Source organism: Streptacidiphilus fuscans (assembly GCF_015690355.1).
In the GTDB taxonomy this organism is placed as follows: domain Bacteria; phylum Actinomycetota; class Actinomycetes; order Streptomycetales; family Streptomycetaceae; genus Streptacidiphilus; species Streptacidiphilus fuscans.
Map to the genome: position 1 here is coordinate 188330 of NZ_JADPRT010000004.1, position 57671 is coordinate 246000.

Annotated in this window: 51 protein-coding genes and 1 pseudogene (1 of these 52 cut by a window edge); 42 read left to right on the forward strand and 10 right to left on the reverse strand. The window is 71.7% G+C overall.

The features are described 5' to 3' along the window. Positions 1–280: pseudogene (locus I2501_RS38785) on the reverse strand (hypothetical protein); the annotation flags it as partial. Between the two features lie 41 nt (positions 281–321). Here I2501_RS38785 and I2501_RS11485 point away from each other — a divergent pair. The 12 genes from I2501_RS11485 to I2501_RS11540 all read left to right on the forward strand — a co-directional run bounded on the left by I2501_RS11485 (position 322) and on the right by I2501_RS11540 (position 12986). Continuing rightward, positions 322–861 carry a hypothetical protein gene (locus I2501_RS11485; RefSeq protein WP_196193812.1) on the forward strand — a complete coding sequence of 180 codons (540 nt, stop codon included), beginning with the start codon at positions 322–324 and terminating at the stop codon, positions 859–861. A 159-nt stretch (positions 862–1020) separates the two neighbouring features. Continuing rightward, complete coding sequence (gene pdxS, locus I2501_RS11490) at positions 1021–1935, forward strand: pyridoxal 5'-phosphate synthase lyase subunit PdxS (protein ID WP_196193813.1); 915 nt, start codon at positions 1021–1023, stop codon at positions 1933–1935. Between the two features lie 115 nt (positions 1936–2050). Continuing rightward, positions 2051–2683, forward strand: coding sequence for a pyridoxal 5'-phosphate synthase glutaminase subunit PdxT (gene pdxT, locus I2501_RS11495; protein ID WP_196193814.1), 633 nt, complete (start codon positions 2051–2053; stop codon positions 2681–2683). 69 nt (positions 2684–2752) lie between these two features. After that, entirely contained in the window at positions 2753–3514 is a 762-nt protein-coding gene (locus I2501_RS11500) for a YebC/PmpR family DNA-binding transcriptional regulator (RefSeq protein WP_196193815.1), read from the forward strand. Positions 3515–3678: 164 nt separating this feature from the next. Continuing rightward, positions 3679–4203: a crossover junction endodeoxyribonuclease RuvC gene (gene ruvC, locus I2501_RS11505; RefSeq protein WP_196193816.1), complete on the forward strand. Its 525-nt coding sequence runs from the start codon at positions 3679–3681 to the stop codon at positions 4201–4203. Continuing rightward, positions 4200–4817 (forward strand): Holliday junction branch migration protein RuvA, encoded by a 618-nt coding sequence (gene ruvA, locus I2501_RS11510; RefSeq protein WP_196193817.1) that lies wholly within the window; start codon positions 4200–4202, stop codon positions 4815–4817. Before ruvC ends, ruvA begins: the two co-directional genes overlap by 4 nt. A gap of 111 nt (positions 4818–4928) precedes the next feature. Further along, positions 4929–5999: a Holliday junction branch migration DNA helicase RuvB gene (ruvB, locus tag I2501_RS11515; protein ID WP_236046149.1), complete on the forward strand. Its 1071-nt coding sequence runs from the start codon at positions 4929–4931 to the stop codon at positions 5997–5999. A gap of 182 nt (positions 6000–6181) precedes the next feature. Then, entirely contained in the window at positions 6182–6667 is a 486-nt protein-coding gene (gene yajC / locus I2501_RS11520) for a preprotein translocase subunit YajC (protein WP_328806322.1), read from the forward strand. A gap of 147 nt (positions 6668–6814) precedes the next feature. Next, entirely contained in the window at positions 6815–8611 is a 1797-nt protein-coding gene (secD, locus tag I2501_RS11525; protein ID WP_408022723.1) for a protein translocase subunit SecD, read from the forward strand. 4 nt (positions 8612–8615) lie between these two features. Next, positions 8616–9734: a protein translocase subunit SecF gene (gene secF / locus I2501_RS11530; RefSeq protein ID WP_196193819.1), complete on the forward strand. Its 1119-nt coding sequence runs from the start codon at positions 8616–8618 to the stop codon at positions 9732–9734. A gap of 96 nt (positions 9735–9830) precedes the next feature. Continuing rightward, a complete protein-coding gene (locus I2501_RS11535) occupies positions 9831–10379 on the forward strand; it encodes an adenine phosphoribosyltransferase (protein ID WP_196193820.1) in 549 nt (182 codons plus the stop codon). 156 nt (positions 10380–10535) lie between these two features. After that, positions 10536–12986 carry a RelA/SpoT family protein gene (locus I2501_RS11540; protein ID WP_196193821.1) on the forward strand — a complete coding sequence of 817 codons (2451 nt, stop codon included), beginning with the start codon at positions 10536–10538 and terminating at the stop codon, positions 12984–12986. Positions 12987–13187: 201 nt separating this feature from the next. Here I2501_RS11540 and I2501_RS11545 read toward each other — a convergent pair whose 3' ends face one another. Both I2501_RS11545 and I2501_RS11550 read right to left on the reverse strand, forming a co-directional pair. Next, entirely contained in the window at positions 13188–14417 is a 1230-nt protein-coding gene (locus I2501_RS11545; RefSeq protein ID WP_196193822.1) for a DUF349 domain-containing protein, read from the reverse strand. 285 nt (positions 14418–14702) lie between these two features. Further along, positions 14703–15473: a peptidylprolyl isomerase gene (locus I2501_RS11550; protein WP_196194130.1), complete on the reverse strand. Its 771-nt coding sequence runs from the start codon at positions 15471–15473 to the stop codon at positions 14703–14705. 390 nt (positions 15474–15863) lie between these two features. Here I2501_RS11550 and I2501_RS11555 point away from each other — a divergent pair, with 390 nt between their 5' ends. From I2501_RS11555 to aspS, 3 genes are read left to right on the forward strand one after another with little or no spacing between them, the layout of a single operon-like run. Beyond that, positions 15864–16571 carry an MBL fold metallo-hydrolase gene (locus tag I2501_RS11555; RefSeq protein ID WP_196193823.1) on the forward strand — a complete coding sequence of 236 codons (708 nt, stop codon included), beginning with the start codon at positions 15864–15866 and terminating at the stop codon, positions 16569–16571. Positions 16572–16583: 12 nt separating this feature from the next. Further along, positions 16584–17858, forward strand: coding sequence for a histidine--tRNA ligase (gene hisS / locus I2501_RS11560; RefSeq protein ID WP_196193824.1), 1275 nt, complete (start codon positions 16584–16586; stop codon positions 17856–17858). Then, positions 17855–19618 (forward strand): aspartate--tRNA ligase, encoded by a 1764-nt coding sequence (gene aspS / locus I2501_RS11565; RefSeq protein WP_196193825.1) that lies wholly within the window; start codon positions 17855–17857, stop codon positions 19616–19618. Before hisS ends, aspS begins: the two co-directional genes overlap by 4 nt. Positions 19619–19750: 132 nt before the next feature. Here aspS and I2501_RS11570 read toward each other — a convergent pair whose 3' ends face one another. Then, positions 19751–21091, reverse strand: a complete 1341-nt coding sequence (locus I2501_RS11570) for a cation:dicarboxylate symporter family transporter (RefSeq protein WP_196193826.1) — start codon at positions 21089–21091, stop codon at positions 19751–19753. 173 nt (positions 21092–21264) lie between these two features. On the opposite strand from I2501_RS11570, the gene I2501_RS11575 reads away from it, so the two are divergent. After that, positions 21265–22974, forward strand: coding sequence for an ATP-binding protein (locus I2501_RS11575; RefSeq protein WP_196193827.1), 1710 nt, complete (start codon positions 21265–21267; stop codon positions 22972–22974). Continuing rightward, positions 22971–23657 (forward strand): response regulator, encoded by a 687-nt coding sequence (locus I2501_RS11580; protein ID WP_196193828.1) that lies wholly within the window; start codon positions 22971–22973, stop codon positions 23655–23657. Before I2501_RS11575 ends, I2501_RS11580 begins: the two co-directional genes overlap by 4 nt. Before the next feature lie 25 nt (positions 23658–23682). Here I2501_RS11580 and I2501_RS11585 read toward each other — a convergent pair whose 3' ends face one another. Further along, complete coding sequence (locus tag I2501_RS11585; protein WP_196193829.1) at positions 23683–24852, reverse strand: GDSL-type esterase/lipase family protein; 1170 nt, start codon at positions 24850–24852, stop codon at positions 23683–23685. Positions 24853–24894: 42 nt separating this feature from the next. Then, complete coding sequence (locus I2501_RS11590; RefSeq protein WP_196193830.1) at positions 24895–25485, reverse strand: TetR/AcrR family transcriptional regulator; 591 nt, start codon at positions 25483–25485, stop codon at positions 24895–24897. Between the two features lie 134 nt (positions 25486–25619). On the opposite strand from I2501_RS11590, the gene I2501_RS11595 reads away from it, so the two are divergent. Beyond that, positions 25620–26996 (forward strand): replication-associated recombination protein A, encoded by a 1377-nt coding sequence (locus I2501_RS11595; RefSeq protein ID WP_196193831.1) that lies wholly within the window; start codon positions 25620–25622, stop codon positions 26994–26996. Between the two features lie 472 nt (positions 26997–27468). Beyond that, on the forward strand, positions 27469–28083 hold the full coding sequence (gene rpsD / locus I2501_RS11600; protein ID WP_196193832.1) for a 30S ribosomal protein S4: 615 nt from the start codon (positions 27469–27471) through the stop codon (positions 28081–28083). On the opposite strand, the gene I2501_RS11605 is transcribed toward rpsD, so the two are convergent. Further along, a complete protein-coding gene (locus I2501_RS11605; RefSeq protein ID WP_328806323.1) occupies positions 28071–30254 on the reverse strand; it encodes an ATP-binding protein in 2184 nt (727 codons plus the stop codon). The two genes, rpsD and I2501_RS11605, sit on opposite strands and share 13 nt — an antisense overlap. A gap of 287 nt (positions 30255–30541) precedes the next feature. Here I2501_RS11605 and I2501_RS11610 point away from each other — a divergent pair, with 287 nt between their 5' ends. The 21 genes from I2501_RS11610 to I2501_RS11710 all read left to right on the forward strand — a co-directional run bounded on the left by I2501_RS11610 (position 30542) and on the right by I2501_RS11710 (position 51214). Continuing rightward, a complete protein-coding gene (locus I2501_RS11610; protein WP_196193833.1) occupies positions 30542–31027 on the forward strand; it encodes a DUF948 domain-containing protein in 486 nt (161 codons plus the stop codon). A 3-nt stretch (positions 31028–31030) separates the two neighbouring features. After that, positions 31031–31435 (forward strand): DUF6167 family protein, encoded by a 405-nt coding sequence (locus I2501_RS11615; RefSeq protein ID WP_196193834.1) that lies wholly within the window; start codon positions 31031–31033, stop codon positions 31433–31435. After that, positions 31435–34107, forward strand: a complete 2673-nt coding sequence (gene alaS / locus I2501_RS11620; RefSeq protein ID WP_196193835.1) for an alanine--tRNA ligase — start codon at positions 31435–31437, stop codon at positions 34105–34107. The genes I2501_RS11615 and alaS overlap by 1 nt, the downstream gene beginning before the upstream one ends. Before the next feature lie 23 nt (positions 34108–34130). Then, positions 34131–34586, forward strand: coding sequence for a Holliday junction resolvase RuvX (gene ruvX / locus I2501_RS11625; protein WP_196193836.1), 456 nt, complete (start codon positions 34131–34133; stop codon positions 34584–34586). Between the two features lie 215 nt (positions 34587–34801). Next, positions 34802–36682: an endolytic transglycosylase MltG gene (mltG, locus tag I2501_RS11630; RefSeq protein ID WP_196193837.1), complete on the forward strand. Its 1881-nt coding sequence runs from the start codon at positions 34802–34804 to the stop codon at positions 36680–36682. Next, positions 36679–37536 (forward strand): shikimate dehydrogenase, encoded by an 858-nt coding sequence (locus I2501_RS11635; protein ID WP_196193838.1) that lies wholly within the window; start codon positions 36679–36681, stop codon positions 37534–37536. The genes mltG and I2501_RS11635 overlap by 4 nt, the downstream gene beginning before the upstream one ends. Positions 37537–37714: 178 nt before the next feature. After that, positions 37715–38899, forward strand: coding sequence for a chorismate synthase (gene aroC, locus I2501_RS11640; RefSeq protein ID WP_196193839.1), 1185 nt, complete (start codon positions 37715–37717; stop codon positions 38897–38899). Then, on the forward strand, positions 38896–39471 hold the full coding sequence (locus I2501_RS11645; protein WP_196193840.1) for a shikimate kinase: 576 nt from the start codon (positions 38896–38898) through the stop codon (positions 39469–39471). The genes aroC and I2501_RS11645 overlap by 4 nt, the downstream gene beginning before the upstream one ends. Further along, positions 39468–40595, forward strand: coding sequence for a 3-dehydroquinate synthase (gene aroB, locus I2501_RS11650; protein ID WP_196193841.1), 1128 nt, complete (start codon positions 39468–39470; stop codon positions 40593–40595). The genes I2501_RS11645 and aroB overlap by 4 nt, the downstream gene beginning before the upstream one ends. Further along, complete coding sequence (gene aroQ / locus I2501_RS11655; RefSeq protein ID WP_196193842.1) at positions 40595–41026, forward strand: type II 3-dehydroquinate dehydratase; 432 nt, start codon at positions 40595–40597, stop codon at positions 41024–41026. The genes aroB and aroQ overlap by 1 nt, the downstream gene beginning before the upstream one ends. A 74-nt stretch (positions 41027–41100) precedes the next feature. Continuing rightward, positions 41101–41814: an AAA family ATPase gene (locus tag I2501_RS11660; protein ID WP_196193843.1), complete on the forward strand. Its 714-nt coding sequence runs from the start codon at positions 41101–41103 to the stop codon at positions 41812–41814. Between the two features lie 320 nt (positions 41815–42134). Beyond that, positions 42135–43223 carry a M24 family metallopeptidase gene (locus tag I2501_RS11665; protein ID WP_196193844.1) on the forward strand — a complete coding sequence of 363 codons (1089 nt, stop codon included), beginning with the start codon at positions 42135–42137 and terminating at the stop codon, positions 43221–43223. Between the two features lie 78 nt (positions 43224–43301). Beyond that, a complete protein-coding gene (gene efp / locus I2501_RS11670) occupies positions 43302–43868 on the forward strand; it encodes an elongation factor P (protein WP_196193845.1) in 567 nt (188 codons plus the stop codon). 2 nt (positions 43869–43870) lie between these two features. Next, positions 43871–44314: a transcription antitermination factor NusB gene (nusB, locus tag I2501_RS11675; RefSeq protein WP_196193846.1), complete on the forward strand. Its 444-nt coding sequence runs from the start codon at positions 43871–43873 to the stop codon at positions 44312–44314. A 299-nt stretch (positions 44315–44613) separates the two neighbouring features. Then, positions 44614–45432 (forward strand): hypothetical protein, encoded by an 819-nt coding sequence (locus I2501_RS11680; RefSeq protein ID WP_196193847.1) that lies wholly within the window; start codon positions 44614–44616, stop codon positions 45430–45432. A 69-nt stretch (positions 45433–45501) separates the two neighbouring features. Beyond that, the gene (locus I2501_RS11685) at positions 45502–46695 is read left to right on the forward strand and encodes an NAD(P)/FAD-dependent oxidoreductase (protein ID WP_328806324.1); all 1194 of its coding nucleotides are present in this window, start codon (positions 45502–45504) and stop codon (positions 46693–46695) included. Continuing rightward, entirely contained in the window at positions 46692–47012 is a 321-nt protein-coding gene (locus I2501_RS11690; RefSeq protein WP_196193848.1) for a (2Fe-2S)-binding protein, read from the forward strand. The genes I2501_RS11685 and I2501_RS11690 overlap by 4 nt, the downstream gene beginning before the upstream one ends. Beyond that, positions 46996–48480 carry an FAD/NAD(P)-dependent oxidoreductase gene (locus I2501_RS11695; RefSeq protein ID WP_196193849.1) on the forward strand — a complete coding sequence of 495 codons (1485 nt, stop codon included), beginning with the start codon at positions 46996–46998 and terminating at the stop codon, positions 48478–48480. The genes I2501_RS11690 and I2501_RS11695 overlap by 17 nt, the downstream gene beginning before the upstream one ends. Next, a complete protein-coding gene (locus I2501_RS11700) occupies positions 48477–49409 on the forward strand; it encodes a dihydrodipicolinate synthase family protein (RefSeq protein ID WP_196193850.1) in 933 nt (310 codons plus the stop codon). Before I2501_RS11695 ends, I2501_RS11700 begins: the two co-directional genes overlap by 4 nt. Before the next feature lie 12 nt (positions 49410–49421). Further along, positions 49422–50423: a proline racemase family protein gene (locus I2501_RS11705; RefSeq protein WP_196193851.1), complete on the forward strand. Its 1002-nt coding sequence runs from the start codon at positions 49422–49424 to the stop codon at positions 50421–50423. A 134-nt stretch (positions 50424–50557) separates the two neighbouring features. After that, positions 50558–51214 (forward strand): GntR family transcriptional regulator, encoded by a 657-nt coding sequence (locus I2501_RS11710; protein WP_196194133.1) that lies wholly within the window; start codon positions 50558–50560, stop codon positions 51212–51214. 7 nt (positions 51215–51221) lie between these two features. On the opposite strand, the gene I2501_RS11715 is transcribed toward I2501_RS11710, so the two are convergent. Next, positions 51222–51842 carry a LysE/ArgO family amino acid transporter gene (locus tag I2501_RS11715; protein ID WP_196193852.1) on the reverse strand — a complete coding sequence of 207 codons (621 nt, stop codon included), beginning with the start codon at positions 51840–51842 and terminating at the stop codon, positions 51222–51224. A gap of 66 nt (positions 51843–51908) precedes the next feature. Here I2501_RS11715 and I2501_RS11720 point away from each other — a divergent pair, with 66 nt between their 5' ends. Beyond that, positions 51909–52847 carry a LysR family transcriptional regulator ArgP gene (locus I2501_RS11720; protein ID WP_196193853.1) on the forward strand — a complete coding sequence of 313 codons (939 nt, stop codon included), beginning with the start codon at positions 51909–51911 and terminating at the stop codon, positions 52845–52847. A gap of 94 nt (positions 52848–52941) precedes the next feature. Here the strand turns inward: I2501_RS11720 and I2501_RS11725 are convergent, their stop codons facing one another. Further along, positions 52942–54426 (reverse strand): MFS transporter, encoded by a 1485-nt coding sequence (locus I2501_RS11725; RefSeq protein ID WP_196193854.1) that lies wholly within the window; start codon positions 54424–54426, stop codon positions 52942–52944. Between the two features lie 97 nt (positions 54427–54523). Next, positions 54524–54907: a nuclear transport factor 2 family protein gene (locus I2501_RS11730; protein WP_196193855.1), complete on the reverse strand. Its 384-nt coding sequence runs from the start codon at positions 54905–54907 to the stop codon at positions 54524–54526. A gap of 161 nt (positions 54908–55068) precedes the next feature. Here I2501_RS11730 and I2501_RS11735 point away from each other — a divergent pair, with 161 nt between their 5' ends. After that, positions 55069–57671 carry the 5' portion of an ATP-binding protein gene (locus tag I2501_RS11735; protein WP_196193856.1) on the forward strand. The gene runs 193 nt beyond the window's last position, so 2603 of the gene's 2796 nt are visible here — the first part of the coding sequence; the start codon lies at positions 55069–55071; the stop codon falls past the right edge of the window.

Below are 57671 nucleotides of genomic sequence, written 5' to 3' on the forward strand. Positions count from 1 at the left end.
CGAGCAGCCAGTCGGACATCACCCTCGCCTTGCGCTCCCACGTCGGTACGCGCCGCAGATGCACGGCGCGGTGGAGCAGCCAGGCCGAGCGGCCGTGGAGCGAGCGGCTGCGCAGCTGGGCGACCTCGGGTGGCTTGTCGCGCAGTTCCCCGCGCCCCTGAATAGTGCAACTACCTGCGGGAGCATCGGCCCGGCTTTGTCGCGCCCACGCGGCGGAGCCGCACATCAGCAGAGCCTCGCGCCCCTGGCAACTGCAACCACCGGCGGTAGCGAAAGTCATTCACCGATTCGTCCCCGCGGGAGCGGATAGGGTCACACCCCGTGAGCATCTGGATCTGGGTCGCCCTCGCTGTCGTCGCCTTCGGCCTCTACCTCTCCTGGACGGCCGGTCGGCTCGACCGCCTGCACGCGCGGATCGACGCCGCCCGCGCCGCGCTCGACGCGCAACTGCTTCGACGCGCGTCCACAGCGCAGGAGTTGGCGACCTCGACGCTGCTCGATCCCGCCGCGTCGATCCTGCTCTACCAGGCGTCCCACGCCGCCCGCACCGCGCAGCCCGACGCGCGGGAGGTCGCGGAGAGCGAGCTCTCGCAAGCCCTGCGCGCCGTCTTCGCCGAGCCGGAGCAGGTCGCCGAGCTCGCGGCCCTGCCCGGTGGGGCCGAGGCCCTCGCCGACCTCGGTGAGTCCGTCCGCCGCGTGCCGATGGCCCGGCGGTTCCACAACGACTCCGTGCGCGCGGCGCGAGCCGTCCGCCGGCACCGGCTGGTGCGGCTGTTCCGGCTCGCCGGACACGCGCCGTTCCCGCTCGCCTTCGAGATGGACGACGAGGCGCCGCGTACGCTGGAGCGCGTCCCGGCGTAACACACGACGCGTAACGCGTAACGACCGTCAGGCGTCGCGCCTGCTACGGAACGTCGTACTCGGATGGTCCTGGCTGGACCGCATGGAGCATCGGCTATGGTCGGAGCGGGCCTACCATGGGCTTATCGCACCGAATCCGCGTCTTCAGTGAGGTCATTCGTGTCCACCAACACCCCCGCCACCTCCGACCAGCCTGCCGTCGGTACCGCCCGCGTCAAGCGTGGCATGGCCGAGCAGCTCAAGGGTGGTGTGATCATGGACGTGGTCACCCCCGAGCAGGCCAAGATCGCCGAGGATGCGGGCGCCGTGGCCGTCATGGCGCTGGAGCGCGTTCCGGCCGACATCCGCAAGGACGGCGGCGTGGCCCGTATGTCCGACCCGGACATGATCGAGGGCATCATCAACGCCGTGTCCATCCCGGTCATGGCGAAGTCCCGCATCGGCCACTTCGTCGAGGCCCAGGTGCTGCAGGCGCTCGGCGTCGACTACATCGACGAGTCCGAGGTGCTGACCCCGGCCGACGAGGTCAACCACTCCGACAAGTTCGCCTTCACCACCCCCTTCGTCTGCGGTGCCACCAACCTCGGTGAGGCACTGCGCCGCATCGCCGAGGGCGCGGCCATGATCCGCTCCAAGGGCGAGGCCGGCACCGGCAACGTCGTCGAGGCCGTCCGCCACCTGCGCCAGATCAAGGGCGAGATCGCCAAGCTGCGCGGCTGCGACAACAACGAGCTGTACGCCGCCGCCAAGGAGCTGCGCGCCCCGTACGAGCTGGTCGCCGAGGTCGCCGAGCTGGGCAAGCTCCCGGTCGTGCTCTTCTCCGCCGGTGGCGTGGCCACCCCGGCCGACGCCGCGCTGATGCGCCAGCTGGGCGCCGAGGGCGTCTTCGTCGGCTCCGGCATCTTCAAGTCGGGCGACCCGGCCAAGCGCGCCGCTGCCATCGTCAAGGCCACCACCTTCTACGACGACCCGAAGATCATCGCCGACGCGTCCCGCAACCTGGGCGAGGCCATGGTCGGCATCAACTGCGACACCCTGCCCGAGACCGAGCGCTACGCCAACCGCGGCTGGTAATCGACTCCGCAGTCGTCCTCGGTAGCCCCGGCCCCTGCCAACGCGCCACGCGTAGGGGGCCGGGGCTCCTCCCGTTCGTCCGTTCGTCCGAGAACATCCAGAAGAGGTCCTCCCCGTGTCGTCGTCCAGCTCCACCCCCGTCGTCGGTGTGCTCGCCCTCCAGGGCGACGTGCGCGAGCACCTCGTCGCCCTCGCCGAGGCCGATGCGCTCGCCCGTCCGGTTCGCCGCCCCGAGGAGCTGGCCGAGGTCGACGCGATCGTGATCCCCGGCGGCGAGTCCACCACCATGTCCAAGCTGGCCCTGCTCTTCGGCGTGATGGAGCCGCTGCGCGCACGGGTCGCCGCCGGGATGCCCGTCTACGGCACCTGCGCGGGCATGATCATGCTGGCCGACAAGATCCTCGACGGCCGCGACGACCAGGAGACCGTCGGCGGTATCGACATGGTCGTCCGTCGCAACGCCTTCGGCCGTCAGAACGAGTCCTTCGAGCAGGGCGTCGACTTCAAGGGCCTGGCCGAGGGCGGTCCGGTGCACGGTGTGTTCATCCGCGCCCCGTGGGTCGAGTCCGTGGGCGCCGGCGTCGAGGTCCTGGCCTCGCTGCACGAGGGAACCGACGCCGAGCACATCGTGGCGGTCCGTCAGGGCAACCTGCTGGCCACCTCGTTCCACCCGGAGCTCACCGGCGACCACCGCGTGCACGCCTACTTCGTGGAGATGGTCCGCGCCGCCGGCTCGCACAATAAGTGACCTGGCCGGTGACGGTAGGATCTCTCCGTTCGTTCACTCCAGTCCGGTGCTGTTTTAAGGAGCAACTCGATGTCCGGCCACTCCAAGTGGGCTACCACCAAGCACAAGAAGGCCGTCATCGACGCGAAGCGCGGCAAGCTCTTCGCCAAGATGATCAAGAACATCGAGGTGGCGGCCCGTACCGGCGGTGGTGACCCCGCCGGTAACCCGACGCTCTACGACGCCATCCAGAAGGCGAAGAAGAGCTCGGTCCCGATCGACAACATCAACCGCGCCGTCAAGCGCGGCTCCGGCGCGGAGGCCGGTGGCGCCGACTACGCCACCATCATGTACGAGGGCTACGGCCCCAACGGTGTGGCCGTGCTGATCGAGTGCCTCACCGACAACCGCAACCGCGCCGCGTCCGACGTCCGCGTCGCGATGACCCGCAACGGCGGCAACATGGCCGACCCGGGGTCGGTCTCCTACATGTTCAGCCGCAAGGGCGTCATCATCGTGCCGAAGGCCGACAAGGTCGACGAGGACACGGTCATGGAGGCGACCCTGGAGGCCGGCGCCGAGGAGGTCAACGACATCGGCGACGCGTTCGAGATCCAGACCGAGGCCACGGACATGGTCGCGGTGCGCACCGCGCTGGTCGATGCGGGCATCGACTACGACTCGGCGGAGGCAAACTTCGTGCCGTCGGTCCAGGTCGAGCTGGACGCGGACGGCGCGCGCAAGATCTTCAAGCTGATCGACGCACTGGAGGACAGCGACGACGTCCAGAACGTCTTCGCCAACTTCGACCTCTCTCCCGAGGTCGAGGCGGAGCTCGACGCGGACGACTGAGCACTTTTGTGCTCCCGCAGGTAGTTGCACTATCTCAGGGGCGCGGGGCTCTGCTCGCGTAGTTCCCCGCGCCCCTGAGACAGTGCACGGCCGCTCGCCTGCAGAATCCCCGTGCCCCTGACCAGTTGCAGGGTTCTGTCAGTGCGAACAGATAGCCTGCGGGCATGCGTGTTCTCGGGGTGGATCCAGGTTTGACCCGCTGTGGTGTCGGCGTGGTCGACGGCGCGCCGGGAAGGCCGCTGCACATGGTGGCCTGTGGGGTCGTCAGAACCCCCGCCGAGATGGACATCCCGCTGCGTCTGCTGGAGATCGAGCGCGGGCTCGACGCGTGGTTCGACACGCACCAGCCGGAGCTTGTCGCCGTCGAGCGCGTCTTCGCGCAGCACAACGTGCGCACCGTCATGGGCACCGCCCAGGCCAGCGCAGTCGCCATGCTCTGTGCGACGCGGCGCGGCATACCGGTCACCCTGCACACGCCCAGCGAGGTCAAAGCCGCCGTCTCCGGCAGCGGGCGCGCCGAGAAGGCGCAGGTAGGGGCCATGGTCACCCGCATCCTGCGGCTCGACGCGCCGCCCAAGCCGGCGGACGCCGCCGACGCGCTCGCGCTCGCCATCTGCCATATCTGGCGCGGCACCGCCAACAACAGGATCGCCGCCGCCCTCAGCCGAGCCAGGGAGCCCCGCGCATGATCGCCTTCGTCAGTGGCCCGGTGGCCGCGCTCACGCCGAGCAGCGCCGTGATCCAGGTCGGCGGCGTCGGGATGCTGGTCCAGTGCGCGCCGAACACGCTCGCTGCTCTCCGTATGGGGCAGGAGGCCACCATCGCCACCTCGCTGGTGGTCCGCGAGGATTCCCTCACCCTCTACGGCTTCGCCGACGACGACGAGCGGCAGACCTTCGAGCTGCTGCAGACGGCCAGCGGCGTCGGGCCCAAGGTCGCGCAGGCGATGCTCGCCGTGCACAGCCCGGACGGGCTGCGGCTCGCCGTGGCCAGGGGCGACGCCAAGGCGCTGACGGCCGTGCCCGGCATCGGGCCGAAGGGCGCGCAGAAGCTGCTGATCGAGCTCAAGGACCGGCTCGGCGCGCCGACGGGCGCCGTCCCCGCGCAGCCGCACGCCGCGGTCGCAGTCGGGCCCGCGCCCTGGAACGACCAACTGCACGCCGCCCTGGTCGGCCTCGGATTCGCCCCGCGCGAGGCGGACGAGGCGGTCGCCGCAGTCACGCCCGAGGCCGAGGCGATGGAGAAGCCGAACGTCTCCGCGCTTCTCCGCAGCGCGCTGCAGAGCCGCAACCGCACCCGCTGACACGAGAATTCGCTGAGAAATTCGCTCGGCGGAAATCACCGAGAAGTGGGACGCAGCGGCACGTGCCCGTGCAGAGAAACGCAGATCCACCGAGAACGGAGCGAAGAGCGCATGTACGACGACGCCACCGGCGACCGCCTGGTCACCGCCGCTGCGGACGGTGAGGACCGGGCCGTCGAGGCGGCGCTGCGCCCGCGTGACCTGGACGAGTTCATCGGTCAGGAGCGCGTCCGCGAGCAGCTCTCGCTCGTTCTCCAGGCGGCCAGGCGTCGCGAGGCCACGCCCGACCACGTGCTGCTCAGCGGCCCTCCCGGGCTCGGTAAGACGACGCTGTCGATGATCATCGCCGCCGAGATGAACGCGCCGATCCGGATCACCTCCGGCCCGGCCATCCAGCACGCGGGCGACCTGGCGGCCATCCTCTCCTCCCTGACCGAGGGCGAGGTGCTCTTCCTCGACGAGATCCACCGGATGTCCCGGCCCGCCGAGGAGATGCTCTACATGGCGATGGAGGACTTCCGCGTCGACGTGATCGTCGGCAAGGGGCCGGGCGCCACCGCCATCCCGCTCGACCTGCCGCCGTTCACGCTGGTCGGCGCGACCACCCGGGCCGGTCTGCTGCCGCCGCCGCTGCGCGACCGCTTCGGCTTCACCGGCCACATGGAGTTCTACGCTCCCGAGGAGCTCGAACGGGTGATCCACCGCTCCGCCCGGCTGCTGGACGTCGAGATAGACCCCAAGGGCGCCGCCGAGATCGCCCGTCGTTCGCGTGGCACGCCGCGCATCGCCAACCGGCTGCTCCGCCGCGTCCGCGACTTCGCGCAGGTCAGGCACGACGGCCTGATCACCGAGGAGATCGCCGGAGCCGCGCTCACCGTCTACGAGGTCGACGCCAAGGGCCTGGACCGGCTGGACCGGGCGGTCCTGCGGGCGCTCCTCAAGCTGTTCAACGGCGGCCCGGTCGGGCTGTCGACGCTGGCCGTCGCGGTGGGGGAGGAGTCCGAGACCGTCGAGGAGGTCGCCGAGCCGTTCCTGGTCCGCGAGGGCCTGCTGGCCCGCACCCCGCGTGGTCGGATCGCCACCGCGGCGGCGTGGCAGCATCTGGGTCTTACGCCCCCGAACCACTCCGCGGCGGCCGGTCTGCCCGCCCAGACGGAGCTCTTCGGGGCCCCGGAAGCCTGAAATTCAGGATTGCGCAATGTGATCTGCGCAGGGAACTCGCCATTCGGCTCACCCGGATGCAATGCTGGACGTTGTTGTACCTGCAGGAGTCCCCTAGACTCCGCCCGCTGCCGTCCACCCCGGGCGGCCCGAGAATCGGATCGGCCGCGTTTCCCCCTGCGGCCCCGCAAAGGACTGTAGTCGTGGGTTCCTCCTCATTTCTCCTCGTCGCCGTGGTGATGTTCGGCGCGATGTTCCTGATGACCCGCTCTGCCAAGAAGAAGCAGCAGCAGGCCTCGGAGATGCGCAACCAGATGGAGCCGGGCAGCGGCATCCGCACCATCGGTGGCATGTACGCGCTGGTCAAGGCCGTCAATGACGACACCGTCGAGCTCGAGGTCGCTCCGGGCGTGTACGCGCTGTACTCCAAGCAGGCCATCGCCCAGGTGCTGGACCCGATCGAGTACAACCGGATCGTCCACGGCGACGAGCCCGAGGAGTCGGACGAGGCGGACACCACCGCCGAGGCCGCGTCCGTCGAGGAAGCCCCCGTCGCCCTGGCGAAGGACCTCGCCAAGGACGACGTGAAGGACGCCGAGGCCTCCGCCGACGCGGACGCCGCTGCGGACGCCGACGCCGAGAAGACCCCGGCGCAGGTGGGTGGCGACAAGGACGCCTCCGCCAAGTAGCCTTGCCCGCTACGGAGTCCGACGGGGGCGAAAGCCCCCGCGCGGAACCGCCGACCGCTGCGTCGTGGCCGAGCCGCCCCCTGTCCGCCGGTACCCCGGCGTCGGCGACTTGACCTGCCCACGGCATGGACAGAGAGAATCGAGAAGGTGGCATCACCCAAGTCCCGTCCCCGTGACGGTTACCCGGGGCGTGCGCTGAGCCTGATCCTGGTGATCATGGTGGCTCTGGTGGCCATCATGTTCGGCACCGGGAACACCAAGCCGCGGCTCGGCATCGACCTCGCGGGCGGCACCAGCGTCACCCTGCAGGCGTATGCACCCGGCGACCCCCAGGCGGTCAATCCCGCCAACATGAACGTCGCGGCGCAGATCATGCAGGAGCGCGTCAACGGCACCGGCGTGACCGAGGCGACGGTCCAGGTGCAGGGCACCGACGAGATCCTCGTGAACGCGCCGAAGGGCACCAGCTCCACTCAGCTGGCGGACGAGCTCTCCACGACGGCCAAGCTCTTCTTCCGTCCGGTTCTCGCGGAGCAGGAGCAGGCCGGCCCGAGCGCGGCTCCAAGCGGCAGCCCCAGTGCCAAGCCGAGCGGGTCCGCCACCAACAAGCCGGTGGCCTCGCCGAGCGCCAGCAAGACGCAGGGTGACGCTCTCGCGTCCGGCCTGAAGTCCAGTGCCAGCGCGTCCGCCTCCGCGCACCCGTCCGGCACCGCCTCGGCCAAGGCCAGCGACCCGGCGAGCTCCAGCGCCAAGCCGAGTGCCACCCCGAGCGCCTCCGCGTCCACCGTCTCCGGCCAGACGGCCGGCACGGTTCCGGCCGCGCTGCAGAGCGTCTTCAACGCCACGAACTGTGCCACCAACCAGGGTCGTCTCGACGCCGCGACGGCAGCGAACGCCAGCAAGGACACGGCCCAGATCGTCGCGTGCGCCCAGACCCAGGACCCCAACACGGGCGGCTGGATCAAGTACGCGCTCGGCTCCGTGGCCGTGCCCGGTACGGACATCAGCGGTGCGTCGGCAGGCCTGAGCTCGCAGACCGGTCAGTGGCAGGTCAACCTGAACTTCAACGGCGCCGGCTCGTCCGCGTTCGGCAAGATCACCGGCCAGCTGGCGTCGCAGCAGCAGCCGATGAACCAGTTCGCGATCGAGCTCGACGGTCAGATCCAGTCCGCGCCGTCCGTCCAGCAGGCCATCACCGGCGGACAGGCGCAGATCACCGGTAGCTTCTCGCAGTCCGACGCGCAGTCGCTGGCCAACGTGCTCAGCTACGGCTCGCTGCCGCTGAACTTCACCCAGCTCAACGTCGTCACCGTCTCGCCCGAGCTCGGTGGTAGCCAGCTGACTGCCGGTCTGGTGGCCGGCGCGATCGGTCTGGCGCTGGTCGTCCTCTACTCGCTGCTCTACTACCGCGGCCTCGGCCTGGTGGCGGTCGCCTCGCTGGCCGTCTCCGGCGTCCTGACCTGGTCGATCATGGCTCTCCTCGGTGGGGCGATCGGCTTCGCGCTCAACCTGCCCGCGGTCTGTGGCGCCATCGTCGCCATCGGTATCACCGCGGACTCGTTCGTCGTCTACTTCGAACGCATCCGAGACGAGCTCCGCGAGGGCGCCTCGCTGCGTCCGGCGGTTCGCAACGCCTGGCCGCGTGCCCGTCGTACGATCCTGGTGTCGGACGCGGTCTCCTTCCTCGCCGCTGCGGTGCTGTACTTCTTCACCGTCGGCAAGGTTCAGGGCTTCGCGTTCACGCTGGGTCTGACCACCCTGCTCGACGTCGTGGTGATCTTCCTCTTCACCAAGCCGCTGATCAGCCTGCTGGCCCGGAAGAAGTTCTTCGCCTCCGGGCACCCGTGGTCCGGGCTCTCGCCTGAGCGCCTCGGGGTTCGTTCCCCGCTCCGCGACGGCCGTCCGCGTCGTCCGGCCCGCCCGACCGCCAGCAAGGAGGCCTGACCCGATGTCACGCTTCGGCAATATCGGCCACCGCCTCTACACCGGTGAGGTCAGCTTCGACTTCGTCGGGCGGCGGAAGTTGTGGTCGATCCTCTCCGGCGTCATCCTGCTGGCGGCCATCCTCGGCCTGTCGGTACGCGGTCTGAACCTCGGCATCGAGTTCAAGGGTGGTGACATCTACACCATCTCCAAGCCCGGGGTGACGATCTCGCAGGCGCAGAAGGCCGCCAATGAGCTGACCCACGACAGCTCGGCACTGGTCCAGACGACGAACAGCTCCAAGGGCCAGCAGATCACTGTCCAGATCAGCTCGTCCGAGAACGTCCATGCCACGGCCGGCCAGCAGGCGCTGGAGAAGTCGCTCGACCTGACACCGGACCAGATCAGCACCCAGTACCTCAGCGCCAGCTGGGGAAGTGACATCAGCACCAAGGCCCTCGAAGGCCTGGTCGTCTTCATGGTGCTGGTGACGCTCTACCTGGCCTTCGCGTTCGAGTGGCGGCTCGCGGTCGGCGCGTTGGTCGCGTTGCTGCACGACCTGGTGATCACCATCGGCGTCTACGCCCTGGTCGGGTTCGAGGTCACCTCGGGCACGGTCATCGGCTTCCTGACGATCCTCGGGTACTCCCTCTACGACACGGTCGTCGTCTTCGACGGTCTGAAGTCCGCGACCAAGGACCTGACCAAGCAGAACAAGCTGACCTACAGCGACGCCGCCAACGCCTCGCTGAACAGCACCCTGGTCCGGTCGATCAACACCACGGTGCTGGCCCTGCTGCCGGTCGCCGCGCTGCTGTTCATCGGTGGCGGTCTGCTCGGCGCGGGTGTCCTCAACGACATCTCGCTGGCGCTGTTCGTCGGTCTGACCGCCGGTGCCTACTCCTCGATCTGCGTGGCCACCCCGACGGTCGCCTGGCTCCAGGAGAAGCGCCCGGAGTACAAGGAGCTGGCCCGCCGGGTGAAGGCCCGCAAGGCCGCCGACGCCAAGGCCAAGGCCGAGGGTCGGGACGTGCCGGAGGACGCGGCGGCCGACGCCGTCACCATCCCGGCCGCGCAGACCGGCGGTCCGCGCAACCAGCCCGTCAACCGCAGCCGCAGCGATCGCCGAACCGGGCGTCGCTGAGACGCGTAGCGGGAAGCACGACCCTGTGCGCGGCAGTGCGATGCACTGCCGCGCACAGTCACGAAGCGATGCAGAAGAAGCAGGAGAACCCCACCCATGAGCAGCAGCACCGACCTGGCAGCCCTACTGGCCGCCAAGATCCGTGACGTCCCGGACTACCCCAAGCCGGGCGTGGTCTTCAAGGACATCGCGCCGCTGCTCGGTGACGCCGAGGCCTTCGCCGCTCTCGTCGACCACCTGGCCGCGCGTTCCAGGGAACTGGGCGCGACCAAGATCGTCGGCCTGGAGGCCCGCGGCTTCATCCTGGCGGCCCCGGCCGCCTACGCCGCCGGCGCGGGCTTCGTCCCGGTCCGCAAGGAGGGCAAGCTTCCGGGCGAGCTGCACCGCCAGGCGTACGAGCTGGAGTACGGCTCGGCCGTGATCGAGGTGCAGACCGACGCCTTCGCCCCCGGCGAGCGGGTCCTGGTCGTCGACGACGTCCTCGCCACCGGCGGCACCGTCGAGGCCGCGCTGGAGCTGATCCAGCGCTGCGGCGCGGAGGTGGCCGGCGTCGAGGTCATGATGGAGCTCGGCTTCCTGGGCGGTCGTGCCCGGCTGGCCCCGCTGCTGGGCGACGCTCCGCTGGAGACCGTCATCGCGGTCTGAGCCGCCACTCGCGGCTTTGGAGGGCGGGTCCGGTACCGGGCCCGCCCTCGCTGGCTCTCCGAGCAGGACGAGGCGTCCACGGGCCGGTCCGGTGGCGGCACGTGACAGTGACCCTCGGTACCATTGAGGTTCCGGTCCCGCTCCAGAGGAGTGCACTTGCCCGAAGAGGTCGTGCCCACAGCTTCCGACGCGAAGGAGAAGGGCCCGGCGGCCTCGACCGCGCCGGCCGCACCGGCCGTGCAGCCGAAGCCCGCCGCCCCGAACGTTCCGGCGACGTTCCAGGCCGCCGCCGGTGCGCACGCCGTCGCGCCGCGAACGGTCGCGCCCTCGCCCTCCCGCGTCCGGGCCCGGCTGGCCCGCCTCGGCGGACAGCGCGCCAGCACGTTCAACCCGGTGCTGGAGCCGCTCTTCCGGATAGTGCGCAGCAACGACCCCAAGGCCGACCTGCACACGCTGGAGCGCGCGTACCAGATCGCCGAGAAGTGGCACCGCGGCCAGAAGCGCAAGAGCGGCGACCCGTACATCACGCACCCGCTCGCCGTGGCCACCATCCTGGCCGAGCTGGGCATGGACGCCCCCACGCTGATGGCGGGCCTGCTCCACGACACGGTCGAGGACACCGACTACGGCCTCGACACGCTGCGCCGCGACTTCGGCGACACGGTCGCCATGCTGGTCGACGGCGTCACCAAGCTGGACAAGGTCAAGTTCGGCGAGGCCGCGCAGGCCGAGACAGTCCGCAAGATGGTCGTCGCCATGGCCAAGGACCCGCGCGTCCTGGTCATCAAGCTGGCCGACCGCCTGCACAACATGCGCACCATGCGCTACCTCAAGCGGGAGAAGCAGGAGAAGAAGGCCCGCGAGACCCTGGAGATCTACGCCCCGCTGGCGCACCGGCTGGGCATGAACACCATCAAGTGGGAGCTGGAGGACCTCGCCTTCGCGATCCTCTACCCCAAGATGTACGACGAGATCGTCCGCCTGGTCGCCGAGCGCGCGCCCAAGCGTGACGAGTACCTGGGCACGGTCACCGAGCAGGTCATGGGGGACCTGAAGACCGCCCGGATCAAGGCCGAGGTCAAGGGCCGCCCGAAGCACTACTACAGCGTCTACCAGAAGATGATCGTGCGGGGCCGGGACTTCGCCGAGATCTACGACCTGGTCGGCGTCCGGGTCTTGGTCGACTCCGTCCGCGACTGCTACGCGGCGCTGGGCACCATCCACGCGCGGTGGAACCCGGTTCCGGGGCGGTTCAAGGACTACATCGCCATGCCCAAGTTCAACATGTACCAGTCGCTCCACACGACGGTCATCGGACCCGAGGGCAAGCCGGTCGAGCTGCAGATCCGCACCTTCGACATGCACCGCCGCGCGGAGTACGGCATCGCCGCGCACTGGAAGTACAAGCAGCAGGCCGTCGCGGGCGCGTCCAAGGTCCGCACCGACACGCCCGCGGGCAAGGGCGAGACCGTCAACGAGATGGCGTGGCTGCGCCAGCTGCTCGACTGGCAGAAGGAGACCGAGGACCCGAGCGAGTTCCTGGAGTCGCTCCGCTTCGACCTCTCCAACAACGAGGTCTTCGTCTTCACCCCCAAGGGCGACGTGATAGCGCTGCCCGCCGGGGCCACCCCGGTCGACTTCTCCTACGCCGTCCACACCGAGGTCGGCCACCGCACCATCGGCGCCCGCGTCAACGGCCGCCTGGTGCCGCTGGAGAGCGCGCTGGAGAACGGCGACACGGTCGAGGTCTTCACCTCCAAGGCGGAGTCCGCGGGCCCGTCCCGTGACTGGCTCTCCTTCGTCAAGTCGCCGCGGGCGCGTAACAAGATCCGCGCATGGTTCTCCAAGGAGCGCCGCGAGGAGGCCATCGAGCAGGGCAAGGACGCGATCACCCGCGCCATGCGCAAGCAGGGCCTGCCGCTGCAGCGGATCCTCACCGGCGACTCACTGGTGACGCTCGCGCACGAGATGCGCTACCCGGACATCTCGTCCCTGTACGCGGCGATCGGCGAGGGCCATGTCGCGGCGCAGACGATCGTGCAGAAGCTGGTCCAGTCCCTGGGCGGCGAGGACAGCGCGACCGAGGACATCGTCGAGCTGACGACTCCGTCGCCAGCGCGGAACCGCAGGCAGCGGCGGGCCACGCAGGATCCGGGCGTGGTCGTCAAGGGCGTCGACGACGTCTGGGTCAAGCTCTCGCGTTGCTGCACGCCCGTTCCGGGCGACCCGATCGTCGGCTTCATCACCCGCGGCAACGGCATCTCCGTGCACCGGGCGGACTGCGTCAACGTGGACTCGCTGTCCCAGCAGGCGGAGCGGATGGTCGAGGTCGAGTGGGCCCCGACGCAGTCGTCGGTCTTCCTCGTCGCGATCCAGGTCGAGGCGCTGGATCGCTCGCGCTTGCTGTCGGACGTGACGCGGGTGCTGTCGGACCAGCACGTCAACATCCTGTCGGCGGCGGTCCAGACGTCCCGCGACCGGGTCGCGATGAGCCGCTTCACCTTCGAGATGGGCGACCCGAAGCACTTGGGTCATGTGCTCAAGGCTGTGCGGGGCGTGGAGGGCGTCTACGACGTCTACCGGGTGACCTCAGCGAAGGCCCGCTGAGACCTCAGGGGCGCGAGGACCTGCGCGAGCAACCACCCTGTCGGGTTGGCCCTGCTCGCTGAGCGACTCACCACTTCGGTGGCTTGTCGCGCAGTTCCTCGCGCCCCTGAATAGTGCAACTACCTGCGGGAGCACAGGCCTGAGTGCAACTACCTGCGGGAGCACAGGCCTGAGTGCAACTACCTGCGGGAGCGAAAAGGCTCAGCCGCTGAACTCCTCCAGGCCCTTCTGGGCCTGGGCGAGGAGCTCGCGGCGGCCGTCGAGCTCGGACTGGAGCTTGGCCACCTGACGGGAGTCACCCTTCGCCTCGGCCGCAGCGATCTGCCGCTCCAGCTTGTCGACCGCCGCCTGCAGCAGGCCCGTCATGCCCGCGGCGCGCGCCCGCGCCTCAGGGTTGCTGCGCTGCCACTCGGCCTCCTCCGCCTCGCGGATGGCCTGCTCGACCGTGCGGAGGCGACCCTCCAGGCGCGGACGCGCATCCCGCGGGACGTGGCCGATGGCCTCCCAGCGCTCGGCGATATCGCGGTAGGACGCCTTCGCGGCCTTCAGGTCGCCGATCGGGAGCAGCGCCTCCGCCTCGACCAGCAGGGCCTCCTTGGCGTGGGCGTTGTCGCGCTCACCCGCGTCACGCTCGTCGAAGACCGCCGAGCGGGCCTGGAAGAAGACGTCCTGCGCGCCCCGGAACCGGGTCCACAGCTCGTCCTCGGCCTCGCGCTGCGCGCGACCCGCCGACTTCCACTCCGCCATCAGCTCGCGGTAGCGGGCCGCCGTGTCGCCCCAGTCCTGCGAGTCGGAGAGCGACTCGGCCTCGACGACCAGCTTCTCCTTCGTGAGCCTGGCCTCCTCGCGCTGCTGGTCCAGCTGCGCGAAGTGTCCCTTGCGGCGCTTGGAGAACGCCGAGCGCGCGTGCGAGAAGCGGTGCCACAGCTCGTCGTCGGACTTGCGGTCCAGGCGCGGCAGGCCCTTCCAGGTGTCCACCAGGGCGCGGAGCCGGTCGCCCGCCTCGCGCCACTGGGTCGACTCGACGAGCTGCTCCGCCTCGGCGACCAGCGCCTCCTTGGCGGCGCGGGCATCCTCCTGGGCCTTGGCGCGGGCCGCCTTGCGCTCCTCGCGACGCGACTCGACCTCCGCGACCAGCGCCTGCAGGCGCTTGGCCAGGGCGTCAAGGTCGCCGACCGCGTGGCCCTCGGTCACCTGCGCCTGCAGGTGTTCGATGGCCGTGAGAGCGTCCTTCGCCGCAAGGTCGGTGGTGCGCACGCGGCGCTCCAGAAGGCCGATCTCCACAGCGATGCCCTCGTACTTGCGCGTGAAGTAAGCCAGCGCCTCCTCGGGAGACCCCGCCTGCCACGAACCGACGACGCGCTCGCCGTCGGCCGTCCGCACGTAGACGGTTCCCTCGTCGTCGACCCGGCCCCACGGCTCGCTGCTCACAGCGCCTCCTCCATATGGCGACCGTTCTTCTGGACCGGTGTCGCAGAAGGGGCGGACGCCGCCCACGTTCGATTGTCCGGCCGGTTCACATCCGCGCCGCCGGAAGCGCAGAAGCGCACCCTACAAGACGCCAACATAGGCGACGACCACCGGCGCTGTCCGTATCCCCGCCCGGATTGTTGCCTGCGCCGTCAAACCGCTCCGGTGGGTCGTCGCCCGTAAGCGTTGCGCGCACGCGCGGGGGCGTACGCGCACGCGCGCGCTTCCGTTCGCGTCAGTTTCGCGTCAGCTCTTCGTCGCGGTGACGCTGTTCATGATGACCGGCTGGAGCGGCTTGCCGTCGCCCGCGCCGTTGCTGTTGTCACTGCCCTTGGCGGCGATGGAGTTGAGCACGTTCAGGCCGCCCGTGATGGTGCCGAACGGCGTGTAGTTCGCGGGCAGCTGGCTGTCCTTGTAGACCAGGAAGAACTGCGAGCCGTTCGTGTTCGCACCGGAGTTGGCCATGGCCACCGTCCCGGCCGGGTAGGTGCCGCCCTTGACGGCCGGGTCGCTCAGGTTCTCGTCCTTGAACTGGTAGCCCGGGCCGCCGGAGCCGGTGCCGGTCGGGTCGCCGCACTGCAGCACGTAGATGCCGTTCGTCGTCAGACGGTGGCAGTAGACGCCGTCGAAGAAGTGCTGGCCCGCAAGGAACACGAAGGAGTTGACCGTGTGCGGCGCCGCGGCGGCGTCCAGCTTGAGGTCCACCTCGCCCTGGCCGAGCTGGATCTTCGCGGTGTAGGTGGCCGAGGTGTCGATCGTCATCGGCGGCTCGGTCTTCCAGGAGCCGTCCTTCTTCGCCGGGATCGTGTAGCCCGTCGTCGACGCCGACGGGGAGGCCTTGGCGCTGGCCGCGGACGCCGTGTCCGAGGAGGACTTCGTCGACCCGCTCGGCCAGAGTGCGACGGCGCCGACGGCGACCGCCGCGACGGCCACGACCGCGCCGCCGATGATCGCGGTGTGGCGGCGGGCCTTGGCGATCCGCTCGGCGCGCGCCTTCGTCTGGCGCTCCAGCTTCATCCGCTGCAACTCGCGGCGGCGCTTCTCCTTGTCCTTGGGAAGCTGCTGAGGCCTGCGCGTGTCGTTGGGGGCCACGGCCCACACTCCTCGGGTCTGCGGTCGGGGTCGGTCAGATGCGTCAGATCGCGGTTCGTCGGTGCGCGGACGGGCTCGTCGGAGCCCGGTCGCGGGGATCCTCCCACCCGACGGCGGCCTAGTGTAGGGAGCGAACCTGTAAACGCGAGGTGAGATGCCGCTACGAGCCGCCGGACGGGCGACGTCGAGGTCGCGACGCGGAGCCGTTGACGCGCCGGATACGGGTTCGCGATCCCTCCCGTGCCGCCGGTAGGCTGCATGCAGCATCCGCATGCCACCACTGTCGCAGCCACCACCGACGCGCAAAGGACCCACGTGTTCATCGCCGGCTTTCCCGCTGGAGCCTGGGGCACCAACTGCTACCTCGTGGCCCCTGCCGCCGGTGAGGAGTGCGTCATCGTCGATCCCGGCCACGAGGCGACCGCCGGAGTCCAGAACACGGTGCGCGAGCACGGGCTGAAGCCGGTCGCGGTGGTGCTGACGCACGGGCACATCGACCACGTCGCGTCGGTCGTCCCGGTCTGCGGGGCGCGCGGGATCCCGGCCTGGATCCACCCCGACGACCGCTACATGCTCTCCGATCCGGAGAAGGCCCTCGGCCGCTCCTTCGGCGCGCAGCTGATGGGCGAGATCACGGTCGGCGAGCCGGACGACGTCCGGGTGCTGACCGACGGCAGCGTCCTGGAGTTGGCCGGGCTGAGCATGACGGTCGAGCACGCGCCCGGCCATACCAAGGGGTCGGTGACGTTCAGGACGCCCGCCGCACCGGAGCTTCCGCCGGTGCTGTTCTCGGGTGACCTGCTCTTCGCCGGCTCCGTCGGACGCACCGATCTTCCCGGAGGCGACCACGACGCCCTCCTGCAGTCGCTGGCCCGCGTGTGCCTGCCGCTGCCGGACGAGACCGTGGTCCTCTCCGGTCATGGCCCCCAGACGACCATCGGTCGCGAGCGCGCCGCCAACCCGTACCTGCTGCAGGTCGCCGGCAGCGCCGCGCCGACCGGCGCCCCGCGCCGCGGAATCTGATTGAGACGAGACGTGAGCAGCAACTCCCAGGCTTTCCAGGCCATCAAGGGCACCTACGACATCCTCCCCGCCGACGCGCCGACGGTGCTGGCCGTACGCGAGGCCTTCGCCGCGCCGCTGCGCCGCGCCGGTTACGGCTACATCGAGACGCCGGTCTTCGAGGACATCAACCTCTTCTCGCGTGGTGTCGGCGAGTCCACCGACATCGTCACCAAGGAGATGTTCGCCTTCACCACCCTGGGCGGCGAGCGCATCGCGCTGCGGCCCGAGGGCACCGCGTCCGTGCTGCGCGCGACGCTGGAGGCCAACCTGCACCGGGTCGGCAACCTGCCGGTCAAGCTCTGGTACAGCGGCTCGCAGTACCGCTACGAGAAGCCGCAGAAGGGCCGCTACCGCCAGTTCTGGCAGGTCGGCGCGGAGGCCATCGGCGCGGAGGACCCGGCGCTCGACGCCGAGTTGATCATCCTGGCCGACGACGCCTACCGCTCGCTCGGGCTGCGCAACTTCCGCATCCTGCTCAACAGTCTGGGCGACCGCGAGTGCCGTCCGGTCTACCGCGCCGCGCTCCAGGACTTCCTGCGCGGCCTGGACCTGGACGAGGACACCCGCCGCCGCGCCGAGATCAACCCGCTGCGCGTGCTGGACGACAAGCGTCCGGACGTGCAGGCGCAGCTGGTCGGCGCGCCGATGCTGGTCGACTACCTGTGCGAGGGCTGCAAGGCCTACCACGAGCAGGTCCGCGAGCTGCTGACCGCCGCGGGCGTCGCCTTCGAGGACGACCCCAAGCTGGTCCGCGGTCTCGACTACTACACTCGCACCACCTTCGAGTTCGTCCACGACGGCCTCGGCTCGCAGTCCGCGGTGGGCGGCGGCGGTCGCTACGACGGCCTGTCCGAGATGATCGGCGGCCCGGCGCTGCCGTCCGTGGGCTGGGCGCTCGGCGTGGACCGCACCGTGCTGGCGCTGGAGGCCGAGGGCATCACCCTCGACGCCCCCGCCACCACCGACGTCTTCGCCGTGCCGCTCGGCGAGCAGGCGCGTCGCGTCCTGTTCGGGACGGTGACGCAGCTGCGCCGCGAGGGCGTCTCCGCGGACATCGTCTACGGCGGCAAGGGCATCAAGGCCGCGATGAAGGCGGCGGACCGCTCCGGCGCGCGCTGGGCGATCGTCGCCGGCGATCGCGATCTCGCCGAAGGCAACGTGCAGTTGAAGGACCTCAGTACCGGTGACCAGACCCCGGTCGCCCTCGACGTTCTCGTCACCACCCTGAAGGAGAAGCTCCAGTGATCCGCACCCACGAGGCCGGCACGCTCCGCCCGGAGCACGCCGGCACCACCGTCACCCTCGCCGGCTGGGTCGCCCGCCGCCGCGACCACGGCGGCGTGGCCTTCGTCGACGTGCGGGACACCTCCGGCACCGTCCAGGTCGTCTTCCGCGACCTGGAGGCCGTGGGCGAGCTGCGCTCCGAGTGGTGCGTCAAGATCGTCGGCGAGGTCCGCGTCCGTCCCGAGGGCAACGAGAACCCGGACATCCCGACCGGTCAGGTCGAGGTCGTCGTCTCCGAGCTGACCGTGCTGTCCGAGGCTGCCGCGCTGCCGTTCCAGGTCGCCGAGTACGAGCCCGGTTCGGTCAACGAGGAGGTCCGCCTCAAGTACCGCTACCTGGACCTGCGCCGCGAGGGCCCGGCCCGCGCGCTGCGCCTGCGTTCCAAGGCCTCGCACATCATCCGCACGGTGATGGAGGAGAACGGCTTCCTCGACATCGAGACGCCGTACCTGACGCGTTCGACGCCGGAAGGCGCCCGCGACTTCCTGGTGCCGGTCCGCCTGCAGCCGGGCCACTGGTACGCGCTGCCGCAGTCGCCGCAGCTGTTCAAGCAGCTGCTGATGGTCGCCGGTATGGAGCGCTACTACCAGATCGCGCGCTGCTTCCGTGACGAGGACTTCCGCGCCGACCGCCAGCCGGAGTTCACCCAGCTCGACGTCGAGGCCTCGTTCGTCGACCAGGAGGACATCCTCAAGCTGGGCGAGGAGGTCGTCTCCCGGGTCTGGGGCGAGGTCCTGGGCTACGAGGTGCCGCTGCCGCTGCCGCGGATGACCTACGCCGACGCGATGTCCCGCTACGGCTCGGACAAGCCGGACGTCCGCTTCGACAACGAACTCACCGAGCTCACCGAGTACTTCGCGGGCACCGAGTTCCGCGTCTTCCAGGCCCCGTACGTCGGCGCCGTGGTGATGCCGGGCGGCGCGTCCCAGCCGCGCAAGCAGCTGGACGCCTGGCAGGACTGGGCGAAGGCGCGCGGCGCGCGCGGCCTCGCGTACGTCCTGATCGACGAGGAGACCGGCGAGCTGCGCGGCCCGGTCGCCAAGAACCTCAGCGAGGAGCACCTCGCCGGTCTGGCCGACGCGGTCGGCGCCAAGCCGGGCGACTGCGTCTTCTTCGCGGCGGGCAAGAAGACCGCGTCGCAGGAGCTGCTGGGTGCCGCCCGTCTGGAGATCGGCAAGCGCTGCGGCCTGATCGACGAGTCCAAGTGGGCGTTCCTCTGGGTCGTCGACTTCCCGATGTTCGAGCCGATCGAGGACGACAAGGGCGAGTTCCAGGGCTGGCACGCGGTGCACCACCCGTTCACCGCCCCGACCGCCGAGTCCATGGACACCTTCGACACCGACCCGGGCAACGCGCTCTCCAACGCGTACGACCTGGTCCTCAACGGTTCGGAGATCGGCGGCGGTTCGATCCGTATCCACCAGAAGGACGTGCAGAAGCGCGCCTTCGACGCGATCGGCCTGTCGCCCGAGGAGGCCCAGTCGCAGTTCGGCTTCCTGCTGAACGCCTTCGACTTCGGCCCGCCGCCGCACGGCGGCATCGCCCTCGGCCTGGACCGCCTCGTCGCGCTGCTGGGCGGCTACGAGACGATCCGCGACGTCATCGCCTTCCCGAAGACCTCCAACGGCGGCGACCCGCTGACCGGCGCGCCGACGGAGATCACCGCCGCGCAGCGCAAGGAAGCGGGCGTGGACGCCAAGCCGAAGCAGGCCGAGGCGTAACTCGTACTTCCAGGGGCGTGGGGGGGGGGGGGGCCGCCCCCCCCCCCCCCCCGGGGGGGGGGGGGGGGGGGGGGCGCCGCGGGGCCCGGCCCCCTGCCCGCGGGCCCCCCCCCCCCCCCCCCCCCACGCCCCTTATGCGTGTTGCAGCTGACTCGGCAGCGGCGGCTCCTGCGCCGGTGCCAGCGCGGTCTCGTCGAAGGGGAGGCGGCCGCTGAGGACGAGGCGCATGCGGTCGTGGTCGAGTTCGTGCGTCCAGTGGCCGATGACGACGGTGGCGATCGCGTTGCCCGCGAAGTTGGTGAGGGCGCGGGCCTCGGACATGAAGCGGTCGATGCCGACGATGAGGCCGACGCCGTCGACCAGGGCCGGGGCGTGGGACTGGAGGCCGCCCGCGAGGGTGGCCAGGCCGGCGCCGCTGACGCCGGCGGCGCCCTTGCTGGCGATCACCATGAAGAGCAGCAGTGAGATCTGCGATCCGATCGACATCGGCCGGTCCATCGCCTGGGCGATGAAGAGCGAGGCCATGGTCAGGTAGATGGCGGTGCCGTCCAGGTTGAAGCTGTAGCCGGTCGGGATGGTGATGCCGGTGACCGGGCGGCTCACACCCAGGTGCTCCAACTTGGCGATGACGCGCGGCAGCGCGCTCTCGCTCGACGAGGTGGAGAGGATCAGCAGGAACTCGCGGCCCAGGTAGCGCAGCAGCGAGAACACGTTGACGCCCGCGACCAGCCGCAGCACCAGGCCCAGCACGAGGAAGACGAAGATCGCGCAGGTCAGGTAGAAGCCCAGCATGACCATCAGCAGCGACTTCAGCGCCGCCCAGCCGGACGCGCCGACCACCGCCGCGATCGCGCCGAACGCGCCCACCGGCGCCGCCCACATGATCATCGACAGCACGCGGAAGACCAGCTTCTGCAGGTGCTCCACGCCGCGCAGGATCGGCGCGCCCGCCGTGCCCATCGACTGCAGCGCGAAGCCGACCAGCAGCGCGACCAGCAGGGTCTGCAGTACCTGACCGCCCGTCAATGCCGAGACCAGGGTGGTCGGGATGACGGAGAGCAGGAAGTCGCCGGTGCCCTCGCCGCCGCCCGCGGCGACCTGGGCGTGGCCCGCCTTGGCCAGGGAGTCGGTCAGGTGGAGGCCCGCGCCCGGGTTGACCAGGTTGCCGACGACCAGGCCGATCGCCAGCGCGACCGTCGACATCACCAGGAAGTAGCCGAGCGCCAGCCCGCCGACCTTGCCGACCTTGGCCGCCTTGGTCACCGAGCCGATGCCCAGCACGATGGTGGTGAAGATGACCGGGCTGATCATCATCTTGATCAGGTTCACGAAACCCGTGCCCACAGGCTTGAGTTGCAGCGCGAACGACGGCGCGGCCAGGCCCACCGCGATGCCGAGGAGCACCGCGCCGATCACGGCCAGGTAGAGGTAGTGGGTCCGTTCGCGTCTGACTGCTGCTGCGTCTGTTGCCATGAGTGCGGCTCCCTCGCCGGTCGTCGTCCCAGAACGTCGGTGTCCGGCCGGGGTGGTGGTCGGGCCGGTTGCGACGACTATGGGGGCGGGCTCGGGGAGCGTCACGCTTGCGTTCATATCGTTCACGGCACGCGCGGTACTCACCTAGCGCGTCGCCAGGCAGACTGGCCACCATGCCGCACCGGACCACGCACCACGACCTGGCCGAACCGCCCGCGCTGCGCCGCCGTCGCCGCGTCGCGCACAGCCTGGCCGGGCAGCTCTTCGCGGTGCAGGTGCTGATCGTGGCCGTCGTGGTCGCCGGGGGAGCCGTGCTCGCCTACGTGTGGACCAGCGACCGCGCGCAGCAGGCCGCCGAGCGGCAGGTCGTCGCGACGGCGCGCGCCGTCGCGGACGCGCCCAGCGTCGCGCAGGCGGTCGTCGGCCCTGATCCCACCGCAGCGCTCCAGCCGTACGCGGTGCGGGTCGGCAAGGACGCGGGCGTCGACTTCGTGACGATCATGGACATCCACGGCGTCCGCTGGACCCACCCGGACCCGGCCGAGATCGGCAAGCACTTCCTCGGGCACATCGCGCCCGCACTGGCCGGGCGCACCTTCACCGAGACGTACACCGGCACGCTCGGCCCCTCCGTCCGCGCGGTGACGCCGGTGCGGGACGCGAATGGCCGGATCGTCGCGCTGGTCAGCGTGGGCATCACCATCGAGAACCTGACCAGTCGCCTGCGCGGGGCGATCACCGGGCTGGTGCTGGTCGCCCTCGCCGCGCTGGCGCTCGGCGGCCTGGGCACCTGGCTGGCCAACCGTCGCCTGCGCCGCCACACCCACGGCATGGGCGCGGCCGAGCTCAGCCACCTCTACGAGTACCACCAGGCCACGCTGCACTCCGTGCGCGAGGGACTGGTCCTGCTCGACCGCGCCGGGACGGTCGTGCTCTGCAACGACGCCGCGCGCGAGCTGCTGGGCCTCACCGGCCCGGCGGAAGGGCGTGCGTTCGCCGAACTCGCCCTGCCGGAGCCGCTGCGGGCGGCGGTGGCCGGGCCGGAACCGGTCCGGGACCAACTGCACCTGACCGCCGACCGCGTCGTGGTGGTCAACACCTCGCCGATCGGCGACGGGTCGGGCCTCGGCACCGTGGTGACCTTCCGGGACCACACCGAACTCCAGGCGCTCAGCGGCGAGTTGGACTCGGTGCGCGGCTTCGCCGAGGCGCTCAGCGCGCAGGCGCACGAGGCCGCCAACCGGCTCCACGCCGTCGTGTCGCTGATCGAGACGGGAAGGCACCGCCAGGCGGTCGACTTCGCCACCGCCGAGCTGGAGTTGGCCCAGCAGCTCACCGACCGGGTTGTCGGCGCGATCGACGAGCCGGTGCTGGCGGCGCTGCTGCTGGGCAAGGCCGCCCAGGCCGCCGAGCGCGGCGTCGACCTGGTGCTCACGGAGGAGAGCCGGATCGACGACGCGCTCCCCGCACAGCTCAGCGCCCGGGACCTGGTCACGCTGCTCGGCAACCTGATCGACAACGCAATGGACGCCGCGATCGAGGGCACAGCCGACCACGACGGCCCGCCCACGGTCACGGTCACCGCCCGCACCGACGCCCGCGAGATGCTGCTGCGCGTCGCCGACACCGGACGCGGCATCGCGCCGGACGCCGTGGACCGGATCTTCGAACGCGGCTGGTCGACGAAGCCTTCCGGCGAGCCGGGCGAGTCCGGGCAGTTGGTCGGTCGGGGGATCGGCCTGGCGCTGGTCGCCCAGGCCGCGCGGCGCAACGGCGGCAGCGTCGAGGTCGGAAGCGGGCGCGGCGCGGTGCTGACCGTGCGGATCCCGTTGCAGCGGGCCGCCGAAAACGAGGTAGCGCGCGAGGGAGTGGGTGCGCGGTGATCGACGTGCTGGTCGTCGAGGACGACCCGGTCGCGGCCGGGGCGCATGCCCGCTACGTCGAGCGCGCCCCCGGCTTCCGCTGCGCGGGCGTCGCGCACAGCGTGGCGGAGGCGCTGCGCTTCCTGGAACGCGGGCGGGGGACGGATGCGCCCGTCACGCTGATGCTTCTCGACCTGTATCTCCCGGACGGGCACGGGCTGGAGCTGGTCCGTGGCATCCGCGCGGCCGGGCACGGTGCCGACATCATCGCGGTCACCTCGGCGCGCGACCTGGCGACCGTGCGGCGCGCGGTGTCGATCGGGGTGGTGCAGTATCTGCTGAAGCCCTTCGCGGCCGCCACGCTCCAGGACCGGCTGGCCCGTTACGCCCGCTACCGCGCCAGCCTGGAGCGCGGGGGAGAGGCGCTGGGCCAGGACGAGGTGGACCAGGCCTTCGCCGAACTCCGCTCGCCACGTGGGACGACGCTGCCGAAGGGCCTGACCACGCCCACGCTGGAGGCCGTCGCCTCGGTGATCCGCGCGGCCGACGCGGGCCTGTCGGCGGCGGCCGTCGGCACGGCGGCGGGCGTCTCGCGGATCACCGCCCGGCGGTATCTGGAACACCTGGTCGAGACCGGCCGGGCCCGACGCGAACCGCAGTACGGCCAGGTCGGGCGGCCGGAGTTGGTCTACCGCTGGTGCTGACGGTGTTGATGCACCGTCAGCACCGTCAGATTGCCGCGAACGGCCCTCCGCTGCCGAACGCCGAGCGGGCGAAGTTCTCGGCGATGCGTCGGTGCCCGGCCGGATCTGGGTGGATCGCGTCGGGCAGTGGGAACGCGTCGTAGTCCGCCGGGCCGTAGAGCGAGCGACCGTCCAGGTGGTGCAGGTTCGGGTCGTCGGCGGCCCGCTCGGCGACGATCCGGGCCAGCTCCGCGCGGATCGTCGCCAGCGTCAGCCGCCCGGCGGCGCGCTCGGCGGGGTCGCCGGTCGCCTTGAAGCGCAGCGTGCCGGTGGAGAAGTCGGGCGCGAGCGGCCCCGGCGTGTCCTCCTGCACCGGGCAGAAGATCGGCGAGACCACCAGCAACGGCGTGGTCGGATGGCCGTCGCGGATGGTGTCGAGGAACCCGTGCACGGCCGGACCGAACGCGCGCAGCCGCATCACGTCGGCGTTGACCACGTTGATGCCGATCTTCAGGCTGACCAGGTCGGCCGGGGTGTCGCGCATCGTCCTGGCGACGAACGGATCGAGCAGCGCGCTCCCGCCGAAGCCCAGGTTGACCAGCTCCACCTGGCCGGTGGCGGCGGCCAGGGCGGGCCAGATGGCGGTGGGGCTCGCCGCGTTCGAACCGTGGCTGATCGAACTGCCGTGGTGCAGCCAGCGCTTGCGGTCGCTCACCGGCTCGGGCGCGACGGGCGCGTCGGTGCGCAGAGTGAGCAGCTCGGCCGTCTCGTTGTGCGGCAGCCAGATCTCGACGGCCTTCTCGCGCGCCGGCAGGTCTGCGAAGCGCGCGACACCGGAAGGGCCGTCCTGGAGCTCGACGCTGCCGGTCGCCATGTCGACAAGGAGCGTCCGGCCGCCCGTGACGACGGCCTGCGCGGTCAACGCGCCGTCGACGAGCAGGTCGTAGACGCCGTCGACCGGAGCGGGCAGGCCCGGGTAGGCGCGTTTGGTGGGGACGGTCTCCAGCTCGACGGTGGTCGCGGCGGTGCGGAACGTCAGCCGCACACCGGAGGGTTGGGCCTCGACCATGGCGAACTGCGCGTCGGGCAGCCGTCGTCGGGCCCACGCCGGGAGCCGGTGCGGCAGGAGCCCGCCCTGCGCGGTGGTCTCGACGTCGAGATGGCCGCGCAGCAGGTCCTCGGTGACGGGGGTGGTGATCAGGGTCGGGTTGCTCATGGTCTCTTCGGTCCTCGCTGGATCTGCTGCATCTGCTGCAACTCAGGAAGCGCGGTCGCTCTCGGGGGCGGCGCCACGGGCGCGGAGCATGGCGTCGAGTGAGTCGACGGTCCAGGCCCACGACTCCTCCGCGGCGACGGGGGTGTGGCTGAAGCCGCCCGCCGTCTCCAGTTCGAGGAAGCCGTGGACCAGGCCGCCCAGCATCCGCACGGCGTGCGTCTGGTCCGGCTCGGTGAGGTGGTAGCCGCGCAGCAGGGCGCGGGTCATCTGCGCATGCCGCACGCCCGCGCTCGCCGCCGCCGTCTCCGTGTCGAGCCGGAACCGCGCGGCCTGGTAGCGGCCGGGGTGCTCGCGGGCGTACCCGCGGTAGGCGTCGGCGAACGCCGCCAGCGCGTCCCGCCCGGCGCGTCCCGCGATCGCGTCGGCGACGCGGTCCGCGAGCTCCTCCAGGGCGAGCAGCGCAATCCGCGTCCGCAGGTCGTGGGTGCTCCTGACGTGCGCGTACAGGCTGGCGGCCTTGACGTCGAAGCGCCGGGCCAACGCCGAGACGCTGACCTGGTCGAAGCCGACCTCGTCCGCCAGCTCGGCTCCCGCCCAGGTCAGTCGTTCGGGGGTGAGTCCTGCCCGGGCCATGGCCGTCCCTTCGTCCGTTCCGTCGGCTTCGCCTACATCCATCATGCATTTACCTACAGGCTATAGGCAAATGGCTTCATGCCATCGAACGTCGGGCGGGCGGAACTGTCGGTGCGCGCCGGTAGGGTCGAGACGTGGAGCCAGACCTGTTCACCGCCGCAGCCGAGGACCTGCAGACCAAGGAGCCCGGTCGTTCGCCGCTCGCGGTCCGGATGCGGCCTCGGTCGCTCGACGAGGTCGCCGGGCAGCAGCACCTGCTCAAGTCCGGCTCGCCGCTGCGTCGGCTGGTCGCGGCGACGAACGGGCCTGCGGCGACGTCGTCGGTGATCCTCTGGGGACCGCCCGGCACCGGCAAGACCACGCTGGCTTACGTGATCAGCCAGGCCACCGACAGCCGTTTCGTCGAGCTCTCGGCGATCACGGCCGGCGTCAAGGAGGTCCGCGCCGTCATCGAGGGCGCCCGCCGCGCGGTCGGGACCAGCGGCAAGGAGACCGTCCTCTTCCTCGACGAGATCCACCGCTTCTCCAAGGCCCAGCAGGACAGCCTGCTGCCGGCCGTCGAGAACCGCTGGGTGACGCTGATCGCGGCGACCACCGAGAACCCGTACTTCTCGGTGATCTCGCCGCTGCTCTCCCGCTCGCTGCTGCTGACGCTGGAGTCCCTCACCGACGACGACATCCGCGCGCTGCTGCGCCGCGCCGTCGCGGACGAGCGCGGGCTCGACGGCGCGGTCGAGCTGGCCGAGGACGCAGAGGACCACCTGGTCCGGATCGCGGGCGGCGACGCGCGCAAGGCGCTGACCTCGCTGGAGGCGGCGGCGGGCGCGGCCATCGAGCAGCACGCGGAGACGGTCACGCTGGAGCTGACCGAGACGGCCGTCAACCGCGCGGCGGTCCGCTACGACCGCGACGGCGACCAGCACTACGACGTCGCGAGCGCGCTGATCAAGTCCATCCGGGGCAGCGATGTGGACGCTGCGCTGCACTATCTCGCCCGCATGATCGAGGCGGGCGAGGACCCGCGGTTCATCGCCCGCCGGCTGATGATCTCCGCGAGCGAGGACATCGGCGTCGCCGACCCGAACGCGTTGCCGCTGGCCGTCGCAGCGGCGCAGGCCGTCGCGATGATCGGCTTCCCGGAGGCGGCGCTGACCCTCTCGCACACGGTGATCGCTCTCGCTCTGGCGCCGAAGTCCAACTCCGCGACGACGGCGATCGGGGAGGCGCTGGCCGACGTCCGCGCGGGGCTGGCGGGGCCGGTTCCGGCGCACCTTCGTGACGGGCACTACGCCGGTGCGAAGAAGCTGGGCCATGCGCAGGGGTACGTCTATCCCCACGACCTGCCGGAAGGCATCGCGGCCCAGCAGTACGCGCCGGACGCGATCCACGGCAAGCGGTACTACCGCCCGACGCGGCACGGCGGCGAGGCGCGGTACGCCGACGTCGCGGAGTGGGTACGCGGGCGGCTGGGGGGCGAAGCCCCCCAGGGGCGCGAGGAACTGCGCGAGTAACCACCCTGTGCGGATGGCCCTGTGCGTTCGGCCTGCCAGCTGCGTGCGTGGCTTGTCGCGCCCGCGCGGCGGAGCCGCACATCAACAGAGCCTCGCGCCCCTGGGTAGTGCAACTGGCTGCCTGAGTCATTGGGCCGCCCGCGCCCCGGGGGAAAGTTGCCACTGATCCCCCATGTAGACTTTCCCCAGCGAGACTCCCCGTGTTCGCGCCCGGTAGGGCGCGGCGTCACCGGCGGGGCGTCATACAGGCCGGCGTTCGTGAGGGCGGCGGCAGGAGCGTCTGCGCACCTTCGGGTGTCGCGTGCAGCCCACCACCCGTACGGGTCGGTGGGCCACTCGCGTGCAGCACTATGTGCCCGGTTCCGGGAGCGGCTGCCGACTCACCCGCGTGGTGGGACGGCTTCCCGGACCGCGAGAAGCGACCTCCTTCAACAGCGGTGAGCCAGTTACACACCGAAAGAGGTATTGGTTCATGGCGAACCAGAAGCGCCCCAAGGTCAAGATTGCCCGTGCACTGGGCATTCCGCTGACCCCGAAGTCCGTCAAGTACTTCGAGGCCCGCCCGTACCCGCCGGGGCAGCACGGCCGTGGCCGCAAGCAGAACTCGGACTACAAGGTCCGTCTGGTCGAGAAGCAGCGTCTGCGCGCCCAGTACGACCTGTCCGAGACCCAGATGGCGCGCGCGTTCGACCGCGCCCGCAAGGTCGAGGGCAAGACCGGTGAGGCGCTCGTCGCCCTGCTGGAGACCCGTCTCGACGCCCTGGTCCTGCGTTCGGGCATCGCCCGCACCATCTACCAGGCCCGTCAGATGGTCGTCCACGGCCACATCGAGGTCAACGGCCACAAGGTCAACCGCCCGTCGTTCCAGATGAAGCCCGGCTTCGTCGTGACGGTCCGCGACCGGTCCAAGGAGAAGACCCCGTTCGTCGTCGCCCGTGAGGGTGGCAACGCGGGTGAGGGTCAGACCCCGAAGTACCTCGAGGTCAACCTGAAGGCCCTGGCCTTCCGTCTGGACCGCCTGCCGCAGCGGCGTGAGGTTCCGGTCATCTGCGACGAGCAGCTCGTCGTCGAGTACTACTCGCGCTGACCCGCGAGAGGTCCTCGCAGCGCCCCCACGGCCTCACGGTCGTGGGGGCGCTGTGCTTTCCCGTACCGTGCGGCGGAAGCCGCGTCCGCCCCGGCGAGGACGCGGGCGACGACCGTGTCGAGGTCGAGCTCCGCGCCACGGGCGAAGGACGCCGCGCTCTCCTCCTCGGTGAGGCCCGCGCGGATGCGTCGCGCGCACTCGTCGTGGACGGCGGTGAAGTTGCTCGACCCGAAGAGCGGCGTGCCGACCGAGCGCCAGACCGCGCTCGCCGCACCCTGCAGCAGCGCGGCCTCGTGCAGGTCGCCCGGCTCGCCGTCGGCGCCGGGGGTGGCGGCGATCAGCGCGACCAGCTCCAGCCCGAGCACCAGGCCGACCAGGTCCCGGAAGGCGTGGTTGAGGCGGACGCACTCCCGCGCGTGCGAGAGGGCGAGCGCCGGGTCGTCGTCGGTCCACGCCGAGAGCGCGCTGGCGAACAGGCCGTACGCGTAGGCCCACTGCTCGCCGAAGCGTTCGCACTCGCCGCGCACCTTGGCCATCCAGGTCGCGGCCGTGGCCTTCTCGCCCCGGAACGAGTGGGCCAGGCCCAGCTCGAACATCCCCATCAGCACGTTGCTGTTGAGCTCGCCCAACTGGTCGTAGTGCCACAGGGCTTCGTCGAAGAGCTCGACCGCGCGGTCCAACTCGTCGCCGATCAGCGCCGCGCAGCCCTGGCGGTGCACGGCGTACGCCAGGGCCCGGTCGTCACCCGTCTCCAGCGCCTGCTGGCGGCACTCCTCCAACACCGGCAGCGCGCGGGGGAGATCGCCCTGGAGGGTGGCCAGGTATCCGGTCACCCAGAGGGCCTTGGCACGCGCGTCGGTGGGCTCGGGAGCCAGCGCCAGCGCGCGGTCCAGCCACATCCGGCCCTCGGCCAGGTGGCCGCAGCCGATCCAGAAGTACCAGAGCGTGCCCGCGAGGAAGAGCGCCAACTGCTCCTCGCCCGGCTCGACCAGGCAGTACTCCAGCGCGGCACGCAGATTGCTGTGGGCGCGCTCGGTGCGGACGGAGGTCTCCAGCTGGCGCGGGCTGAACCACTCGACCTCGCCCCAGGTGGCCAGGCCCAGGTACCAGTCGCGGTGGCGGCGTTGCAGCTGCAGCTCGGTGGCGGAGTCGTGGAGCCACTGCGCGCCGTACTCGCGCAGGGTGTCGAGCAGCCGGTAGCGCAGCGCGCCGTCGGCGGCGCCCGGGTCGTCCTCACGCAGCACGATCGACTTGGCGACCAGCTCCGACAGCAGGTCGAGCACGTCCTCGGCGGGCAGGTCGGGGCCGGCGCAGACGTACTCCACGGCCTCCAGGTCGAACGCGCCGACGAAGACCGAGAGCCGGGCCCAGAGCAACCGCTCGTGCGGCGTGCACAGTTCGTGGCTCCAGCCGATCGCGGTGCGCAGCGTCTGGTGCCGGGGGAGCGCCGTGCGGCAGCCGCCGGTCAGCACCCGGAACCGGTCGTCCAACCGCTGGGTGATCTGCTCGACGGACAGCACGCGGAGCCGCCCGGCGGCCAGCTCCAGCGCCAGCGGGATGCCGTCCAGCCGCTGGCAGAGCGTGGCGATCGCTGCCGACGAACCCTCCGTCAGCCGGAAGGTGGGCAGCACGGCCGCGGCCCGCTGCGCGAAGAGTGCGACGGCGTCCGAGTGGGGTCCGTCGGCCGGGAGCGGGGCGAGCGGGAGCAGGTGCTCCCCGGCGACCTCCAGCGGCTGGCGGCTGGTGGCCAGCACGTGCAGGCCGGGAGCGGCGGCCAGCATCATGCCCACGGTGGGGGCGAGCTGCTCCACCAGGTGCTCGCAGCCGTCGAGGACCAGCAGCAGCCGACGGGAGCGCAGGAAGTCGAGCAGCACCTCGCGGACCGGCCGGGCCGTGCCGTCCGTCAGCCGCAGCGCCTCGGCGACCGTGTGGCAGAGCACCGCCGGGTCGGTGACCGTGGCGCAGTCGATGTGCCAGACGCCGTCGGGGAACCGGTGCGCGGTCATCGCGGCGGCGCGCAGGCCGACCCGGGACTTGCCGACGCCGCCGGGGCCGACCACGGTGACCAGCCGGGACATCCGCAGCAGGCGCTGCGCCTCGGCCAACTCGGTCCGTCGGCCGACGAATCCGGTGAACTCGGCGGGCAGGTTGCCGGACGAGCCTCTCTGCACGGGTCCCCCTTCGGAGGTTCGGAGGTCGGTGCCGTGGCCGGACGGGCACGGGGTCCGGTCCCCTGGACGGCCCAACGAGGTGACCAATCGGTAGGTTACGTTCCCGTGGCGGATCCTCCCAGGATGTCGCCGTTGCGGCGCGCGCCGCCGGGCCGGGTGGTAAAGGCCTGGCCCGCCAGGCCGTAATGCGGTCGGGATCGTCCCATCGGCGCGATAGGGTTTCGCAGAAGGTTTCAAGCTTGTACCGGTCGGCTGACGCAGGTCAGCCGTTGCGAGGGAGCGCCAAGGTGTCGGGTGGAGAGGTCGCGGGCCTCGTCGTCGCCGTGTTCTGGGCGGTGCTGGTCACCCTCCTCGCCGTGGTGCTGGTGCGGCTCGCCCGCGCCCTGCGCCAGGCGACCGAGCTGGTCGAGGCGGTGACCGAACGTGCGGTCCCGCTGCTCGACGAGGCGGCCGACACCCTGCGCGCCGCCAACGACCAGCTGGTCCGCGTCGACGCGATCACCGCGGACGTCCAGGACGCCGCCGCCAACGCGCACGCGCTGTCGTCGACGATGGCGGCCACCCTGGGTGGCCCGCTGGTCAAGCTCTCCGCGTTCAGCTACGGCGTCCGCAGTGCGGTGGCCAAGCAGCGGTCGGCCGGGCGGCCCGACAAGTACGTGCCGCACCAGACGGAACGCGAGATCATCGAGCGGATGGTGAAGGCCGAGGTGCAGCGGGCGACGGTGCGTCGCAACGGACTGCTGCGCCTGCTGGGCCTGGGAAGGAAGGCCTGACCGATGCGCCGGATCTTCTGGATGGCGGTAGGCGCGGGCGCCACCGTCTGGACCTTCAACAAGGCGAACCGGCTGGCCCGTTCGCTCACCCCGGGCAGCCTGGCCGAGGGCGCGGCCGTCGGCTCGCTCGAAGTCGGCCGCGCCGTCCGCAACTTCAGGGACGAGGTGCGCGCCGGCATGCTCCAGCGCGAGCTCCAGCTCAACCGCGAACTCGGCCTGGACGGCAGCGTGCTCGCCGCACCCGGCCCGGAAGGCGCGCCGGTGCTGCGTGCGGCACCGCAGCGCTCCGCACTTCCCCGCGGCCGTGCTGACGCACAGCAGGACGCATGGCAACAACCCCTGGCACTGCAGAACCCGCAACAGCCCAGCATCATCACCAGCAAGCTCGACCGGAATGAGGACCTGTAATGGAGTCGGCTGAGATCCGCCGCCGCTGGCTGCGCTTCTTCGAGGAGCGCGGCCACACCGTCGTCCCCTCGGCGTCGCTGATCGCGGACGACCCCACGCTGCTGCTGGTCAACGCCGGCATGGTGCCCTTCAAGCCCTACTTCCTGGGCGAGACCAAGCCGGACTTCTCCCGGGCCACCAGCGTGCAGAAGTGCGTCCGCACCCCGGACATCGAAGAGGTCGGCAAGACCACCCGCCACGGCACCTTCTTCCAGATGTGCGGCAACTTCTCCTTCGGCGACTACTTCAAGGAAGGGGCGATCAAGTTCGCCTGGGAGCTGCTGACCAGCTCCGTCGCCGACGGCGGCTACGGCCTCGACCCCGAGAAGCTGTGGATCACCGTCTACCTGGACGACGACGAGGCCGAGCAGATCTGGCGTGACGTCGTCGGCGTCCCCGCCGAGCGGATCCAGCGTCTGGGCAAGAAGGAGAACTTCTGGTCCATGGGCGTCCCCGGCCCCTGCGGTCCGTGCTCGGAGATCAACTACGACCGCGGCCCGGAGTTCGGCGTCGAGGGCGGCCCGGCCGTCAACGACGAGCGCTACGTGGAGATCTGGAACCTGGTCTTCATGCAGTACGAGCGCGGCGCCGGCACCGGCAAGGAGGACTTCCCGATCCTGGGCGACCTCCCGGCCAAGAACATCGACACCGGGCTCGGCCTGGAGCGCCTGGCGATGATCCTCCAGGGCGTCCAGAACATGTACGAGACGGACACCCTGCGCGTCGTCATCGACAAGGCCACCGAGCTGACCGGCGTCCGCTACGGCGCGGACCACGCCTCGGAAGTGTCGCTGCGCGTGGTCGCCGACCACATGCGCACCTCCGCCATGCTGATCGGCGACGGCGTCACCCCCGGAAACGAGGGCCGCGGCTACGTGCTGCGTCGCATCATGCGCCGCGCCATCCGCAACATGCGCCTGCTGGGCGCCCAGGGCGAGGTCGTCGAGCAGCTGCTCGACGTCGTGATCACCACCATGGGCCAGCAGTACCCGGAGCTGCTGACGGACCGTAAGCGCATCGAGACGGTCGCGCTGGCCGAGGAGACCCGCTTCCTCAAGACGCTGAAGGCCGGCACCAACATCCTGGACAGCGCCATCAGCGAGACCCGCACCGCGGGCGGCGCGGTGCTCTCCGGCGACAACGCCTTCCAGCTCCACGACACCTACGGCTTCCCGATCGACCTCACCCTGGAGATCGCCGCCGAGCAGGGCCTCTCCGTGGACGAGGACGGCTTCCGCCGTCTGATGAAGGAGCAGAAGGACAAGGCCAAGGCCGACGCGCGCGCCAAGAAGACCGGCCACGCGGACGTCGCCGCCTACCGCTCCATCGCGGACGCCTCCGGTGAGAACCAGTTCACCGGCTACGCCCACAACGAGAGCGAGGCCACCGTCGTCGGCCTGCTGGTGGACGGCGTCTCCGCGCCGGCCGCCTCCGAGGGCGACGAGGTCGAGGTCGTGCTCGACCGCACCCCGTTCTACGCCGAGGGCGGCGGTCAGCTGGCCGACCACGGCCGGATCCGCACCGAGTCGGGCGCTGTCATCGACATCCACGACGTGCAGAAGCCGGTCCCCGGCGTGATCGTGCACAAGGGCGTCGTCCAGGTCGGTGAGATCACCGTCGGCTCCGCCGTGCAGGCGACCATCGACGTGCGCCGTCGCCGGGCCATCGCCCGTGCCCACAGCGCCACCCACCTGACCCACCAGGCGCTGCGCGACGCGCTCGGCCCGACCGCCGCCCAGGCCGGTTCGGAGAACTCCCCGGGCCGCTTCCGCTTCGACTTCGGCTCGCCGACCGCCGTCCCCGGCACGGTGCTGACCGACGTCGAGCAGAAGATCAACGAGGTGCTCTCGCGCGAACTCGACGTCACCGCCGAGATCATGGGCATCGACGAGGCCAAGAAGCAGGGCGCCATCGCCGAGTTCGGTGAGAAGTACGGTGAGAAGGTCCGCGTCGTCACCATCGGCGACTTCTCCAAGGAGCTGTGCGGCGGCACCCACGTGCAGAACACCGCCCAGCTGGGCCTGGTGAAGCTGCTCGGCGAGTCCTCGATCGGCTCCGGCGTGCGTCGCGTCGAGGCGCTGGTCGGGGTGGACGCGTACAACTTCCTGGCCCGCGAGCACACCGTGGTGGCCCAGCTGACCGAGCTGGTCAAGGGCCGCCCGGAGGAGCTGCCGGAGAAGATCTCCGGCATGCTCGCCAAGCTCAAGGACGCCGAGAAGGAGATCGAGAAGTTCCGCGCCGAGAAGGTGCTCCAGGCCGCCGCCGGGCTGGCCGAGGGCGCCGAGGACGTGCGCGGCGCGGCTCTGGTCACCGGTCAGGTCCCGGACGGCACCGGCGCCGACGACCTGCGCAAGCTGGTCCTCGACGTCCGCGCCCGCGTCGGCCAGGGCGGCCGGGCTGCCGTGGTCGCGCTCTTCACCGTGGCCAACGGCCGTCCGCTGACCGTGATCGCCACCAACGAGGCCGCCCGCGAGCGCGGCATCAAGGCCGGCGAGCTGGTCCGCACCGCGGCCAAGACGCTCGGCGGCGGCGGTGGCGGCAAGGACGACGTCGCCCAGGGCGGCGGCCAGGACGCCTCCGCGGTCGGCCGGGCCGTCGAGGCGGTGCGCACCCTCGTCGCCGAGAAGGCCTGAGGCGCGTGGAGGACGGTACGTCCATGCGCCGAGGCCGCCGGATCGCCGTGGACGTCGGCGACGCCCGGATCGGGGTCGCCAGCTGCGACCCCGACGGGCTGCTGGCGACCCCGGTGGAGACGGTCCCGGCCGGTAAGAAATCACTCGGAAGACTGACGGCCATCGTCGAGGAGTACGAGGCGATCGAGGTCGTCGTGGGGCTCCCGCGCTCGCTCAGCGGGCGGGAGGGCCCGGCCGCGGCCAAGGTCCGCGAGTACGCGGGTCAGCTGGCCACCCGGGTGTACCCGGTGCCGGTGCGGCTGGTCGACGAGCGGATGACCACCGTCAGCGCGGCGGCGGGCATGCGCGCCGCAGGAGTGAAGTCGAAGCAGGGGCGCTCGCGGATCGACCAGGCGGCGGCCGTGGTCATCCTGCAGAGCGCGCTGGAGACCGAGAAAACGAGCGGAAGACCGCCAGGCGAGACGGTCCAGCCGTTGTAGAGTGACGCCCGGCTGAATGGGGGTCCGCCTGGTGGCGGACCCCTTTCGTCACACTGAGCGACCGGTGGTGCGGCTCAGCGTGGCGCGGACGTGGTCAAACCGAGTTGTCGGACTCGGTCGGGTAACGTTCCGTCCACGGCGCCGCCGATGGGCACGCTGGTTCGATTCGCCGCTGACGCCTTCTGGACCGGGCGTCGCTGAATCCGAGGGGATGCATGACCGACCAGGGCCGGGGCTACGGCTCCGAACCGTGGGGCCAGGGTGGCCCCTACGGGGACCAGGGCGGCTATCCGCCGCAGGCGCCGTATCCGTACGGACAGCAGACCGGGCAGCCACAGCACCCCCAGCAGCCGTATCCCTACGGTCAGCAGCAGCACGGTCAACCACAGGGCCAGCAGTACCAGGGCCAGCACGGTCAGCACGGTCAGCAGCACGGCCAACAGCCGTACCCGCAGCAGCAGATGCCGCCGCAGGCTCCGCAGGCCCAGCACCCGCAGCAGGGCTGGCCGCAGGATCCTTACGGCACCGGCCAGCAGCCGGTCTACAACCACCCGCCGCAGGCGCCGTACCCCCAGCAGCCGCAGCAGCATCCGTACCCGTACGGCCAGCAGCAGTCCGGCCAACAGATCGGCCAGCCGCAGCAGCCGGGGCAGCAGCCGATGCAGCCCGGGCAGCCGCAGTACCGGCCGCGTCCGCAGGCGCAGCAGGTCCCGAGCGTTCCGCCCAGCCCGCAGGGCCCGCAGCCGTCGGGTCCCGGCCCGGACGGGATCGACTGGGTGGCCGAGGCCGCCCGGCTGGAGGCCGACGGGGATCTCGACCTGTACGGGCACGAGGACGGCTACGCGGACGACCACGGCGACGGCTACGGCGGGGACGACGGTCACCGCGGTCGACGCAGCGACGAGGACGTCTTCGTCGAGGAGACGGAGGAGGGCGAGGAGGGGTACGTCCCGTTCCTCTCCGAGTCCGACGACAGCCGCAGCGGTCGCCGCAAGGACGCGGAGCGGGGCCGCAGCGAGCGCAAGCGCAGCGGCATGACCTGCCTCGGCCTGTCCGTGGTGCTGGTCGCCTGCCTCGGCGCCGGTGGTTACTTCGGCTACCAGTACTACGAGTCGCACTTCGGCCCGCCGCCGGACTACGCCGGCAACGGCACCAGCACCCAGGTCCAGGTGCAGATCCCGGACGGCGCCACCGGCGACGTCATGGCGCAGGTGCTGGTCCAGGCCGGTGTGGTGGAGAGCAGCAAGGCGTTCACCAACGCGTACAACGCCAACAACAAGTCGGTCTCCATCCAGCCCGGCTACTACGAGCTGAAATCGCACATGTCCGCCGCCGCGGCCGTGCAGCTGCTGATCGACCAGGCGGGCGGCAACTCGCTGGTGATCCCCGAGGGCAAGACCTCCAAGTACATCTACGCCAGGATCGACCAGGCCCTCAAGCTCACGCCGGGGACCACGGCGGGCGTCGCCAAGGCGGACGCCAGCCAGCTCGGCCTGCCGTCGGAGGCGCACAACAACCCCGAGGGCTTCCTCTGGCCGACCCGCTACTCGATCGCCACCGGTATGAAGCCGCTGGACCTGCTCAAGCAGATGGTGGCCAACACCAACAGCGAGATCCAGAAGCTCTCGCTCGACACGGCGGGCAAGTCGCAGAACCTCAACGACGCCTACGCGGTGCTGACCGAGGCCAGCATCCTGCAGGCCGAGGGCAACAACGTCGGGGACTTCGGCAAGATTGCCCGGGTCCTCTACAACCGCCTGAACACCAACGCGACCAACGGCTATCTGGAGCTCGACACCCCGCTGCAGTACTTCCTGGGCAGCACCACCTTCACCAACGCCCAGAAGGACGGCATCACCAACGGCTACAACACCTACAAGTCCAAGGGCCTGCCGCCCACGCCGATCAGCAACCCGGGCGAGGCGGCGATCAACTCGGTACTGAGCCCGACGCCGGGTCAGTGGGTGTACTTCGTGGCCGTCGACTCGACCGACACCAAGTTCGCGGTCACCTGGAGCGACTTCCTGAACGACGTCCAGCTCTACTGCGCCAACCACGGGCAGAACGTCAACCGCTCGACGGGACAGTGCCAGTGACCGACAGCAGGCGGGCCGCCGTGCTCGGCAGCCCAATCGCGCACTCACTCTCGCCGGTGCTGCACAACGCCGGGTACGAGGCGCTGGGGCTGGCGGAGCGGTGGCACTACGACCGGTTCGAGGTCGACGAGGCGGGCCTGCCCGACTTCCTCGGCACGCTCGACGTGGCGGGCGAGGGGTGGGCCGGTCTCTCGCTGACCATGCCGCTCAAGCGGGCGGTCATCCCGCTGCTGGACGAGGTCGGCCAGGTCGCGTTGGCGGTCGACGCGGTCAACACCCTCGTCTTCCATCCGGACGGCCGTCGCACCGGCGACAACACGGACGTCCCCGGGCTGGTCGCCGCGCTGCGCGAGCGCGACGTCACCCGGGTCCGCAGCGCGGCCGTACTCGGTGCCGGGGCCACGGCGTCCTCGGCGCTGGCCGCGCTTGCACAGGTGTGCGACGGCCCGGTGCTCGCCTTCGTGCGCGGTCCCGAGCGGGCGGCGCAGATGCGGGCGCTCGGCGAGCGGCTCGGCGTCGACGTGGTCCCACAGGAGTGGGACCGGGCGGCCGAGGCCTTCGACGCGGAGCTGGTCGTCTCCACCACGCCGGTCGGCGCGACCGACTCCCTGGCCGAGGCGCTGTCGGCGGCTCCCCGGGAGGGTCTCGGCGCGTTGTTCGACGTGCTCTACCACCCGTGGCCGACGGCGCTGGCCGCCGCCTGGCAGCAGCAGGGCGGCGTGGTGCTCGGCGGGCTCGACCTGCTGGTGCACCAGGCGGTGCTGCAGTTCCGGATGTTCACCGGCCTCGCGGACGCCGACGTGGTCGGCGCGATGCGCGTCGCCGGGGAGGCCGCACTCTCGGCCGGCGTCTGACCCCGCCGTCCGACCCCGCCGTCCGACCGCGGCGCGGGCCGGCGTCAACGTCCGTCCCGTGGACCGTCCCATGAGCCGTCCCACGGACTGGTCAGTTCGTGGGACGGATTCTGCTCCAGCGTGTCCGACATGGGAGGATCGCGACAGAGGCAGTTTCGGGATCTGAAGGAGCACACCCTTGGGAACGCTGCGCTGGCTGACGGCCGGGGAGTCGCACGGCCCCGCACTTGTCGCGACGCTGGAGGGTCTGCCCGCCGGAGTCCCCGTCACCACCGAGATCGTCGCCGACGCCCTCGCGCGTCGCCGTCTCGGTTACGGCCGCGGTGCGCGGATGAAGTTCGAGCAGGACGTGGTGACCTTCCTCGGTGGTGTCCGCCACGGTCAGACGCTCGGCTCGCCGGTCGCCGTCATGGTCGGCAACACCGAGTGGCCGAAGTGGGAGCAGGTCATGTCGGCCGACCCGGTCGACCCGGAGATCCTCGCCGGTCTGGCCCGCAACGAGCCGCTGACCCGCCCGCGTCCCGGTCACGCCGACCTGGCGGGCATGCAGAAGTACTCGCTGGACGAGGCCCGGCCGATCCTGGAGCGCGCCAGCGCCCGTGAGACCGCGGCCCGGGTCGCGCTCGGCGCGGTCGCCCGCTCGTACCTGAAGGAGACCTGCGGGATCGAGATTGTCTCGCACGTCGTCGAGCTGGGCGCGGCCAAGGCCCCGGCCGGTGTGGTCCCGCTCCCCGCCGACGAGGCGCGGCTGGACGAGGACCCGGTGCGCTGCCTGGACGCGGACGCGTCGAAGCGGATGGTCGCGGAGATCGACCAGGCCCACAAGGACGGCGACACGCTCGGCGGCGTGGTCGAGGTGCTGGCCTACGGCGTCCCGGTCGGCCTGGGCTCGCACGTGCACTGGGACCGTCGCCTCGACGCGCGGCTGGCCGCGGCCCTGATGGGCATTCAGGCGATCAAGGGCGTCGAGGTCGGCGACGGCTTCGAGCTGGCCCGGATCCCCGGCTCGCAGGCCCACGACGAGATCCTGGCAACCCCCGACGGCGTGCGGCGCGCGTCCGGCCGCTCCGGCGGCACCGAGGGCGGGCTCAGCACCGGCGAGCTGCTGCGCGTCCGCGCCGCGATGAAGCCGATCGCCACCGTGCCGCGCGCGCTGGCCACCATCGACACCCGCACCGGCGAGGCGGCCAAGGCGCACCACCAGCGCTCCGACGTCTGCGCCGTCCCGGCGGCGGGCATCGTCGCCGAGGCGATGGTCGCGCTGGTCCTGGCGGACGCGGTCAACGAGAAGTTCGGCGGCGACAACGTCAGCGAGACCCGCCGCAACGTCCAGGGCTACCTCGACCACCTGGTCGTCAAGTGAGCCAACCGGTAGCCATCCTGGTCGGCCCGCCCGGCGCGGGGAAGTCCTCGGTCGGCGAGCTGCTGGCCGCGCGCCTCGGCGTCGGCTTCCGGGACACGGACGCGGACGTCGTCGCGACAGCGGGCAGGCCGATCGCGGACATCTTCGTCGACGAGGGCGAGCCGCGCTTCCGCGAGCTGGAGGCGGAGGCGGTCCGCACCGCCGTCGCCGACCACACGGGCGTGCTGGCCCTCGGCGGCGGCGCGGTGATGCGCCCGGAGACCGAGGAACTGCTGCACGGCCTGCCCGTGGTCTTCCTCGACGTGGCGCTGACGGACGCCGTCAAGCGGGTCGGCCTCGACGCGCCGCGTCCGCTGCTGGTCGGCAGTCCGCGTGCGCGCTGGCGTGAACTGATGGAACAGCGCCGCCCCGTGTACACGCGCGTGGCCCGGGTCGTGGTCGACACGGCCGGGTTGACGCCGGATCAGGTCGCGGACGCGGTTGTGGACGCACTGGAGTTGAAGAGGGCCATGAGCGGCGAGCTGAGGAGCAGCGAAGCGGAGCCGAAGCGGAGCGCGGAGGGACAGGCATGAGCGAGCGTCAGACTGGGACATCTGAGGGCGGTTCCCGCCAGGACGTCACCCGCATCCGTGTCGGCGCGAGCGGGGGCAGTGAGGCCTACGACGTGCTGATCGGCCGTCAACTGCTGGGCGAGCTGCCCGGGTTGATCGGCACCGCCGCGCAACGCGTCGCCGTGATCCACCCCGAGGCGCTGGCGGCGACCGGCGAGGCCATCCGCGACGACCTGGCCGAGCAGGGCTACGAGGCCATCGCGCTCCAGGTCCCGAACGCGGAGGAGGCCAAGTCGGCCGAGGTCGCCGCGTACTGCTGGTCCGTGCTCGCGCAGACCGGCTTCACCCGCACCGACGTCGTCGTCGGCATCGGCGGCGGCGCGACCACCGACCTGGCCGGATTCGTGGCCGCGACCTGGCTGCGCGGTGTGCGCTGGGTCGCCATGCCGACCACGCTGCTGGGCATGGTCGACGCGGCGGTCGGCGGCAAGACCGGCATCAACATCGCCGAGGGCAAGAACCTCGTCGGCTCCTTCCACCCCCCGGCGGGCGTGCTGGCGGACCTGGACACGCTGGAGAGCCTGCCCAAGCACGACTACATCAGCGGGCTGGCCGAGGTCATCAAGACCGGCTTCATCGCCGACCCGGTCATCCTCGACCTGATCGAGGCCGACCCGGAGGGCGCCAAAACGCCTGCCGGGCCGCACACGGCCGAGCTGATCGAGCGGTCCGTCAAGGTCAAGGCCGAGGTCGTCTCGGGCGATCTGCGCGAGTCCGGGCTGCGGGAGATCCTCAACTACGGCCACACGCTGGGCCACGCCATCGAGCGCAACGAGCGCTACAAGTGGCGTCACGGCGCCGCGGTCAGCGTCGGCATGGTCTTCGCTGCCGAACTCGGCCGCCTCGCGGGCCGGTTGGACGACGCCACGGCCGACCGCCACAAGGCGGTGCTGGCCTCGGTCGGCCTGCCGCTGACTTACCGGGCGGACGCCTGGCCCAAGTTGCTCGACGCGATGAAGGTCGACAAGAAGTCCCGCGCGGACCGGCTGCGGTTCATCGTCCTCGACGGCCTGGGCAAGCCGACCGTGCTGGAGGCCCCGGACCCGACGCTGCTGGTCGCCGCGTACGCGGAGGTCGGCGTCTGATGCAGCGAGTTCTGGTCCTGAACGGCCCGAACCTGGGCCGGTTGGGCTCACGTGAGCCGGACGTCTACGGGTCCACCTCGTACACGGGACTGGTCGGGCGCTGCACCGAGCTCGGCGCGGAGCTGGGCTTCGACGTCGAGGTGCGGGAGACCAACGACGAGGGCGAGATGATCCGCTGGCTGCACGAGGCGGCCGACGGCAAGCTGCCCGTCGTCATCAACCCCGGTGCGTTCACGCACTATTCGTACGGCATGCGGGACGCGGCGGCGCAGCGCACCGCGCCGTTGATCGAGGTCCACATCTCCAACCCGCATGCGCGGGAGGAGTTCCGGCACACCTCGGTGATCTCCGCGGTCGCCAGCGGGACCATCGCCGGCTTCGGCATCGGCTCGTACGAACTGGCGCTGCGCGCGCTCGCGGCAGACTACTGAACAGGTCAATCAGCTGATCAGGCACTGTACCGGGGGTCGGCGCGTTGTATCGTCGTCCCCCGGGAGGTGACCGGATGTCAGAGAGCCAGGGGTACTACCCGGGCAGTCTGCCGCCGTCCTCGGACTCCGGCCCGCCCCGGGCCACGCTGCAGTTGCGCGCGCTGCCGGAGTCCGCGGCGATCGGCCAGACCGGGCAGTTCGTGGTGCCCTCGCCACCGCCGGTGGCGGCGTCGGCGGGAGGGCCGCTCTCGCTGCTGCTGATCGGCCCGGCGGGCGCGGGCAAGACCTCCGTCGCCCGCTACTGGGCGGAACGGCGGGCCACCCCGACCGCGCACATCAGCCTGGACGACGTCCGCGAGTGGGTCCGCGCGGGCTTCGCCAGCCCGACGGCCGGTTGGAACGACCAGGCGGAGGCGCAGTACCGCCTGGCCCGCCGCACGTGCGGCTTCGCCGCGCGGAACTATCTCGCCAACGGCTTCTCCGTCGTCATCGACGACGCGGTCTTCCCCGACCAACCCGCCGTCGGCCTCGGCGGCTGGCGCCGCCATGTCGGCCCCCAACTCCTCGCCGTCGTCCTGCTGCCGGGCCTGGACGTCGTCCTGGCCCGCAACGCGCAGCGGAGCGGGCACCGTCGCCTGCCCGACGAGCAGGTGGCCGTGATCCACGGCCGCATGTCCGGGTGGTACGGCAGCGGCCTGCCGATCATCGACAACTCCCGCATGGACATTGCGCAGACGGCTGCCGCCTTGGACCACGCAGTCCAGAGCGCGCTCCGCGGCGGGCGGTAGATCTTTCGGCATAAAGGACGTTGCACTCACCCCAGGGGCGCGGGGAACTGCGCGAGCAACCACCCTGTGCGGATGGCCCTGCGCGCTTGGTGCTTACCCACGTGGGATGGGGGTCCCCCCGGCCGGAGGTTGGGGGATTGTCGCGCAGTTCCCCGCGCCCCTGGAGGTGCAACCACTTGCGGGAGCGTCGGTGACCTGTCGCGCCCACGCGGCAGAGCCGCAAATCAGCACAGCCCCGCGCCCCTGAAGGTGCAGCTACCTGCGGTAGCGAAGCGCTCTTCCAACGAGCGGGGTGCCGTCGGCGAACATAGCCTCGGAGCATGGCTGACGTGTACGGAGAGCGACGGGAGCGCCTGCGGGCGCGCTGCAGCGCCGCTGGTGTGGACGCCGCGTTGGTGACCGCGCCGTCGAACGTCCGGTGGCTGACCGGGGTGCCGTCGGCGGAGGCCCTGCTGTTGACGCGCGACCACGCGCTCCTCGCGGTGGCGCATCCGCTCCGGGACCGGGACGACGCGTGCGACGAGCTGCTCGTGCCGCCCGGACAGGACCCCGCCGTCGTCGTCGCGTCCACCGCGCAGGTGGAGGCGCTGGGCGTGGAGGAGCACGACCTCACCGTCACCCGCCACCGCGCCGTCGCCGACGCCGCGCCCCGCGCGCAACTGCGCGACCTGCACCACAGCGTGGAGCAGCTGCGGGTGGTCAAGGACGAGCAGGAGCTGAACTGCCTGCGGGTCGCGGGTGAGATCGCCGACCAGGCCCTCGGCGAGCTGCTGGAGTCGATCCTGGTCGGCCGCAGCGAGCGCCACCTGGCGATGGAGCTGGAGCGGCGGATGGTCGACCACGGCGCGGACGGACCGGCGTTCCCGGTCCGCGTCGGGACCGGCGACCACGCCGGACGGCTGCGGCATCTGCCGGGCGACCGGCGGGTCGAGGAGGGCGACTTCATCACCGTCTCGCTCGGCGCCTGCTACCGCGGCTACCGCGCGTCCGCCGCACGGACCTTCGTGGTCGGCCTCGCCCCGCAGGAGTGGCAGATAGAACTGCACGGGCTGGTCTTCACCGCTCAGCGCGCCGCGCGCGAGGCGTTGGTGCTCGGGGGCTCGCTGGACGACTGCGCGCAGGCCGCGCGCCGCGTGCTGGAGGCGTCCGGTCACCCGGAGGTGCTGGCCGAGGGAGTCGGTCACGGGGTGGGTCTTGACGTCGAGGAGGAGCCACGCCTGGGGTCATTGGATCTGTGGCCTGGCGAGTTCGGTAAACTTGAGAACCGTGTGCCGGTCACGGTCGGACTGGGAGTGACACTCCCGGGTCGCGGCGGTGTCCGGATCGAGGACACGCTCGTCGTCCGTCCTTCCGAGGACGGGGGCGCCGAGCTGCTCACCATCACGACCAAGGAGCTCCTCGCCCTGTGATCCCTTCGGGGGTCCGTGGACACGGTGACTTGGTTCCTTGACAACGCTGACAAGCGAAATCCAGAAGTTAGGGCGACTGTGGCTTCCACCAACGACCTCAAGAACGGCATGGTGCTCAAGCTCGACAACGACCAGCTGTGGTCCGTCGTCGAGTTCCAGCACGTCAAGCCCGGCAAGGGCCCGGCGTTCGTGCGCACCAAGCTCAAGCACGTGCTGTCCGGCAAGGTCGTCGACAAGACCTTCAACGCCGGCGTGAAGGTCGAGACGGCCAACGTCGACAAGCGCACGATGCAGTTCTCCTACAAGGACGGCGAGCAGTTCGTGTTCATGGACATGGACACCTACGAGCAGACGCACGTCGACCCCAAGGTCGTCGGCGACGCCTCCAAGTTCCTGCTCGAGGGCTTCGACGCGGTCGTCGCGATCCACGACGGCGCCCCGCTCTACATCGAGCTCCCGGCCGCCGTCGAGCTGGTCGTCACCTTCACCGAGCCGGGCCTCCAGGGCGACCGCTCCACCGGTGGCACCAAGCCCGCGACGCTGGAGACGGGCGCCGAGGTCGGCGTCCCGCTCTTCATCAACCAGGGTGAGAAGATCAAGGTCGACACCCGCACCGGTGACTACCTCGGCCGGGTGAACTCCTAACCGTGGCCACCGCGCGTAACAAGGCCCGGACCAAGGCCTTCCAGATCATCTTCGAGGCTGACCACCGGGGCGTCATGCCCACGCTGGTCCTCGCCGAGTGGGTGGCGCGCGCCCGCACCGGGGAGGAGGGCGTGCCGCAGGTTCCGGAGTACACCCGGGACCTGGTCGAGGGCTACGGCCGCCACGCGGCCCGGATCGACGACCTGCTGTCCACCTATGCGGTGGGCTGGACGCTCGACCGGATGCCGATCGTGGACCGCAACGTGCTCCGCCTCGGCGCGTACGAGCTCATCTGGGAGGACTCGGTCCCGGACCCGGTGGTCCTGGACGAGTTCGTCGAGATCGCCAAGGACTTCTCCACGGACGAGTCCCCCTCCTTCGTCAACGGGCTGCTGGCCCGGCTGATGGAGCTGAAGCCCTCGCTCCGCGCCCAGCAGCGCGACTGAGCGCACCGAGCGCTCGGAGCCAGGCGGCTTCGCGAAGACGTCGGCGCCCTGCCGCCCCGGAAACGGGGAGCGGCAGGGCGCTTTCGTCTGTTTTGGCGCGTTCTGCCATTTGCACTGTGTCACCAGCAGTGACAGTTCTGTTACAGAGGGTGCGCATAGGAAGATCGCCGGCGGGGAGGACGAGGAGCAGTACCACCCCTCGTTCACCCTCGGAGGCTCCCATGGCCAGGCATGCTCGTCCCGTCCGGCAGGCTCGTCCCAGCGGCCCCCGACCTGTGCAGTGCCCGCCCGTCCGGGTGGTGACCCCGCGCGACCGCCGCCGTTGCGGTTCGGCCGCGGACTCGGCGCTGCCGACGCCGACTGCGTCCCAGATGCAGGCGCAGGCACCAACGGACCGGCCGACGATGCTCGGACTGGTCACCAATCGGGGCGACTTCGAGGAGCTGCGGGTCGAGGGGCGCACCGCCTACGAGACCTTCGGCGAGTACCTGCACGACATCGAGGGGCTCATGGCCGAGTTGAAGGTTGACTGCGTCGAGACGCACGCGCGGGCCTTCTCGCCGGAGGACTTCGAGGCGTACTGCACGCGCGAGGGTCTGCCGGCCGGGGAGGGCGACAGTCACCTGGCCTACATCGCCGACCCGGCGGGCGAGGAGGAGTGGGTCCGCTGGACCGGCGAGCCGCTCGCGGAGTTCCTGCTGCGCGTCGAGCGCGCCCACGAGCGTGGCCAGGTCCGGCGGATGCTGGAGCGGATGCTCGGGGAGACCGCGGAGGCCGCGCTGACTGGCGTCTTTCCCGAGCAGTTGCTGCGGATCGCCTACGCCCACGGCGCGGAGGCGTTGCGCGGGTTCCTGCTCGCCGCGGGGGAGGGGGCGTTCACCGTTGCCTGCGGTCTGTTCGCCCAGGAGGAGCCGGTGACCGCGTGGGCCGATCTGTGGATGGAGCCGGACGGTGTGCTGCGGATCGAGGAGGAGGATCTGGACCTGCTCTGCGAGGTCCTCTGTGTCGGCCACGCGCTGAACCTGCCCGGCGTGGTCACCCTCTCCGGTGTGAGCGCGCAGCGGGGCGAAGTCGGCTGGGAGTGGACCTTCGACGGGCAGGCCTACTGCCGGACCTGAGCTGAGCGGCTGAAAGCGCGCATTGCGTGGACCATTGTCGGGCTCAATGCCGTGTGACATAGTATTGACGTGCCTACAGGCCTTCGCTACGACGTGGTCGTGATCGGCGCCGGGATGATCGGCGCCGCGTGCGCGGACGCGCTGGCTGCGGATCCCCGCATGCGCGTCGCGGTGGTGGATCGCGGGCCGGTCGCCGGGGGGACGACCGGAGCTGGTGAGGGCAACCTGCTGGTCTCGGACAAGACGCCCGGTCCGGAGCTCGATCTCGCGCTCGCCAGTGCCCGCCTGTGGCGTGGGCTCGCCGACCAGCTCGGGGCACGAGCAGTGGAGTACGAGCCCAAGGGCGGCCTGGTGGTCGCCTCGGACGCCCAGGCGCTCGGCGCGCTGCGGGAGTTGGCCGAGGGGCAGCGGAAGGCGGGTGTGGCGGCCGAGTCGGTCCCCGCCGAACGCCTGCGCGAGCTCGAACCGCAGCTAGCGCCGGAGCTGGCCGGAGGCGTCCACTATCCGCAGGACGCCCAGGTGCAGCCCGCCCTCGCGGCGGCGACGCTGCTCCGCCGCGCACGCCACACCGGCAGGGTCGACCTGCTGACGGGAACCGAGGTGCTCGGCCTGAGTACGGGACGCGTGCTGACGGACCGTCATGGCACGCTGCACTGCGACGCGGTGGTCAACGCCGCAGGGACGTGGGGCGGCGAGGTCGCGGCGTTGGCAGGATCCGTGCTGCCCGTCCGGCCGCGACGCGGATTCGTCCTGGTCACCGAGCCGCTGCCGCCGCTGGTGCGGCACAAGGTCTACGCGGCGGACTACGTCGCGGACGTGGCCAGCGGATCGGCCGGGCTGGAGAGTTCGGCGGTCGTCGAGGGCACGGCGGCGGGCCCGGTGCTGATCGGCGCGACCCGGGAGCGGGTCGGCTTCGACCGACTGCTCTCCGTGCCCGCGCTGGCTCGCCTGGCCGCGCAGGCGACCGCGCTCTTCCCAGCCCTCGCCTCGGTGCGGGCGATCCGCGCCTACCGGGGCTTCCGGCCGTACCTCCCCGACCATCTTCCCGCCATCGGGCGCGACGCGGTCCATCCCTGGCTCTTCCACGCCTGCGGTCACGAGGGCGCGGGCATCGGGCTCGCCCCCGCGACCGGCCTGCTGATCGCCCAACTCGTCCGTGGCGAGACCCCGTTCCTCGACCCGTCGCCCTTCGACCCCGCCAGGTTCGCGAAGTTCCCTCAGTTCCCTCAGTTCGCCGAGCCGCAGCACGAGGAGCAGCCGTGAGCCGTACCCCACCCGGCCCCTTCGACCTCGTCCGGGCCAGGCCCGAGGCTGCCTTCGACTTCAGCTTCGACGGCGAGCCCGTCTCCGCCCGGCCCGGGCAGACCGTGGCGGCGGCGCTGTGGCAGTCCGGCCGCCTGGCCTGGCGGTCGACCCGCGACGGCGAGCGCCCGCGTGGTGCGTTCTGCGGCATGGGCGTCTGCTTCGACTGCCTGGTCGAACTGGACGGCGTGCCGAACGTCCGCGCCTGCCTGGCTCCGGCCCGCCCCGGCGCGCAAGTGCGGACGCAGCGACGGGACGGTCATGCCGACCTCGTCTGAGCGTGCCGAACACGCCGACCGTGCTGCCGCCGAGTTCGATCTCGCCGTGATCGGTGCGGGTCCGGCCGGGTTGGCCGGAGCCGTGGCGGCGGCCGAACGCGGGCTTCGCGTCGCGCTGGTGGACGCCGCGCCGCAGCCGGGCGGGCAGTTCTACCGCCAGCCCGCCGCCGAACTCCACGCCGAACGGCCACAGGCCCTGCACCACGGGTGGGCTGCCTTCGCGGCGTTGCTGCGACGACTCGAACTGGTTGCGGAGCCAGTCGGGCGGTTCGCGGACCACCATGTCTGGTCCGTCGTCCCGACACCGGACGGACGATGGCGGATCCATGTGCTCACCGGCCCTGACCAGCGCCGGGCGCGGGCTCTGACCGCCCGTCATCTTCTCTTCGCCACCGGCGCGCACGAACGTCAGTTGCCCTTCCCGGGCTGGACGCTGCCCGGCGTCGTCGCGGCCGGGGGAGCGCAGGCGATGCTCAAGTCCGCCCTGGTGCTGCCGGGGCGCCGCGTCGTGGTCGCCGGAAGCGGGCCGCTGCTGCTGGCCGTGGCCGCGTCGCTGGTCAAGGCCGGGGCACGGGTGCCGCTGGTGGCCGAGGCGGCCGACTACCTCGGCTACGCCTCCGGGGCCCGGGTTCTGGCCGCCAACCCCGGCAAGCTGCTTGAGGGAGGGCAGCATGCCGCCGTGCTGGCCCGACACCGGGTGGCGCTGCGCACCCGCACGGCGGTCGTCGCCGCGCACGGCGGCGACCGCGTGGAGTCGGTGACGCTGGCGCGGCTCGACCGCGACTGGCGGCCGATCCCGGGCACGGAGCGGCGTGTCGCGTGCGATGCCGTGGCGGTCGGGCACGGGCTGGTTCCGCAGCTGGAGCTTCCGCTCGAACTCGGCTGCCGCACGGTCCGGTCGCCGGACGGCGCCGCCGCACTGGAGGTCGACGCCCGGCAGCGCACCAGCGTCCCCGGCATCTGGGCCGCCGGTGAGACCACCGGCGTCGGCGGCGTGCAGTTGGCGCTCGTCGAAGGCGGGTTGGCGGGCCGGGCCGTCGCGGGCGACAGCGCTGTGCCCGCCGCGCTGCTCCGCCGCCGCGCCCGGCTGCGGGAGTTCGCCGAGCTGATGGCCGTCCGCCATGCCCCGGGCCCCGGTTGGCCCGCCTGGCTCGACGACGACACCGAGGTCTGCCGTTGCGAGGAAGTGACGGCAGGTCAGATCCGTTCGTCGGTCGCCGAGCTGGGCGCAGGGGACCAGCGGACCGTGAAACTGCTGACGCGGGCCGGAATGGGCTGGTGCCAGGGACGGATGTGCGGACCCGCCGTCTCCCGGCTCTGCGCGTCGTACGCCGGTGGCGGTGGGTCCGAGGCCGCCGAACCGTCCTACGCCGACGGGCTGTTGACCCGCCCGCTCGCCGTCCCCGTCCCGCTCGGTCTGTTGGCCGAGTCCGCCACAGAGCCGCCCACCCGAGGAGCTGACGAATGACCCCCGCCCCTGATGCGGCCCCTGCTGCCGCCTCCGACGACCGCCGGGCGCCCTGGCACGGCATCATGGTCGCCACCGCGCTCCCCTTCCGCGAGGACGGGTCCGTCGACTACGACGCCTACGCCCGGCACGTGTGCTTCCTGCTCGACAACGGCTGCGACGGCGTCGTCCCCAACGGATCGCTCGGCGAGTACCAGACGCTGACCGACGAGGAGCGGGCCCAGGTGGTCCGGGTCGCCGTCGAGGCCGCCGGGGACGGCCGCCGGGTGATGCCCGGCACCGCCGCGTACGGCGGCGCCGAGTCGCGCCGCTGGGCGGAGCAGGCGGCAGCGGCAGGCGCCGGATCGGTGCTCCAACTGCCCCCGAACGCCTACCGCGCGGACCGTGAGGCCGTGCTCGCGCACTACGCCGAGGTCGCCCGGGCCGGCCTGCCCGTCGTCGCCTACAACAACCCGCACGACACCCGTGTCGACCTCGTCCCTTCGCTGCTGGCCGAGTTGCACGCCGCAGGGAGCATCGTGGCGGTCAAGGAGTTCAGCGGCGACGTCCGGCGTGCCTACGAGATCGCCGAACTGGCCCCCGGCCTCGACCTGTTGGTCGGTGCGGACGACGTCCTGCTGGAGCTGGCCCTGGCCGGTGCCGTCGGCTGGATCGCCGGTTACCCGAACGCGCTGCCGCGCGCCTGCGCGGAGCTGTACCGCGCGGCGGTGGCCGGGGACCTGGCCGTCGCCCTGCCGCGCTACCGCACGCTGCACCCGTTGCTGCGCTGGGACTCGAAGACCGAGTTCGTCCAGGCCATCAAGCTCTCCATGGACCTGGCCGGTCGAAACGGCGGCCCGTGCCGCGCCCCGCGCGCCCCGCTGACCGGCACGACGCGGGACGCGGTGACCCGCGCCACGGAGAAGGTCCTCGCCGAGGGACTGCGGTAGAAGGGAAGGCCCGTGAAAACCCGTCAGATCTACCACGCCGTCGACTCCCACACCGAGGGCATGCCCACCCGCGTCGTCACCGGCGGCGTCGGCGTGATCCCGGGTGCGACGATGGCCGAGCGCAGGGCGTACTTCGCCGAGCATCTGGACCACGTGCGGACCCTGCTCATGTACGAACCGCGCGGGCACTCCGCGATGAGCGGGGCGATCCTGCAGCCGCCGACGCGGGCGGACGCCGACTACGGAGTGCTGTTCATCGAGGTGTCCGGCCTGCTGCCGATGTGCGGGCACGGGACCATCGGGGTGGCGACCGTGCTGGTGGAGACGGGGATGGTGCCCGTCGTGGAGCCGGTGACGACCGTCCGGCTGGACACGCCCGCCGGGCTGGTCGTGGTGGACGTGGCCGTCGAGGACGGCTCGGTGACCTCGGTGACGCTGCGCAACGTGCCCGCGTTCGCGGAGCGGCTGGACGCCACCGTCGTGGTCCCCGGCTTCGGGGAGATCCGCTACGACCTCGCCTTCGGCGGCAACTTCTATGCGATCGTCGAACTCGACGCCTACGGGCTGCCGTTCGACCGGGCGGCCAAGGAGGAGATCCTGCGCGCGGGGCTGGCCACCATGGCTGCCGTCAACGCGGCGGACGAGCCCGTCCATCCGGAGGACAAGCGCATCCACGGCGTGCACCACGTCTACCTCGCCGCGCCCGGGTCCGACGCGGGCCACTCGCGCCACGCGATGGCCATCCACCCCGGCTGGTTCGACCGCTCGCCCTGCGGCACCGGGACGTCCGCGCGGATGGCCCAGCTGCACGCGCGCGGGGAACTCGCGGTGGGGGCGGAGTTCCGCAACGAGTCCTTCATCGGGACGCAGTTCGTCGGCCGGCTGGTGGGGGAGACGACGGTGGCCGGGCGACCGGCGGTGGTGCCGACGGTCACCGGGCGGGCCTGGATCACGGGCACGGCACAGTACTTCCTGGACCCCGCAGACCCCTTCCCCGCCGGGTTCCTGCTCTGACGCATGCGGGCAGAACCACCTGTGTGACGCACGCGTGGCAGGTGTCACGTGATGGTGCAGGATGATGTTGCACAGGAATTCGCGTGAGAGGTACGACGGTGACGACGGAGCCCTTCGACAGCCCGGGCGGCGGGCTGCTCAACCTCCCTGCGGTGCAGGAGCGGCGCAGCCTGCGCGAGCAGGTGACCCACGCGCTGCGCGCCGCGCTGGTGGCCGGGGAGCTCCGTCCCGGGATCGTCTACTCGGCGCCCGTGCTGGCCGCCGAGTTCGGCGTCTCCGCCACGCCGGTCCGTGAGGCGATGCTCGACCTGGCCAAGGAGGGCCTGGTCGAGGTCGTCCGCAACAAGGGCTTCCGCATCGTCGGCCTGACCGAGCAGGACCTGGACGACTTCACCGAGATCCGCGAGCTGATCGAGATCCCGGCCACCGTCCGCGTCGCCCAGACCGCGACCCGGGCGCAGCTCGAACCCCTCCGCGCCCACGCCCGCGACATCGTCACGGCCGCCCGCCAGGGCGACCTGATCGCCTACGTGGACGCCGACCGCCGGTTCCACCTCGGCCTGCTGGCCCTGCACGGCAACCGCCACCTCGTCGACACCGTCCGCGACCTGCGCAGCCGTTCGCGCCTCTACGGGCTGCAAGCCCTGGTCTCGGCAGGGCGGCTGGTCGAGTCGGCGGAGGAGCACGAGCGGCTGCTCGACGCGATGATCGCGGGCGAGGTGAAGGGCGTCGAGGAGTTGATCACCTCCCACCTCGGACACGTCCGCAGGCTCTGGGCGGAAGGCAACTGACGATGCGTCAGGATCCGGTGGCCAGCGTTGCCGCGACCGCGAGCATGGTCGCGGCGACGAGGCCGTCGAGTGCGCGCCAGGAGGCGGGGCGGCGGAAGAAGCCCTCCAGCAGGCGGGCGCCGAAGCCGAGGGCGGCGAACCAGCAGAGGCTGGCGACGACCGCGCCCAGTCCGAACTGCCAGCGCAGCGCGCCGTGCGTGGCCGCGACCGCGCCGAGGAGCAGCACCGTGTCCAGGTAGACGTGCGGATTGAGCCAGGTCATCGCCAGGCAGGTGAGCACGGCCCGGCGGCCCGAGCGGACGGTGGGACCGTTGCCCTCCAGGCCGGACGCGTCGGCAGCGCGGAAGGCGCGCCGCGCCGCCAGGGCGCCGTAGCAGAGCAGGAACGCCACGCCGACTACCCGGACCGCCGTCATCGTCCCCGGCAGCGCCGCGACCACGACGCCCAGCCCGCCCACGCCGCAGGCGATCAGCACCGCGTCGGAGGCCGCGCAGATCGCCACGACGGGCAGCACCGCCTCGCGTCGGATTCCTTGACGCAGGACGAACGCGTTCTGCGCGCCGATGGCGACGATCAACGAGAGGCCGGTGCCGAAGCCTGCGGCGAGAGCGGTGAGCGGTGTTCCCATGACGATCACGCTAGGGGGATGAGTCGCTGCAGGCCAGCTAAAGATTTTTACGTAGCATTAGCGTTCATGAAGTCGGACGTTCCGCCCCTTGCCCCGTCGCAGAGCCGCCTGCCGCACGATCTCGTCCGGACGCTGCTTGCCGTGGTCGACGAAGGGACTTTCGATGCCGCCGCAGCCGCGCTCCACCTCACGCCCTCCGCCGTGAGCCAGCGGATCAAGGCGCTGGAGCAGCGCACCGGCCGGGTCCTGCTCACCCGGACCAAGCCGGTGCGGGTCACCGAGTCCGGGCAGGTGGTGGTCCGCTTCGGCAGGCAGCTGGCCCAGCTCGAAGGGGACGCGCGCAGCGCGCTCGGTCTGGACACGGGGGACGCGCCGCCGCGGCTCGCGATCGCCGTCAACGCGGACTCGCTGGCCACCTGGTTCGTGCCCGCGCTGGGCCGCCTCGACCAGACCCCAGGCGAGCCGGGGGTCACGTTCGACGTGCGCCGGGAGGACGAGGCGCACACCACCGCGCTGCTGCGGGACGGCGAGGTGATGGCCGCCGTCACCTCCACACCCGAGCCGGTCGCGGGCTGTTCGGTGCGCGCGCTCGGGCGGATGCGCTATCTGCCCGTCGCCACCGCCGAGTTCGTCGACACCTGGCTGCGCGGCGACCCGGCCGAGCTGCTCCCGCGCGCGCCGGTCGTCTTCTTCGACCGCCGCGACCAGCTCCAGGAGGCCTTCGCCCGCGAGCTGACCGGAGGCATGGCCGGCGCGGACGGGCCCCGCCACTGGATCCCCTCCAGCGACGGCTACGCGGAGGCGGTCTGCACCGGGCTGGGCTGGGGTCTGCTGCCCGAGGCGCAGGCGCAACCCCGGCTGCGCGACGGTACGTTGAGGCGGATCGTGCCGGGCCTGTCGCGGGACGTCCCGCTCTTCTGGCAGCAGTGGCGACTCGACTCCCCGGCGCTGGCGGTCGTGGCGGAGGCCGTCGCCGCCGAGGCGGCGGAGCAGCTGCACCGCTGACACTCCACGCGCGAGGACGCCTCCGGGAGCGGATGGCTCCGGGAGGCGTCCCGTTCAGTTCAACTGACGATGCGTCATCGTCATGTCGTCGTCGTCATGAGTCGTGCGGCAGCAGCTGGATCAGTCCGGCCAGGACCAGTTCCACCACGACCAGGACCGCCAGTCCCGCCTGGAACGCGTGGCCGTATCCGGCGGGGCCGGCGCTGCCGAGCGCGTCGTAGAAGACGATCCCGAGGAGCGCGATGCCCACCGCGCCGCCGACCTGCTGCAGCGTCGTGATCACCCCGGACGCCGCGCCGACCAGCTGCGGCGTCACGCGGGTCAGCACCGCCGCCGTGATCGGCCCGATCACCAGGCCCATGCCCACGCCGTCGACCACCAGCCCGGGGACCAGCCACACCACCCGCAGCGTCCCGCCCGTGGTCCCGATCTGTTCGGTGCCCGCCCACAGCAGCGCCAGTCCGAGGGCCATCACGACCGCGCCGAGCGCCACCGTCTGGCGGCCGAGCCGCGCCGCGACCAGGTCGGCACGGAGCGAGGTGGCGAAGTAGCCCAGGCCCAGCGCGGTGAAGACGACCCCGGAGGTGAGCGCGTCCAGCCCGCGGCCGACCTGCAGATAGAGCGCGAGGATCAGGAAGAACGACCCCTGCCCGCTCCAGAACAGCAGTTGCGCGACGGCGCCGACGGTGAACGCGCGGCCTCGGAACAGCTCCGGCGGGACCAGGGGCGAGCCCTGCCGCGCGCCCAAGTGCCGCTGGTGTGCGGTGAAGACGGCGAACAGCACCGCGGAGGCGGCCAGCGACAGCCACGTCCACACCGGCCAGCCGGCGCTGCGTCCCTGGATCAGCGGCAGTGCGAGCGTGACCAGGGCGGCGGTGACAAGCACGACGCCGACGTTGTCCAGGCGCGGGCGCTCCGGGGCGCGCGACTCGGGGACGCAGCGGTTCACCAGCGCGACGGTGACCGCGCCGATCGGAAGGTTGATCAGGAAGCAGGCCCGCCAGTCGGTGCCGAACAGGTCGGCCTTGATCAGCACGCCGCCGATCAGCTGCCCGAGCACCGCGCCCAGGCCCATGGTCAGCGCGTACATCGTGATGGCGCGCGCCTGCGCCTTGCCGTGGAACGAGGTACGGATGATGCCCAGCACCTGCGGCCCCATCAGCGCGGCGGCGAGTCCCTGCGCGATGCGTCCGCCGATCAGGAACGCGACGTCGGGGGCCAGCCCACAGGCGGCGGAGGCCAGCGTGAACAGGCCGAGCCCCAGCGCGAAGAGGCGACGGCGTCCCACGATGTCGCCGACCCGTCCGGCCGTGATCAGTCCGGCGGCGAGCGCGAGCGAGTAGCCCGCCACGATCCACTGGATCGCGGCCGGGGAGGCACCGAGATGCCGCTGCATCGACGGGATGGCCACGTTGACGATGAAGAAGTCCAGCGCGGACATGAAGGTCGCGGTCAGCACCACCGGCAGCAGGCCCTTGCGGGCGACGGGTGCCGCGGGCTCGGTGGGTGCAGCCGTAGCGGCGGGGTTCTTGTGCGGGAGGCGTTCGTCCCGGTCGGCCGGGACCCGGATGGCGGTCATCTGCCCTGCTCCAGTGGGTCGGTGCGAGAGGTTCATGGCAAGGGGTGGACCGCGCGGGGGTGTGGGAGCAACCCCGCGCGGGGCCGAGGGGGACGGTTCAGACCGAGGGGACCTTGTCGAGGAAGCCCAGGACCTGGGCGATCCGGCCCTCCGCGTCCACGACCATCACGTCGAAACCGATCACCAGCGGCTCGGCGGCGTCGGCCGGGCCGAGCTCCCAGGTGAAGCGGGCGATGGTGTGGTGCGCGTCGACCGGGCCGCCGAGGCGGAAGCGCAGGCCGGGGAACTGGGTCTGGACCGCAGCCAGCGTCGCGTCGATCGCGTCCCGGCCCTCGGCGACGACCAGCGGGTCGGTGTAGCTGCCGTCCTCCGCCCAGGTCTCGTCGACCAGCTTGCGGCGGGCGGCGGGGTCGGTCTCGTTCCAGGCGGCGATGTAGCGCTCGGCGAGCTCCTGGGCGGTGGTGTTCGCGATGGCGTCCATGGTGGTGCTCCTTCGTCCGTTCGGTGTTCCGGTGTGTCTCGCTGCGTTCTTGCAGGTCAAGACGTTACGGAGAAGACGAGGGCGCCGAATCAGTCGCGCTTAGGTACTTGTCGCACGGACATGCCGGTGGGTGTGTCAGTCGGTGTCGGTAGGGTGCTTGCATGCTGTACGGACGGGGGGCCGAACAGGCCGCCATCGACGAACTGCTGCGCGCCGCCCAGGGGCGGACCAGCGGAGCACTCGTGCTGCGTGGCGAACCGGGTATCGGCAAGACGGCGCTGCTGGAGTACGCCCGAGGCGCGGCCGAGGGCTTCACCGTGCTGCGCACGGCCGGAGTCGAGGCCGAGTCCGAGCTTCCCTTCGCCGCGCTGCAACTGCTGCTCGCGCCCGCGCTGGGTGGCCTTGAGGCCCTGCCCGCGCCTCAACGTTCCGCGTTGGAGCGGGCGTTGGGCCTGGCGGAGCCTGCGGCGGACGCGTCCACGCCGGGCAGTCGGCTGCTGGTCGGCCTCGGCGTGCTCGGGCTGTTGGCCGAACTGGCCGAGGCCGGGCCGGTGCTCTGCCTGGTCGACGACGTCCAGTGGTGCGACGCGGCCTCCGCCGACGCGCTGTTCTTCGCCGCGCGACGCCTCGCGGCAGAAGGTGTGGTCCTGCTGCTGGCGGCGCGCGAGGGAGAGGCCCAGTCGCCCGACGGCACGTCAGGAGTCGCACCGGGCCTGGCCGAACTGCGCCTTTCGGGCCTGGACGACGCGGCGGCGGCGCAGCTGCTCCAGCACAGCGCCCCGGAGACCGACTCCCTGACACGACGTCAACTTCTTGAACTCGCCCACGGCAACCCGCTGGCCCTGCACGAACTCCCCGCCGCCGAGCGGTCCGGCAGCGAGCCGCTGCCGCTCGCCGGGCGGCTCCAGCTTGCGTACCACGGCCAGCTGAGCCGCTTGCCCGCCGCCGCGCAGACGATGCTGCTGGTCGCCGCCGCCGAGGAGACGGGCGAGCTGCCCACGGTCCTGGCCGCCGCCGAGCGCCTGGGCGCCCACGTCGAGGACCTGCAGGCGGCGGAGGAGTCAGCGCTGGTCCGGGTCGAGCCGGGGGAGACGGGCGGACGGCTGGCCTTCCGCCACCCACTGCTGCGGGCGGCGGCGCTCAGTCGCGCGCCACTGGCCCAGCGGCTCGCGGTGCATGCGGCGCTCGCGGAGGCGCTCGCCGACCACGGCACGCCGGTGCGGCGCGCCTGGCATCTGGCCCAGGCGGCCACCGGGCCCGACGAGCCGGTCGCGGCCGAGCTGGAACGGGCCGCCGAGCTGGCGGCCCGTCGCGGCGGCCACGCGGGCGCGGCGTCGGCCTGGGAGCGCGCCTCGCAGCTCAGTCCGGACCCGGCAGAGGCGACGCGCCGACTGGTCCAGGCCGCCGAGTCGGCCACGGAGGCGGGCGAGATCGAGCGGGCCGAGGCGCTGGCCGGGCGCGCCCGCGCCCGTCGCCCCGAGGAGCCGGTGCTGCTGGCGCACCTCATGTTCATCGAGGGCCTCGCCCAGTTCTGGCGCGGTGCGCACGAGCCCGCCCACCAATTGCTGCTCGACACCGCCGAGTTGGTCGCTGCCAGCCATCCCGGCCCGGCGGCCCGGGTGCTGCTCCAGGCCTACGACGTCGCGCGCTGCCTGGACGCCGAGGCTATGCGCACGACCGAGCACCACCTGGCCGCGCTGCCGCTCCCTGACGACGATCCGCTGGCCCCCACCGTCGCCTACCTGCTCGACGCGGTGGCGTCCGACGCGCCCGCGCCCGCCTCGCCGATGCCCGACGTACCCACCCCCGACACCGCCGCCGACGAGGTGAAGGACGGCCGCAGCCTGCCCGCGACGCTCGCACGGGCGCGGTCCGCCGGTGCGATCGTTCCTATCGACCTGATCCAGGCCTGCGCCGCCGCACTGACCGTCGGGCAGGACGCGGACGCGCTCGCCGTGACCGAGCAGGTCGTCGCCGAGGCCCGCGCCGCGGGCGTGCTGGCCGCGCTGCCGCCACTCCTGATCACGCTCGCCGAGAGCGAGCTGTTCCACGGCCGCGCCGACCAGGCGCAGGCCCACGCGGAGGAGGCGCTGGCGCTGGCGACGGACATCCGCCAGGTCCAGTGGGTCGCGCCCGCGCACAGCCTGCTCGCCTACCTGGCCGCGCAGCGCGGCGACGAGGCGGCCTGCCGGGCGGCCCTGCACGCGGCGTCGGCAGAGGCACGCGGCGGCGCCTCCGCGCAGGTCGGCGTGCCGTGGCAGCAGTGGGCCGAGGGCCTGCTCGATCTCGGCCAGGGCCGTGCGGAGGAGGCGCTCGCCTCCCTGGGCGCACTGGTGCGCGGCCCAGACCGGGGCCACGTCAGCGCGCTGCGCGCCGTCCCGGACGCGCTGGAGGCCGCCGTGCGCCTGCGCGAGGGTGAGGCGCTGGCCGAGCCGCTGAGCCGCTTCGAACGCTGGGCCGAGCGCTCCCGGCAGCCCTGGGCGCGTGCGCTGGTGCTGCGTTGTCACGCCCTGCTGGCCCCGGAGGAGTTCGCCGAGCAGCTCTTCCTCGACGCCTTGTCGCTCCACGGCGGCTCCGGCCGTCCCTGGGAGGAGGCCCGCACCGCGCTGCTCTACGGCGAGTGGCTGCGGCGTGCCCGACGCAAATCCGAGGCCCGAACGCCGCTCCGCGCCGCCGCCCGCGCCTTCGACGCCCTGGGCGCGACGCCGTGGGCCGACCGCGCCCGCACCGAGCTCGACGCCTCCGGCGCGGCGTCGGCGGAGCC

Coding starts and splice junctions, on each gene's coding strand:
- I2501_RS11500 (WP_196193815.1), top strand. CDS start 2,753: ATGTCCGGCCACTCCAAGTGGGCTACCACCAAGCACAAGAAGGCCGTC.
- ruvC (WP_196193816.1), top strand. CDS start 3,679: ATGCGTGTTCTCGGGGTGGATCCAGGTTTGACCCGCTGTGGTGTCGGC.
- ruvA (WP_196193817.1), top strand. CDS start 4,200: ATGATCGCCTTCGTCAGTGGCCCGGTGGCCGCGCTCACGCCGAGCAGC.
- ruvB (WP_236046149.1), top strand. CDS start 4,929: ATGTACGACGACGCCACCGGCGACCGCCTGGTCACCGCCGCTGCGGAC.
- secF (WP_196193819.1), top strand. CDS start 8,616: ATGTCACGCTTCGGCAATATCGGCCACCGCCTCTACACCGGTGAGGTC.
- I2501_RS11535 (WP_196193820.1), top strand. CDS start 9,831: ATGAGCAGCAGCACCGACCTGGCAGCCCTACTGGCCGCCAAGATCCGT.
- I2501_RS11550 (WP_196194130.1), bottom strand. CDS start 15,473: ATGAAGCTGGAGCGCCAGACGAAGGCGCGCGCCGAGCGGATCGCCAAG.
- I2501_RS11570 (WP_196193826.1), bottom strand. CDS start 21,091: ATGGCAACAGACGCAGCAGCAGTCAGACGCGAACGGACCCACTACCTC.
- I2501_RS11575 (WP_196193827.1), top strand. CDS start 21,265: ATGCCGCACCGGACCACGCACCACGACCTGGCCGAACCGCCCGCGCTG.
- I2501_RS11585 (WP_196193829.1), bottom strand. CDS start 24,852: ATGAGCAACCCGACCCTGATCACCACCCCCGTCACCGAGGACCTGCTG.
- I2501_RS11590 (WP_196193830.1), bottom strand. CDS start 25,485: ATGGCCCGGGCAGGACTCACCCCCGAACGACTGACCTGGGCGGGAGCC.
- rpsD (WP_196193832.1), top strand. CDS start 27,469: ATGGCGAACCAGAAGCGCCCCAAGGTCAAGATTGCCCGTGCACTGGGC.
- I2501_RS11615 (WP_196193834.1), top strand. CDS start 31,031: ATGCGCCGGATCTTCTGGATGGCGGTAGGCGCGGGCGCCACCGTCTGG.
- alaS (WP_196193835.1), top strand. CDS start 31,435: ATGGAGTCGGCTGAGATCCGCCGCCGCTGGCTGCGCTTCTTCGAGGAG.
- ruvX (WP_196193836.1), top strand. CDS start 34,131: ATGCGCCGAGGCCGCCGGATCGCCGTGGACGTCGGCGACGCCCGGATC.
- mltG (WP_196193837.1), top strand. CDS start 34,802: ATGACCGACCAGGGCCGGGGCTACGGCTCCGAACCGTGGGGCCAGGGT.
- aroB (WP_196193841.1), top strand. CDS start 39,468: ATGAGCGAGCGTCAGACTGGGACATCTGAGGGCGGTTCCCGCCAGGAC.
- aroQ (WP_196193842.1), top strand. CDS start 40,595: ATGCAGCGAGTTCTGGTCCTGAACGGCCCGAACCTGGGCCGGTTGGGC.
- I2501_RS11660 (WP_196193843.1), top strand. CDS start 41,101: ATGTCAGAGAGCCAGGGGTACTACCCGGGCAGTCTGCCGCCGTCCTCG.
- I2501_RS11665 (WP_196193844.1), top strand. CDS start 42,135: ATGGCTGACGTGTACGGAGAGCGACGGGAGCGCCTGCGGGCGCGCTGC.
- I2501_RS11695 (WP_196193849.1), top strand. CDS start 46,996: ATGCCGACCTCGTCTGAGCGTGCCGAACACGCCGACCGTGCTGCCGCC.
- I2501_RS11700 (WP_196193850.1), top strand. CDS start 48,477: ATGACCCCCGCCCCTGATGCGGCCCCTGCTGCCGCCTCCGACGACCGC.
- I2501_RS11715 (WP_196193852.1), bottom strand. CDS start 51,842: ATGGGAACACCGCTCACCGCTCTCGCCGCAGGCTTCGGCACCGGCCTC.
- I2501_RS11720 (WP_196193853.1), top strand. CDS start 51,909: ATGAAGTCGGACGTTCCGCCCCTTGCCCCGTCGCAGAGCCGCCTGCCG.
- I2501_RS11725 (WP_196193854.1), bottom strand. CDS start 54,426: ATGACCGCCATCCGGGTCCCGGCCGACCGGGACGAACGCCTCCCGCAC.
- I2501_RS11730 (WP_196193855.1), bottom strand. CDS start 54,907: ATGGACGCCATCGCGAACACCACCGCCCAGGAGCTCGCCGAGCGCTAC.